The organism is Sphingomonas populi, assembly GCF_004208535.1.
GTDB classification, from domain to species: Bacteria; Pseudomonadota; Alphaproteobacteria; order Sphingomonadales; family Sphingomonadaceae; genus Sphingomonas; species Sphingomonas populi.
The window spans coordinates 1-53,021 of the sequence record NZ_SGIS01000013.1 but is presented as its reverse complement, the minus strand read 5'-3'; the positions used below and the strand labels follow the sequence as shown (position 1 = coordinate 53,021).

The 53,021-nt window shown below is 67.0% G+C and carries 68 protein-coding genes, 1 tRNA gene and 1 pseudogene (1 of these 70 running past the window's edge); 35 read left to right on the top strand and 35 right to left on the bottom strand.

Going from position 1 to position 53,021, the window contains the following annotated elements; translation table 11 throughout:
• The 6 genes from EWE75_RS10325 to EWE75_RS10300 form a co-directional block, all read right to left on the bottom strand.
• Nucleotides 1–1,434, bottom strand: partial view of a peptidoglycan D,D-transpeptidase FtsI family protein gene (locus EWE75_RS10325; RefSeq protein WP_130157101.1) — the 5' portion only. The gene continues 306 nt to the left of window position 1, outside the view; the window shows 1,434 of its 1,740 coding nt (coding positions 1–1,434); its start codon is at nt 1,432–1,434; the stop codon falls past the left edge of the window.
• On the bottom strand, nt 1,431–2,024 hold the full coding sequence (locus EWE75_RS10320) for a hypothetical protein (RefSeq protein WP_130157099.1): 594 nt from the start codon (nt 2,022–2,024) through the stop codon (nt 1,431–1,433). The genes EWE75_RS10325 and EWE75_RS10320 overlap by 4 nt, the downstream gene beginning before the upstream one ends.
• Nucleotides 2,024–2,971 carry a 16S rRNA (cytosine(1402)-N(4))-methyltransferase RsmH gene (gene rsmH, locus EWE75_RS10315; protein WP_130157097.1) on the bottom strand — a complete coding sequence of 316 codons (948 nt, stop codon included), beginning with the start codon at nt 2,969–2,971 and terminating at the stop codon, nt 2,024–2,026. The genes EWE75_RS10320 and rsmH overlap by 1 nt, the downstream gene beginning before the upstream one ends.
• Nucleotides 2,968–3,468, bottom strand: coding sequence for a division/cell wall cluster transcriptional repressor MraZ (locus tag EWE75_RS10310; protein WP_130157095.1), 501 nt, complete (start codon nt 3,466–3,468; stop codon nt 2,968–2,970). Before EWE75_RS10310 ends, rsmH begins: the two co-directional genes overlap by 4 nt.
• 342 nt (nt 3,469–3,810) lie before the next feature.
• Entirely contained in the window at nt 3,811–4,104 is a 294-nt protein-coding gene (locus EWE75_RS10305; protein WP_130157093.1) for a hypothetical protein, read from the bottom strand.
• A gap of 49 nt (nt 4,105–4,153) precedes the next feature.
• Nucleotides 4,154–5,146 (bottom strand): cysteine synthase A, encoded by a 993-nt coding sequence (locus EWE75_RS10300; protein WP_130157091.1) that lies wholly within the window; start codon nt 5,144–5,146, stop codon nt 4,154–4,156.
• Nucleotides 5,147–5,245: 99 nt separating this feature from the next.
• On the opposite strand from EWE75_RS10300, the gene EWE75_RS10295 reads away from it, so the two are divergent.
• The 6 genes from EWE75_RS10295 (at nt 5,246) to aat (ending at nt 8,515) form a co-directional block, all read left to right on the top strand.
• On the top strand, nt 5,246–5,524 hold the full coding sequence (locus EWE75_RS10295; protein ID WP_165388341.1) for a type II toxin-antitoxin system VapB family antitoxin: 279 nt from the start codon (nt 5,246–5,248) through the stop codon (nt 5,522–5,524).
• Nucleotides 5,521–5,916, top strand: coding sequence for a type II toxin-antitoxin system VapC family toxin (locus EWE75_RS10290; protein WP_231708302.1), 396 nt, complete (start codon nt 5,521–5,523; stop codon nt 5,914–5,916). Before EWE75_RS10295 ends, EWE75_RS10290 begins: the two co-directional genes overlap by 4 nt.
• Nucleotides 5,913–6,410, top strand: coding sequence for a DNA-deoxyinosine glycosylase (locus EWE75_RS10285; RefSeq protein WP_130157087.1), 498 nt, complete (start codon nt 5,913–5,915; stop codon nt 6,408–6,410). The genes EWE75_RS10290 and EWE75_RS10285 overlap by 4 nt, the downstream gene beginning before the upstream one ends.
• Before the next feature lie 179 nt (nt 6,411–6,589).
• The gene (locus tag EWE75_RS10280) at nt 6,590–6,967 is read left to right on the top strand and encodes a hypothetical protein (protein WP_130157085.1); all 378 of its coding nucleotides are present in this window, start codon (nt 6,590–6,592) and stop codon (nt 6,965–6,967) included.
• Nucleotides 6,968–7,046: 79 nt separating this feature from the next.
• Complete coding sequence (locus EWE75_RS10275; RefSeq protein ID WP_130157083.1) at nt 7,047–7,760, top strand: ParA family protein; 714 nt, start codon at nt 7,047–7,049, stop codon at nt 7,758–7,760.
• Complete coding sequence (gene aat / locus EWE75_RS10270) at nt 7,757–8,515, top strand: leucyl/phenylalanyl-tRNA--protein transferase (RefSeq protein WP_130157081.1); 759 nt, start codon at nt 7,757–7,759, stop codon at nt 8,513–8,515. The genes EWE75_RS10275 and aat overlap by 4 nt, the downstream gene beginning before the upstream one ends.
• Nucleotides 8,516–8,550: 35 nt before the next feature.
• On the opposite strand, the pseudogene EWE75_RS10265 reads toward aat, so the two are convergent.
• The 5 genes and pseudogenes from EWE75_RS10265 to EWE75_RS10245 form a co-directional block, all read right to left on the bottom strand.
• Nucleotides 8,551–8,784: pseudogene (locus tag EWE75_RS10265) on the bottom strand (DUF2155 domain-containing protein); the annotation flags it as partial.
• Nucleotides 8,785–8,978: 194 nt separating this feature from the next.
• Entirely contained in the window at nt 8,979–9,371 is a 393-nt protein-coding gene (locus EWE75_RS10260) for an NADH:ubiquinone oxidoreductase subunit NDUFA12 (RefSeq protein WP_130157079.1), read from the bottom strand.
• Nucleotides 9,372–9,413: 42 nt separating this feature from the next.
• Complete coding sequence (locus EWE75_RS10255; RefSeq protein ID WP_130157077.1) at nt 9,414–9,923, bottom strand: DUF192 domain-containing protein; 510 nt, start codon at nt 9,921–9,923, stop codon at nt 9,414–9,416.
• A 6-nt stretch (nt 9,924–9,929) separates the two neighbouring features.
• Complete coding sequence (locus tag EWE75_RS10250; protein WP_130157075.1) at nt 9,930–10,517, bottom strand: cold-shock protein; 588 nt, start codon at nt 10,515–10,517, stop codon at nt 9,930–9,932.
• Between the two features lie 54 nt (nt 10,518–10,571).
• A complete protein-coding gene (locus EWE75_RS10245; RefSeq protein ID WP_130157072.1) occupies nt 10,572–11,111 on the bottom strand; it encodes a RecX family transcriptional regulator in 540 nt (179 codons plus the stop codon).
• 115 nt (nt 11,112–11,226) lie between these two features.
• Between EWE75_RS10245 and EWE75_RS10240 the strand changes: the two genes are divergently transcribed.
• From EWE75_RS10240 to nusG, 4 genes are all read left to right on the top strand, one after another.
• Nucleotides 11,227–13,011, top strand: a complete 1,785-nt coding sequence (locus EWE75_RS10240; protein ID WP_130157070.1) for a fatty acyl-AMP ligase — start codon at nt 11,227–11,229, stop codon at nt 13,009–13,011.
• Between the two features lie 105 nt (nt 13,012–13,116).
• Nucleotides 13,117–13,193 (top strand) — tRNA-Trp (locus tag EWE75_RS10235).
• Between the two features lie 151 nt (nt 13,194–13,344).
• Nucleotides 13,345–13,542 (top strand): preprotein translocase subunit SecE, encoded by a 198-nt coding sequence (secE, locus tag EWE75_RS10230; RefSeq protein ID WP_069205091.1) that lies wholly within the window; start codon nt 13,345–13,347, stop codon nt 13,540–13,542.
• A gap of 14 nt (nt 13,543–13,556) precedes the next feature.
• Nucleotides 13,557–14,093, top strand: coding sequence for a transcription termination/antitermination protein NusG (gene nusG / locus EWE75_RS10225; RefSeq protein ID WP_130157068.1), 537 nt, complete (start codon nt 13,557–13,559; stop codon nt 14,091–14,093).
• Between the two features lie 169 nt (nt 14,094–14,262).
• Here nusG and EWE75_RS10220 read toward each other — a convergent pair whose 3' ends face one another.
• The 3 genes from EWE75_RS10220 to EWE75_RS26055 form a co-directional block, all read right to left on the bottom strand.
• The gene (locus EWE75_RS10220; RefSeq protein WP_130157066.1) at nt 14,263–14,988 is read right to left on the bottom strand and encodes a hypothetical protein; all 726 of its coding nucleotides are present in this window, start codon (nt 14,986–14,988) and stop codon (nt 14,263–14,265) included.
• Nucleotides 14,989–15,188: 200 nt separating this feature from the next.
• Complete coding sequence (locus EWE75_RS26060) at nt 15,189–15,425, bottom strand: hypothetical protein (RefSeq protein ID WP_282432685.1); 237 nt, start codon at nt 15,423–15,425, stop codon at nt 15,189–15,191.
• A complete protein-coding gene (locus tag EWE75_RS26055; protein WP_282432684.1) occupies nt 15,404–15,733 on the bottom strand; it encodes a tryptophan 7-halogenase in 330 nt (109 codons plus the stop codon). The genes EWE75_RS26060 and EWE75_RS26055 overlap by 22 nt, the downstream gene beginning before the upstream one ends.
• A 294-nt stretch (nt 15,734–16,027) precedes the next feature.
• Between EWE75_RS26055 and EWE75_RS10210 the strand changes: the two genes are divergently transcribed.
• The 4 genes from EWE75_RS10210 to EWE75_RS10195 all read left to right on the top strand — a co-directional run bounded on the left by EWE75_RS10210 (nt 16,028) and on the right by EWE75_RS10195 (nt 21,418).
• Nucleotides 16,028–17,044, top strand: coding sequence for a LacI family DNA-binding transcriptional regulator (locus tag EWE75_RS10210; RefSeq protein WP_130157064.1), 1,017 nt, complete (start codon nt 16,028–16,030; stop codon nt 17,042–17,044).
• Nucleotides 17,044–18,291, top strand: coding sequence for an MFS transporter (locus EWE75_RS10205; protein WP_130157062.1), 1,248 nt, complete (start codon nt 17,044–17,046; stop codon nt 18,289–18,291). The genes EWE75_RS10210 and EWE75_RS10205 overlap by 1 nt, the downstream gene beginning before the upstream one ends.
• An 84-nt stretch (nt 18,292–18,375) precedes the next feature.
• Complete coding sequence (locus EWE75_RS10200) at nt 18,376–20,865, top strand: glycoside hydrolase family 3 protein (RefSeq protein ID WP_130157060.1); 2,490 nt, start codon at nt 18,376–18,378, stop codon at nt 20,863–20,865.
• A gap of 88 nt (nt 20,866–20,953) precedes the next feature.
• Nucleotides 20,954–21,418, top strand: a complete 465-nt coding sequence (locus EWE75_RS10195) for a GreA/GreB family elongation factor (protein ID WP_130157058.1) — start codon at nt 20,954–20,956, stop codon at nt 21,416–21,418.
• Between the two features lie 37 nt (nt 21,419–21,455).
• Here the strand turns inward: EWE75_RS10195 and EWE75_RS10190 are convergent, their stop codons facing one another.
• Both EWE75_RS10190 and EWE75_RS10185 read right to left on the bottom strand, forming a co-directional pair.
• Nucleotides 21,456–21,842, bottom strand: a complete 387-nt coding sequence (locus EWE75_RS10190; RefSeq protein WP_130157056.1) for an endonuclease domain-containing protein — start codon at nt 21,840–21,842, stop codon at nt 21,456–21,458.
• Nucleotides 21,843–21,939: 97 nt separating this feature from the next.
• Nucleotides 21,940–23,448, bottom strand: coding sequence for a YifB family Mg chelatase-like AAA ATPase (locus EWE75_RS10185; protein WP_130157054.1), 1,509 nt, complete (start codon nt 23,446–23,448; stop codon nt 21,940–21,942).
• A 239-nt stretch (nt 23,449–23,687) separates the two neighbouring features.
• Here EWE75_RS10185 and rpmH point away from each other — a divergent pair, with 239 nt between their 5' ends.
• The 6 genes from rpmH to EWE75_RS10155 all read left to right on the top strand — a co-directional run bounded on the left by rpmH (nt 23,688) and on the right by EWE75_RS10155 (nt 27,690).
• Complete coding sequence (gene rpmH / locus EWE75_RS10180) at nt 23,688–23,822, top strand: 50S ribosomal protein L34 (RefSeq protein ID WP_083224946.1); 135 nt, start codon at nt 23,688–23,690, stop codon at nt 23,820–23,822.
• On the top strand, nt 23,822–24,148 hold the full coding sequence (rnpA, locus tag EWE75_RS10175) for a ribonuclease P protein component (protein WP_282432686.1): 327 nt from the start codon (nt 23,822–23,824) through the stop codon (nt 24,146–24,148). Before rpmH ends, rnpA begins: the two co-directional genes overlap by 1 nt.
• 175 nt (nt 24,149–24,323) lie before the next feature.
• Nucleotides 24,324–24,536, top strand: coding sequence for a membrane protein insertion efficiency factor YidD (gene yidD / locus EWE75_RS10170; RefSeq protein ID WP_069205079.1), 213 nt, complete (start codon nt 24,324–24,326; stop codon nt 24,534–24,536).
• Nucleotides 24,537–24,578: 42 nt separating this feature from the next.
• A complete protein-coding gene (yidC, locus tag EWE75_RS10165; protein ID WP_130157052.1) occupies nt 24,579–26,339 on the top strand; it encodes a membrane protein insertase YidC in 1,761 nt (586 codons plus the stop codon).
• Nucleotides 26,336–26,995, top strand: a complete 660-nt coding sequence (gene yihA / locus EWE75_RS10160) for a ribosome biogenesis GTP-binding protein YihA/YsxC (protein WP_130157050.1) — start codon at nt 26,336–26,338, stop codon at nt 26,993–26,995. The genes yidC and yihA overlap by 4 nt, the downstream gene beginning before the upstream one ends.
• Before the next feature lie 32 nt (nt 26,996–27,027).
• Nucleotides 27,028–27,690 carry a glutathione S-transferase family protein gene (locus tag EWE75_RS10155; RefSeq protein WP_130157048.1) on the top strand — a complete coding sequence of 221 codons (663 nt, stop codon included), beginning with the start codon at nt 27,028–27,030 and terminating at the stop codon, nt 27,688–27,690.
• Nucleotides 27,691–27,835: 145 nt separating this feature from the next.
• On the opposite strand, the gene EWE75_RS10150 is transcribed toward EWE75_RS10155, so the two are convergent.
• Nucleotides 27,836–28,300 (bottom strand): cupin domain-containing protein, encoded by a 465-nt coding sequence (locus tag EWE75_RS10150; protein ID WP_206364736.1) that lies wholly within the window; start codon nt 28,298–28,300, stop codon nt 27,836–27,838.
• A gap of 12 nt (nt 28,301–28,312) precedes the next feature.
• Between EWE75_RS10150 and dapE the strand changes: the two genes are divergently transcribed.
• Entirely contained in the window at nt 28,313–29,449 is a 1,137-nt protein-coding gene (gene dapE, locus EWE75_RS10145) for a succinyl-diaminopimelate desuccinylase (protein ID WP_130157044.1), read from the top strand.
• A gap of 171 nt (nt 29,450–29,620) precedes the next feature.
• Here dapE and EWE75_RS10140 read toward each other — a convergent pair whose 3' ends face one another.
• Nucleotides 29,621–30,358 carry a dienelactone hydrolase family protein gene (locus EWE75_RS10140; RefSeq protein ID WP_130157042.1) on the bottom strand — a complete coding sequence of 246 codons (738 nt, stop codon included), beginning with the start codon at nt 30,356–30,358 and terminating at the stop codon, nt 29,621–29,623.
• A 92-nt stretch (nt 30,359–30,450) separates the two neighbouring features.
• Entirely contained in the window at nt 30,451–31,044 is a 594-nt protein-coding gene (locus EWE75_RS10135) for a cysteine hydrolase family protein (RefSeq protein WP_130157040.1), read from the bottom strand.
• 77 nt (nt 31,045–31,121) lie between these two features.
• Here EWE75_RS10135 and EWE75_RS10130 point away from each other — a divergent pair, with 77 nt between their 5' ends.
• The 4 genes from EWE75_RS10130 to pncB all read left to right on the top strand — a co-directional run bounded on the left by EWE75_RS10130 (nt 31,122) and on the right by pncB (nt 35,158).
• On the top strand, nt 31,122–31,856 hold the full coding sequence (locus tag EWE75_RS10130; protein ID WP_130157038.1) for an NUDIX hydrolase: 735 nt from the start codon (nt 31,122–31,124) through the stop codon (nt 31,854–31,856).
• A gap of 11 nt (nt 31,857–31,867) precedes the next feature.
• Nucleotides 31,868–32,848: an SPFH domain-containing protein gene (locus EWE75_RS10125; protein WP_130157036.1), complete on the top strand. Its 981-nt coding sequence runs from the start codon at nt 31,868–31,870 to the stop codon at nt 32,846–32,848.
• Between the two features lie 100 nt (nt 32,849–32,948).
• On the top strand, nt 32,949–33,842 hold the full coding sequence (locus EWE75_RS10120) for an NAD(+)/NADH kinase (RefSeq protein WP_130157034.1): 894 nt from the start codon (nt 32,949–32,951) through the stop codon (nt 33,840–33,842).
• Between the two features lie 11 nt (nt 33,843–33,853).
• The gene (gene pncB / locus EWE75_RS10115; RefSeq protein ID WP_130157032.1) at nt 33,854–35,158 is read left to right on the top strand and encodes a nicotinate phosphoribosyltransferase; all 1,305 of its coding nucleotides are present in this window, start codon (nt 33,854–33,856) and stop codon (nt 35,156–35,158) included.
• A gap of 33 nt (nt 35,159–35,191) precedes the next feature.
• Here pncB and EWE75_RS10110 read toward each other — a convergent pair whose 3' ends face one another.
• The 3 genes from EWE75_RS10110 to EWE75_RS10100 form a co-directional block, all read right to left on the bottom strand.
• Entirely contained in the window at nt 35,192–35,482 is a 291-nt protein-coding gene (locus EWE75_RS10110; protein ID WP_130157030.1) for a type II toxin-antitoxin system RelE/ParE family toxin, read from the bottom strand.
• Nucleotides 35,475–35,732: a type II toxin-antitoxin system ParD family antitoxin gene (locus tag EWE75_RS10105; RefSeq protein ID WP_231708300.1), complete on the bottom strand. Its 258-nt coding sequence runs from the start codon at nt 35,730–35,732 to the stop codon at nt 35,475–35,477. Before EWE75_RS10105 ends, EWE75_RS10110 begins: the two co-directional genes overlap by 8 nt.
• Before the next feature lie 62 nt (nt 35,733–35,794).
• Nucleotides 35,795–37,300, bottom strand: coding sequence for an adenosine deaminase family protein (locus EWE75_RS10100; RefSeq protein WP_130157028.1), 1,506 nt, complete (start codon nt 37,298–37,300; stop codon nt 35,795–35,797).
• A gap of 237 nt (nt 37,301–37,537) precedes the next feature.
• On the opposite strand from EWE75_RS10100, the gene EWE75_RS10095 reads away from it, so the two are divergent.
• From EWE75_RS10095 to EWE75_RS10070, 6 genes are all read left to right on the top strand, one after another.
• Complete coding sequence (locus EWE75_RS10095) at nt 37,538–39,970, top strand: DUF1592 domain-containing protein (protein ID WP_130157026.1); 2,433 nt, start codon at nt 37,538–37,540, stop codon at nt 39,968–39,970.
• A gap of 118 nt (nt 39,971–40,088) precedes the next feature.
• On the top strand, nt 40,089–41,429 hold the full coding sequence (locus EWE75_RS10090) for a DUF1552 domain-containing protein (RefSeq protein ID WP_130157024.1): 1,341 nt from the start codon (nt 40,089–40,091) through the stop codon (nt 41,427–41,429).
• The gene (locus tag EWE75_RS10085) at nt 41,422–42,789 is read left to right on the top strand and encodes an ankyrin repeat domain-containing protein (protein WP_130157022.1); all 1,368 of its coding nucleotides are present in this window, start codon (nt 41,422–41,424) and stop codon (nt 42,787–42,789) included. Before EWE75_RS10090 ends, EWE75_RS10085 begins: the two co-directional genes overlap by 8 nt.
• Before the next feature lie 29 nt (nt 42,790–42,818).
• Complete coding sequence (locus EWE75_RS10080; RefSeq protein WP_130157020.1) at nt 42,819–43,289, top strand: c-type cytochrome; 471 nt, start codon at nt 42,819–42,821, stop codon at nt 43,287–43,289.
• A gap of 9 nt (nt 43,290–43,298) precedes the next feature.
• The gene (locus tag EWE75_RS10075) at nt 43,299–43,973 is read left to right on the top strand and encodes a cytochrome b/b6 domain-containing protein (protein ID WP_206364735.1); all 675 of its coding nucleotides are present in this window, start codon (nt 43,299–43,301) and stop codon (nt 43,971–43,973) included.
• A gap of 11 nt (nt 43,974–43,984) precedes the next feature.
• On the top strand, nt 43,985–44,728 hold the full coding sequence (locus EWE75_RS10070; protein WP_130157018.1) for a SapC family protein: 744 nt from the start codon (nt 43,985–43,987) through the stop codon (nt 44,726–44,728).
• A gap of 10 nt (nt 44,729–44,738) precedes the next feature.
• Here EWE75_RS10070 and EWE75_RS10065 read toward each other — a convergent pair whose 3' ends face one another.
• Nucleotides 44,739–46,160: a M20/M25/M40 family metallo-hydrolase gene (locus EWE75_RS10065; protein WP_130157016.1), complete on the bottom strand. Its 1,422-nt coding sequence runs from the start codon at nt 46,158–46,160 to the stop codon at nt 44,739–44,741.
• Nucleotides 46,161–46,270: 110 nt separating this feature from the next.
• On the opposite strand from EWE75_RS10065, the gene EWE75_RS10060 reads away from it, so the two are divergent.
• The 3 genes from EWE75_RS10060 to EWE75_RS10050 all read left to right on the top strand — a co-directional run bounded on the left by EWE75_RS10060 (nt 46,271) and on the right by EWE75_RS10050 (nt 48,834).
• Nucleotides 46,271–46,951 carry a Fe2+-dependent dioxygenase gene (locus EWE75_RS10060; RefSeq protein WP_130157014.1) on the top strand — a complete coding sequence of 227 codons (681 nt, stop codon included), beginning with the start codon at nt 46,271–46,273 and terminating at the stop codon, nt 46,949–46,951.
• The gene (locus tag EWE75_RS10055) at nt 46,936–48,060 is read left to right on the top strand and encodes an alpha-hydroxy acid oxidase (protein ID WP_130157011.1); all 1,125 of its coding nucleotides are present in this window, start codon (nt 46,936–46,938) and stop codon (nt 48,058–48,060) included. Before EWE75_RS10060 ends, EWE75_RS10055 begins: the two co-directional genes overlap by 16 nt.
• A 123-nt stretch (nt 48,061–48,183) precedes the next feature.
• The gene (locus tag EWE75_RS10050; protein WP_130157009.1) at nt 48,184–48,834 is read left to right on the top strand and encodes an outer membrane protein; all 651 of its coding nucleotides are present in this window, start codon (nt 48,184–48,186) and stop codon (nt 48,832–48,834) included.
• A 337-nt stretch (nt 48,835–49,171) separates the two neighbouring features.
• Here the strand turns inward: EWE75_RS10050 and EWE75_RS10045 are convergent, their stop codons facing one another.
• From EWE75_RS10045 to EWE75_RS10000, 12 genes are all read right to left on the bottom strand, one after another.
• Nucleotides 49,172–49,477, bottom strand: coding sequence for a helix-turn-helix transcriptional regulator (locus EWE75_RS10045; protein WP_130157007.1), 306 nt, complete (start codon nt 49,475–49,477; stop codon nt 49,172–49,174).
• Nucleotides 49,477–49,677, bottom strand: coding sequence for a hypothetical protein (locus tag EWE75_RS10040; protein WP_130157005.1), 201 nt, complete (start codon nt 49,675–49,677; stop codon nt 49,477–49,479). The genes EWE75_RS10045 and EWE75_RS10040 overlap by 1 nt, the downstream gene beginning before the upstream one ends.
• Entirely contained in the window at nt 49,674–49,862 is a 189-nt protein-coding gene (locus EWE75_RS10035) for a hypothetical protein (RefSeq protein WP_130157003.1), read from the bottom strand. Before EWE75_RS10035 ends, EWE75_RS10040 begins: the two co-directional genes overlap by 4 nt.
• 256 nt (nt 49,863–50,118) lie before the next feature.
• Nucleotides 50,119–50,286, bottom strand: a complete 168-nt coding sequence (locus EWE75_RS24995; RefSeq protein ID WP_165388340.1) for a hypothetical protein — start codon at nt 50,284–50,286, stop codon at nt 50,119–50,121.
• A complete protein-coding gene (locus EWE75_RS10030) occupies nt 50,286–50,606 on the bottom strand; it encodes a hypothetical protein (protein ID WP_130157001.1) in 321 nt (106 codons plus the stop codon). Before EWE75_RS10030 ends, EWE75_RS24995 begins: the two co-directional genes overlap by 1 nt.
• Nucleotides 50,606–50,845, bottom strand: a complete 240-nt coding sequence (locus EWE75_RS10025; protein ID WP_130156999.1) for a DUF2312 domain-containing protein — start codon at nt 50,843–50,845, stop codon at nt 50,606–50,608. Before EWE75_RS10025 ends, EWE75_RS10030 begins: the two co-directional genes overlap by 1 nt.
• Nucleotides 50,842–51,084, bottom strand: coding sequence for an acyl carrier protein (locus EWE75_RS24990; protein ID WP_165388339.1), 243 nt, complete (start codon nt 51,082–51,084; stop codon nt 50,842–50,844). Before EWE75_RS24990 ends, EWE75_RS10025 begins: the two co-directional genes overlap by 4 nt.
• Complete coding sequence (locus tag EWE75_RS24985) at nt 51,081–51,296, bottom strand: hypothetical protein (protein WP_165388338.1); 216 nt, start codon at nt 51,294–51,296, stop codon at nt 51,081–51,083. The genes EWE75_RS24990 and EWE75_RS24985 overlap by 4 nt, the downstream gene beginning before the upstream one ends.
• Nucleotides 51,293–51,490 (bottom strand): hypothetical protein, encoded by a 198-nt coding sequence (locus EWE75_RS10015; RefSeq protein ID WP_130156995.1) that lies wholly within the window; start codon nt 51,488–51,490, stop codon nt 51,293–51,295. The genes EWE75_RS24985 and EWE75_RS10015 overlap by 4 nt, the downstream gene beginning before the upstream one ends.
• Nucleotides 51,487–51,882 carry an XRE family transcriptional regulator gene (locus tag EWE75_RS10010; RefSeq protein WP_130156993.1) on the bottom strand — a complete coding sequence of 132 codons (396 nt, stop codon included), beginning with the start codon at nt 51,880–51,882 and terminating at the stop codon, nt 51,487–51,489. Before EWE75_RS10010 ends, EWE75_RS10015 begins: the two co-directional genes overlap by 4 nt.
• Complete coding sequence (locus EWE75_RS10005) at nt 51,882–52,091, bottom strand: hypothetical protein (RefSeq protein WP_130156991.1); 210 nt, start codon at nt 52,089–52,091, stop codon at nt 51,882–51,884. Before EWE75_RS10005 ends, EWE75_RS10010 begins: the two co-directional genes overlap by 1 nt.
• Before the next feature lie 91 nt (nt 52,092–52,182).
• On the bottom strand, nt 52,183–52,785 hold the full coding sequence (locus tag EWE75_RS10000) for a hypothetical protein (protein ID WP_165388337.1): 603 nt from the start codon (nt 52,783–52,785) through the stop codon (nt 52,183–52,185).
• Between EWE75_RS10000 and EWE75_RS26245 the strand changes: the two genes are divergently transcribed.
• Nucleotides 52,691–53,021: helix-turn-helix domain-containing protein (locus EWE75_RS26245; protein WP_130156987.1), on the top strand; the 331-nt coding region annotated here is incomplete at its 3' end. The two genes, EWE75_RS10000 and EWE75_RS26245, sit on opposite strands and share 95 nt — an antisense overlap.

The window sequence follows — 53,021 nt, the reverse complement described above, 5'->3', positions numbered from 1 at the left end:
CTCGGCAGTGCCGGTCTTGCCGCCGACACGGTAGCCCGGCGCATCGCCCTTGCGTCCCGTGCCGTACAGGCAGACGAGCCGGAGGAGTTGGCGCATCCGCGCGCTGGTTTCCTCGGACAGCACCCGCCGCCCGGCTGGTGCGTGGCCCGGCGCGACCTTGAGCAGCGTCGATGGCCGCCACACGCCGCCGTTGACCAGCGCGGCATAGGCGCTGGCGAGCTGCAACGGGGTGATCGCGATGCCGTGGCCGTAAGCGGTGGTCATCGTCGTGGTCCGCGCCCAATAACGGGGCCACAAAGGATGCGCCTTCTCGCGCACCTCGATCTCGGGCTTCGAATCGAAGCCGAGCTGACGGAACATCGCCTGCATCCGCGCCGCGCCGACCTCGTCCGCGATCCGCGCGGTGGCGACGTTGGACGAATAGATCAAAGTCTCGGGGATATTGAGCCAGCGCTTGGGGTCGCCGCGCTCGTCGTGGATGGTGAAGCCGCCGACCTTGAGCGGCGCGGTCGCATCGAACCGGCGCGCCATCGACGTGACGGTGCCGCTCTGGATCGCGGTCGCCATCGTGATCGGCTTGAAGGTCGATCCCAGCTCGTACACGCTCTGCGTCACGTTGTTGCGCAGCGCGTCGGACGCGGTGCCGCTGATCTTGTTGGGGTTGTACACCGGCAGCGACGCCATCGCGATCACCTCGCCGGTATGCACGTCGAGCACGATGCCGGTCGCGTTGCGGGCGCTGAACGTCGCCATCGCGCGCCCGAGTTCGCTCTCCATCGCCGCCTGCACGCGCGCGTCGAGCGACAGCGAGACGGGCACGCCACGCTCGGCCGGGCTGCTCAGCCGTTCGTCGAAGGCGCGCTCGATGCCGGCGCGACCGGCGATGTTGGGATCATCCCCGCTCGGCCCGATATAACCGAGCGCGTGGGCGGCGAGCGTCGATTGCGGATAGAGCCGCTCGGGCTCCTGCGCGAAGACGATGCCCGGCTCGCCGAGATCGTGGATCGCATTGACCAGCGCGGGTGATGCGTGGCGTTCGAGATAGGTGAAGTTCGCCTTCATGCCGAGCTTGGCGTAATACCAGTCCTCGTCATGCCCCGGCATGATCTTGACCAAAGCTTCGGCGAGCGCGCGCTTGTCGCCAAGGATTTCGTGCGGGCGCACGCCCACCGTCCAGGCGTCGATCGTGCGGGCGAGCGGCTCACCGTTGCGGTCGAGGATGTCGCTGCGCACGACCGGATTGACCGCAACGCCGCGCGCATCCGCCGCCGACCCGAACAGCCCGAGCAGCGCGATCTTGCCGATCACCACCAGAAACCCGGCGCCGAGGAACAGCATCAGGATCATCAGCCGGACATGCGCAGTCGCGATCAGCGCATGGCGCTGACCGCTCGACCGGCGCTGCGGCAGGGGGCGAGCGAGGAAAGTGCTCATCGCGCCCGGCGCGATTCCGCCCGCGCGGACGACAGCAGATCGCCGACGGTTGAATCGCTCAGCAGCTTGCGATCGAGCATCGCCACCGCCTGCGCCTTGGCGCGCTTCGCGGTGGTCGGCTTGACGGCGGCGACAGCGGCGACGGGCGCGGGCTTGGCCGGTGCGGCCACCGGAGCGGGTGCGCGAACCGGGGTGACGGCAGCGGTTTCGACCTGCGCGGGGGCCGCTGCGGCCGGCGATTCCGTTACCGGCGGCGCGGGCACGAACGACGCGGTCTGGATGTCCGCCGTACCCGGCTGATGGACGTCGATCGCGGCGAGTGCCGCCTCATCGGCGACGAACTGGCCGGCACCGGGGGCGACCAGCCGGAGCGTGTCGTTGTTCCACTGGTCGAGCTGGGCGAGGTTGGCGCGCGTCTCGAATTCGGTCTCCAGCGCACGGATATCCCGGTGCGCCTGGGCGATGTCGGCGACGGTGTGGTCGAGCTTCTTGCGCTCCGCCGCGACCTGAAGCGGAACGAGCAGAAAGCCAAGCGCCACCGCAACACCAGCCAGAAACCAGCCAAGGGTCTTCCACGCAAGCCCAAGCATTACAACGCTCCCTCATTCACCCAAGCCGCAGCCGCCGTCCGCTGCGCGACCCGTAACGTCGCCGAACGCGCGCGCGGATTGCGCGCGAGCTCGGCCTCACCCGCGCGCACCGCGCGCGCGACATTCTCGAAACTCGGTTCCGCCTTCGCCGCGACCTGCGGCAGGTGGCGCGATCCGCCCGGCAGGCCGCCGCTCCGTTCGCGGAAGAACCGCTTCACCAGCCGGTCCTCAAGGCTGTGGAACGTCACCACCGCGAGCCTGCCACCCGGCCCAAGCGCGCGCTCCGCCGCCGCGAGACCGTCGGCGAGTTCGCCAAGCTCACGGTTGATGTGAATGCGGATCGCCTGGAAGGTCCGCGTCGACGGGTCTTTCTTGTCGTGCGGCTTATACCCCAGCGCCTTCCTGACCACGTTCGCGAGTTCGGTGGTGCGCGTCAGCGGCCTCGCCGCGACGATCGCGCGCGCGACCCGCCGCGAGCGCGGTTCCTCGCCATATTCGTACAGCACGTCGGCGATGACATCCTCGTCGGCGGTGTTGAGGAAATCGGCGGCGCTCTCGCCTGCCTGGCTCATCCGCATGTCGAGCGGGCCGTCCTGCTGGAAGCTGAAGCCGCGCTCGGGCCGGTCGAGCATCATCGAACTAACGCCGATGTCCATGACGACACCATCGACCGGCAGCGCGTCACGCGCGGCGAGTTCAGCTTCCAGCGCGGAGAAGGTCGCCGCGATCAGCGTCAGCGCGCCATCCGACGCGGCGACCAGCGCTTGTCCGTCGGCGATCGCATCGGGATCGCGATCGAACGCGAACACGCGCCCGCCAGCGGCGAGGATCGCGCGCGTGTAGCCGCCCGCGCCGAAGGTCGCATCGACCTGCGCCGAACCGGGTTGCACCGCGAGCCCTTCAAGCACTTCGTCGAGCAGCACGGGGATGTGCGGAGCATCACTCACAGCACGATCCCCTTCTCCGCGCACTGGAACTCGACCGCTTCCTTTAGGAACGGGTCGATTCCGTCGGTCTCGATCATCACGCGCGGCGACCAGATCGTGATCCACTTGAAGGTGCCGTGGAAGAAGGCGACCTCCTCGATGCGCGCATAGCGGCGCTCGAACGCGGGCATGATGAAGCGGCCGCTGCCATCGAACGGCAGCAATTCCGCCGCACCGGCGCGGGCGAGGATGTTGTAGTCCGATGCGCCGGTCGCCGCGACGTGCGCTTCGTCGCGCACTTCGCACTCGCGCTTCAGCGTTTCGATGAAGCCGGGGTCATAGGCGATCAGGCAGCGATAGGTCGGGTGCGGGGCGATGATGACGGTGCCACCATCCTTGCCGTCGTCGCGCGGCGCGTTCTTGGCTAGGGTGGTGCGGAGTGCGCTGGGAATAGCGACGCGACCCTTGTCATCGACAAGGCCAAGTCCCTTTCCCTGATACTCCTGCCGGTCCCCCACTTGCCACGCTCCACAAAGCGACAGGCACGCCGATCCCGGCCCGAAAAACGGCTTTTCAGCCGCTCCGGTGAGAATCGCGCAGGCGAGATAAAGCTGCCCCTGTCGAAGACGGAGGTATCATAGGGCTGTTCGGGGATTCAAGGGGAAATCCGGGGATTTGGCGGGATCGGCGCTATCCGCTTCGATTATCCTGAGAATTATTTCGCGTCATTTCCACATGTTCTCGGATTGTTCGTATACGCAAGCGCGCGCGCCCGGAAATTCCCGGCGCGGAGGCGACTCTTGGTGTGATTTCCCGGCTTTTCCCCGAGCCGGGCAGAGTGTGCGCGATCACTGCCAGGGTCACTGGGCGCGCGCTGCGTCCGAAGCATTGTCGGCCGCCGATGAACTCGGCGCGACACCGAGTTCGGCGAGCGGTTCGTTGGTGGCCTTGTCGCTCGGCATGGCGGCATTGTCCGCCGTGCGCTGCATCATATGCGTCCGCGCATTGGCGGCGAGCAGCACCGGCCGGTCCTTGGTCGCGGTCGCGAACACTGCGGCGGCAAGGCCGATCAGCAGCAGCACAGCCGCAAGGCCGATCATGCCGACCTTGGCGCGGTGGCTCGCATGGCCTGTATCTGGTACGATGATCTTCATACTGTGGCAGAAATGTAACGCAAAAAAATCCTGTTGTCGATGCCCTGCCTCAGTTCGTCGCAAGCCAGGGGAAAACCGGCAGGCCTTTCGCCTCCAGCCAGTCCTTATTGTAGAGCGATGACAGGTATCTGAACCCCGTATCGCACAAGATCGTCACGACCCGGCTACCCGGCCCGAGTTGCCGCGCCAGCCGCACCGCGCCGGCGACGTTGATGCCCGACGACAGGCCGAGACACAGCCCTTCCTCAGACAAAAGCCGGCTGACCCACTCGAGTCCCTCTTCATCGGAAATGCGGAACTGCGTGTCGATCGGCGCACCTTCGAGATTGCCGGTGATTCGCCCCTGCCCGATCCCTTCGGCAACCGACGATCCTTCCGAGCGAAGTTCGCCATGCGCGTAATAGTCGTAGAGCGCGGCACCGTGCGGATCACTGAGCGCGATGCAGACGCGCTCGTCCTTGGCCTTCAGCCCCATGCCGACGCCGGCGATCGTGCCGCCGGTGCCGGCCGCGCAGGTGAAACCGTCGATCCGCCCCTCCATCTGCGCCCAGATCTCCTCGGCGGTGCCGGTGATGTGCGCGCGACGGTTGGCGATATTGTCGAACTGGTTGGCCCACACCGCGTTGGGGGTCTCCTCGGCGATCCGGCGCGAGGTGTGGACGAAATGGCCGGGGTTCGAATAGGGCGCCGCCGGCACCAGCACGAGTTCGGCGCCGAGCGCGCGCAACGTGTCCATCTTCTCGCGGCTCTGCGTTTCGGGCATGACGATGATCGTCTTGTAGCCCTTCGCATTGGCGACCAGCGCAATGCCGATGCCGGTGTTGCCCGCCGTGCCCTCGACGAAGGTGCCGCCGGGCTTGATGGTGCCACGCGCCTCGGCATCCTCGACGATGCCGAGCGCAGCACGGTCCTTCACCGAGGCACCGGGATTGGCGAACTCGCACTTGCCGTAGATTTCGGCGCCGGCGGCCTCGCTCGGACCTTTCAACAGGACGAGCGGCGTGTTGCCGATCAGGGCGAGCGTGTTGGGAGCGGTGTGCATGCCTCTCAAATAGCGATGCCGCGAGCCGCGACAATCCATGCAAATCTCCGGCGACAGCAATTTCTCATTGTGGTAGAAAAACACCGCCCGGAGGTAGAATTGGCGACGCAACTCAACATCAAAAGTCCCGAAGCACGCCGCCTTGCCGAGGCCCTGGCCGAGGAAAGTGGACAAAGCATCACACAGGTCGTTACCGATGCACTGCGCCAGCGGCTGACGGCGGTTCGGCGCGAGCGGGCACGCACCCCGGACGCAATGCGAAAGCGCGAGCTGCAATTCTACGACATCGTCGAGGGAAGCCGCGAACGCTGGCGCGGCGGCATGACCGCCAAGGATTATGATGACTTGCTGTACGACGAACACGGCCTGCCCCGGTGATCGCGGTCGATACCTCGGTCCTGATTTGCCTGCTGCGCGAGGAACCGGAAACGCCGCGATTCCTTGCAATCCTGCTGCGGGAAACCGGCCATCTGTGCATCTCGGCGGCGAATTACGTCGAGGCCGGCATCGTCATCGATTCGAACCGGGATGACGGACTGAGCGCGCGACTGGATCGGCTGATCGACCATTTCGCCATCGACATCGTTGCGGTCACACACGATCACGCACGGATCGCGCGGCAAGCCTATCGCCATTTCGGCAAAGGCTATCACGCCGCCGCCCTGAACTACGGCGATTGCTTTGCCTATGCGCTGGCGCGGAGCGAAGCCGCGCCATTGCTCTACAAGGGCAATGATTTCGCACAGACCGACATCGCCGCCGCCGCGTGACGATCAAACGATCGTTCGCGCCCGTGGTCGATCCGCGCGTGCGCGTGCTGGTGCTCGGCAGCCTGCCGGGTGAACGCTCGCTGGCGGCGCGGCGCTATTATGCCAATCCGCAGAACCAGTTCTGGCGGTTGATGTCGGGGGTGGTGGACGAGGACCTCGTGCCGCTCGACTATGATGCGCGGCTGGCGCGACTGCTCGCCAACCGGGTCGGGTTGTGGGACGTGGTGGCGAGCGCGCAGCGGGCGGGCAGCACCGATGCGGCGCTGCGCGAGATCAGCGCCAACGATCTCGCCGCGCTCGTCGCCACCCTGCCCGATCTGCGCGCGATCGGCTTCAACGGTGGCGCGTCGTACAAACACGGGCTGCGCCAGCTTGGACCGGCGGCGGTGCGGTACGCGGTCCACGCTTTGCCCTCCAGCAGCGCCATGCACACGATCGGGCTGGACGCCAAGGCGCCCGTGTGGCGCGAACTGGCGGCCTATCTCGATACCTGATTCGCCGAAAATTCCGCGCTGCCGCATTCTGAACGAAAGCCGTTCCAGCATGTTCGGTGCGACCGCCCGAGAGATTTATCCGACAAATTCCATAGCTTGCGTGCTTGCAAGGAAAAAACATTTTATTGCGTATGCAAGAGAGTTGACGCGATGTTTCGCATAGGCGAAGCAACCCCACCATGAAGAAACTGCTCCTCCCCGCCGCCGCGCTTGCGCTTGTGTCGCTTGCAGCCTGCAACCCCAAACCGACCGAAGTCACCTCGACCTCGCCCGACCCGAACGCCGCCGAACTCGCCAAGCGCAAGCCGGTCGAGCTGCCGCCGTCGATGACGTCGGAAGTCACGTTCCGCTGCAAGGACCAGAGCGTCTTCATCGTCGACTTCTTCCAGGGCGACAAGCAGGTGCTCATCAAGCCGGATAAGGCAGGCAGCCTCACCAAGCTGACCGCCGAGAAGGCTGGCGATGCGTACAAGGCCGACGGTTACGAGCTGAAGGGCGACAAGACCGGCATCACGCTCACCGTGCCCGGCAAGCCCGCCCAGGCCTGCAAGGCGTAAAAACTCGCGGGTGGTGCGGTGCCGATGCCTAGCGCTCGGCACCGCCACGATATAGCGTCTCGCGTCAGGAGGTGCATTCGTGTCGACCATCGCGATCTACAGTCTCAAGGGTGGCGTTGGTAAAACCACGCTCACCGTCAATCTCGCGTGGTGCGCGGCGACGCTTTCGGCGCGGCGCACCTTGCTGTGGGATCTCGACGCACAGGCCGCCAGCACGTTCATGCTCGCGACCGGAAGCGCGCGCGAAGCCGCGCAATCGGTGTTTCTCAAGGATGCCGACGCAAGCGACCTGATCCGCAAGACCGCGATCCCCCGCCTCGACATGATCGGCGCCGACGCGTCGCTGCGCGGGCTCGACGTGCTGTTCCATGAACTCGATCGCAAGAAGCGGCTGCAAAAGCTGCTGACCGGCCTGCGCAAGCAATATGACCGCATCCTGCTCGACTGCCCGCCCGGGCTGACCGAAACGAGCGATCAGGTGATGCGCGCCGCCGACCTGATCGTCGTGCCGGTGATCCCCTCGCCGCTGTCCGAACGCGCCTTCGCCGAAGTGCTCAGGCACCTCGGCGCCAAGGCCAACGTGCTGCCGGTGCATTCGATGGTCGATCGCCGCCGCAAGCTCCACGCCGCCGCGCTCGAAGCCCATCCCGACTGGCCGGTGATCCCGATGGCGAGCGTGATCGAATCGATGACGACCCGGCGCGAGCCAGTCGGCGCGTTCGCGGGGAAATCCGCAAGCGGGCAGGCGTTCGCACAACTCTGGCAGGCGATCGAGCGCCGCCTCGCCGGATGAGAGCGCCGCGCAGCGACGCGCCCGCCGGCACACTCCAGCTCGATCCCCAGCTCGTGCTCGGTGCCTATTCGGTCGGCGTGTTCCCGATGGCCGATTCGCGCGATGCCGACAGCGTCTATTGGGTCGAACCGCGCCAGCGCGCGATCCTGCCGCTCGACGGTTTCCACCTCTCGCATTCGCTGAAGAAGACCGTCGCGAACGACTGCTACCGCGTCACCGCAGACACCGCCTTCCCGGAAATGATCGCGCTGTGCGCCCAGAGCGTGGCCAACCGGCCCGACACCTGGATCAACGGCCAGATCGAGCGCGTATTTTGCGAACTCCACGCAATGGGCTTCGCGCATTCGGTCGAAATATGGGAGGGGCCGACATTGGTCGGCGGCCTCTACGGCCTCGCGCTGGGCCGCGCGTTTTTTGGCGAGAGCATGGTCAGCCGCGCGCGCGACGCCTCAAAGGTGGCGATCGCATGGCTGGTGGCGCGGTTGCGCTTCGGCGGTTTCACGTTGCTCGACTGCCAGTTCATGACCGAACACCTCGCCTCGCTCGGCGCGGTCGAGGTGCCGCGCGCGTCTTACCTCGCGTTGCTGTCGTCCGCGTTGGAAGGCTCGGTCGGCGTCGCGGGGGTGCTGTCGCCGTCGGCGGGCGCCGATTTCTTCGCGCTCGACCGCGCCTCGCCGGACTCGTTGCCGATCGCGACCGTGTCGGGGCCGCCGGCCGGGAAGGTCATCGCGCAGATCTTGGGCCAGACGTCGTAGATCGGGTTCAGGACGACGTTGAGCGAGGGGCGCTCCTTGTAGAGCCAGCCCGAAAAGACGCGGTGCCATTTCGCGTCATATTGCTTCACGTCGAGCTGGACGAACGCGCCGGTATAATGGTCGGGTTCCCACGGCGCGGTCTGCTCGCAGGCGCGCAGGTGGATCACCGCATCGCCGATCCGCGCCGCCTGGCCGGGCTTGAGAGTCACCTCGCGCGTGGCGCCGTTACGCTTGTTGAGCACGCCGAGCACGGCGACGCGCTGCGCCATCGGCGTCGCGCCGGCGGCGGGATTGGCGTCCTGATCGACATCGACCGTCACGATATCGGACGGGCCGCTTTCCTCTTCGAGTGCGGTGCGCGGCGCCGTCTTGCCCGTCGCGGCAGTCTCCGAAGGCTGATCCTTGCCGCAGCCGCCGCAGGCGAGCAGCGCGACGAGCGCCACCCCGCCCAGCAGCCGAGCGGTCACGCGTCCGGCGTCCAGGCTTCGTAGTCGCCGGTCGCGGCGGCGCGGTGGCCACCCTTTTCGAGCGCACCGGGCGGACGATAGGCAAGCGCGGTGCCGGTCAAATTGGCGACCGCCGGCTTCTGCCACGCGCGCGGCGCGGGCAACGCGCGATCGGGCACGTCATCAACCTGATGATGCAGCCAACTGAACCATTCGGGCGCGACCAGGCTCGCGTCGTTCGAACCGCTGTAGATCACCCAGCGGCGCGGATTGCCGGCAGTGTCCTTGCCGCCCTCATAATAGACGTTGCCGAGCGCATCCTCGCCGACCCGCGCCTTGCCGCGCAGCCCGATGATGGTGCCGAGGGTGGCGCCGGTCCACCACGTAAACGGATTGAGGTTCAGTCCCATATGCGCCGCTTAGCCTGTGGCGCGCCTGCCATCAACCGCGATTCAGCGCTTGGTGGCCCCGCTCGGCCCGCCGTCCCACCGCACCGTGTCGCCGGCGCTGATATCGAGATCGAGCGCACGCCCGCCGCGAAGCTCCAGCACCGCCGCAACCGGCTCGCCCGAGGGGATCGGCGTTTGCGAGAACGGCGGCGACTGTTCGGCGATCCGCGCGATCGTCCCGTCGGGCCGGATGAAGAGGATATCGAGCGGGCTTGGCGTGTTCTTCATCCAGAAGGTGGCGGCGCGCGGCGCGCCACCGTCGGGCGGATAGGGATAAAAGAGCATGCCGCCATCGGCCGGGATGTCGGTGCGGTACATCAGGCCCTGTTCCTGCGCCGCCGCGGTCTTCGCCAGTTCGACGGTGAAGGCGTGGTGCCCGCCCGCGCCCGCGATGGTGACGACGATTTTCTGCGCCGTAGCGCCGTCTGCGGCGGGATTACCCCGCCCGCAGCTTGCCAGCGACAGGCTCACCGCCGCCAGCAAGCCGGCGATCGTAGCGGTTCGCAGTCTCACGCGCGTTTACTCAGCCGTCTGCACAAGCACCGCAAGCGGCCCCTTGGCGCCATCGACGATGCGGGCGCTGAGCGTCTGTTCGGGTTCGACCTCGCCCAGCCCGGCGCGGCGCAGCGTTTCCATGTGGACGAACACATCGGCATTGTCGCTCGCGCGGACGAGGAAGCCATAGCCCTTGAGCCGGTTGAACCACTTCACTCGCACCGGCTCGAACGCACCCGCCGAATCCAGCAGGGCGGTCGGATCAACGCGGTCGCCGCTCGTACGCACCCGCACCGGCGGCTCGATCGCGTTGGTAAGGTCGATCGTCAGGATTTCGGTGGCCTGCAGCCCGCGCTCGCGCGGGGCCGCCAGACACTCGATCCGCGCACCCTCGGGCAGGCTGCGACGGCCATGCGGACGCAGCACCGAGAAATGGATCAGGATATCGCCAACGGAAGGGTCATCGGCGACCATGAAGCCGAAGCCGCGCGTCACGTCGAACCATTTCACCACGCCCGCATACGCACACCCCGGCGGACCGCCCGGCCCGGCGCCTCCGTCGGTATCCGCCCAACCACTTTCGTCAGGAGCAGAAACAATTTCGTTACGCATGACTAACAATCCCCCGGCACAGGAGAATAGCATGCAGGCGCGCGTTAAAAAAGATCAGTCGAGCACCTCCAGACCTTCTCCCGGCACCATTTTTACGATTTTTCGCGCAATATCCATATCGTGTCCGGCGCGAATCATCGCCGCGATCTGCTTTTCGCGTAACGCGCGGTCGGCGATGTCGGTCGCGAACGGCCCGATCCGCCGGCGCCGCGCGAACGCCAGCGCCGCCGCGAGCCCGCCTGCTTCCACGCTCGGCGCGATCGCGGCGGCATCCTCCGCACCGATTCCGGCCGCCCGCAGCGCACCGGCAACGCGGCGGCGCCCGAGGCCACGCCGCAGCATCGCCCCCGCTTTCGCCTCACCGAACGCGCGATCATCGATATAGCCGAGCTCGGCGAGACGCTCGGCCAGCGCGACCGTGTCCGGGGGCTCGCCCTCCCATCCGCGCTCGCGGATCTTGCGCATCAGATACGCCGAAAGCCGCCCGCGCGTCGTCGCGAAGCGCTCGACATAGCGTAGCGCAAGCCGTTCCAGCGTCGCAGCATCGAGCGGCGGCACGGTGCGACGACGCTCCTCGGGGGTGGCACGAGACATTGCGCCATCATTGTGCCACAGTCGAACCCGATTTTGAACGCTTGGCGTAAGCAGGGGTGCTCGCTTAAATCGCGGCGGAGATGGATTAAATCCGCAACCAAGGGCGCAGACGATAATGACGACGATATTTGCGGGATCAGGCGACACGCTGGAAAACCCGGCGCTGGCCGCCACCCCGACCGAAGATGCGCTGACGCGGCGCTTCGCCGATTTCGGCACGCTGGGCGAGGCACTCGACTATGCGGCAAGCGGCGAGCGTGGCCTCAACTTCCACGATGCGCGCGGCAATCTTGTGCTTCCCTATACGTTCGCCGAACTGCGCGCCGACGCGCTGGCGACAGCGAACCGCCTGATCGCGGCGGGCGTCGCGCCGAAGGATCGTATCGCACTGGTCGCGGAAACCGGCCCCGAGTTCGCGGCTCTGTTCTTCGGTGTGGTCTATGCCGGCGCGTGGCCGGTGCCGCTGCCGCTGCCGACCTCGTTCGGCGGGCGCGAATCCTATATCGAACAGCTCCGCGTCCAGCTCGCGAGCTGTGACCCCAGGATGCTGGTCTATCCGCCCGAGCTCGCGCAGATGGCGGGCGAAGCCGCGCGGCTTGCCGGTGTGGACGGCGTCGACTGGAGCGAGTTCGCGATGCGCGCCGCGCCCGAGACGGCGCTGCCGGGCGCATCGCCCGAAGACATCGCCTATCTGCAATATTCGAGCGGCTCGACGCGCTTCCCGCACGGGGTCGTCATCACCCATCGCGCGCTGCTCAACAATCTCGCCGCGCACAGCCACGGCATGCAGCTCGACAAGCAAGATCGCTGCATCTCATGGCTGCCCTGGTATCACGACATGGGGCTGGTCGGCTGCTTCCTCTCGCCGATCGCCAACCAGGTTTCGTGCGATTACCTCAAGACCGAGGATTTCGCGCGCCGGCCGCTCGCGTGGCTCGACATGATCTCGCGCAATCCCGGCTCCACGATCAGCTATTCGCCGACCTTCGGCTATGACATTTGCGCGCGCCGCATCTCCAGCCAGACCCGCGCTGGCGACCGCTTCGACCTGTCGCGCTGGCGGCTCGCCGGCAACGGCGCGGATATGATCCGCCCCGACGTGATGCAGAGCTTCGTCGACGCTTTCGCCGACGCCGGCTTCAAGGCGAGCGCATTCCTGCCAAGCTACGGCCTCGCCGAAGCGACGCTGGCCGTCTCGATCATGCCGCCGGGCGAAGGCATTCGCGTCGAACTGGTCGAGGAAACCCAGCTTTCCGGCGTCGCCGCCGGACAGGACCGGCCACAGCGTTACCGCGCGATCGTCAATTGCGGCAAGCCGGTGCGCGACATGACGGTGGAGATCCGCGAGGAGGACGGCACCCCCCTGCCCGAGCGCGCGATCGGCAAGGTGTGGTGTTCCGGCCCATCGGTGATGGTCGGCTATTTCCGCGATGCCGAGGCGACCGACGCGTGTCTGGTCCCCGATCCTGCCGGTGCAGGCCCCTGGCTCGACACCGGCGACATGGGCTACATGTCGGACGGCTACATCTACATCGTCGGCCGCGCCAAGGACATGATCATCGTCAACGGCCGCAACCACTGGCCGCAGGACATCGAATGGGCGGTCGAGCAACTGCCCGGCTTCAAGGCCGGCGACATCGCTGCTTTCGCGATCACCACCCCCGGCGGCGAAGAGACCCCAGCCGTGCTCGTCCAGTGCCGCAGTTCGGACGATGCCGAGCGCGTGCGACTGCGCGACGAAATCCGCGAGCGCGTCCGCTCCGTCACCGGCATGAACTGCGTGATCGAACTGATCCCGCCGCGCACGCTGCCGCGCACCTCCTCGGGCAAGCTCAGCCGCGCCAAGGCGCGCAACCTGTACCTCAACGGCGAGATCAAGCCCTACGATCTGGCGGCGTGAGGTCGCGAGACCCCTGTCCTACAGGGGCAGTATTACGGTAAAAAGCGGGCGGTCGACGGAATGCTTGCAGGCAAGGTTTGCCCGCGCTAAAGACCGCCTCCGCACAGGGGTGTAGCTCAGTTGGTTAGAGCGTCGGTCTCCAAAACCGAAGGCCCTCGGTTCGAGTCCGAGCTCCCCTGCCACTCTCCTTCTCGCCGCGCTTGATTTTCCAGATCGCCGGCAGTATCGCTTTTCCCATTCCGAAATCGGGAACATTCGTCGTCGGGCCCTTGGCGGGACCGGGCGGCGGACCCATGTCCCCGGTTCCGGCGCTAACCAAAGCGAGTACAGACAGTGGCGAAGACGACCCCGATCGAATTCTACCGGCAAGTACGCGCCGAAACCGCCAAGGTGGTTTGGCCGACCCGGCGCGAGACGATCATGACCGGCGTCATGGTGATGATCATGACCACGCTGCTGGCGGTGTTCTTCTTCGGGGTGGACACGATCTTCGAGCTGATCGTGAAATATCTGCTCACCCTCGCGAACTGATTACGGGACGATACATGGCACGCTGGTACATCATCCACGCCTACTCGGGTTTCGAGGGCAAGGTTCGCGATTCGATCATGGCCGAGGCGACCCGCATGGGCCTCGAACAGCTCGTCGAGCAGATCGAAGTGCCGACCGAGACCGTCACCGAAGCGCGGCGCGGCAAGAAGATCGCGGTCGAGCGCAAGTTCATGCCGGGCTATGTGCTCGCCAAGCTCAACATGAACGACGACGTGTACCATCTCGTCAAGAACACCCCCAAGGTGACCGGCTTCCTCGGCTCGATGGGCAAGCCCCAGCCGATCAGCGAGGCCGAGGCCGCGCGCATGCTCAACTCGAAGGAAGAAGCCGCCGCCGCCCCCAAGGCGAAGGTCAAGGTCGACTTCGAGATCGGCGATTCGGTCAAGGTGCTCGACGGCCCGTTCGCGAGCTTCAACGGTCTGGTCGAGGAACTCGATTTCGACCGCAGCCGCGTCAAGGTGTCGGTGTCGATCTTCGGACGCGCCACGCCAGTGGAACTGGAATTCGAGCAAGTCGAGCGCAGCAAATAACGCTACGCGTTCTTTGCTGACCGCACGCGAGCAGCGGAGCTGCTCGCGACACGGCGCTCGACCGGCCGGCGGGTCGGCGCAGCCGAACCCGACCGACGACGCGGCTTTGCCGCGGCGGGCCTGCCCGGCCGCTGTCCTGTAGCACCGTCCCCGCGAGCGACAGCGTACCTCAGCCCGTCAGGCCCTTCGCGAACGCCTGCCAAGCGGGCATCGCATTAAGCGCAACCCGCAGGGCCTGTGTCGCCAAAAAGAAGCCACCGCCCCAGATCGTCGCCGGATGCAGCTTACCGCGCGTTCTAATGTCATAGATGGCCAGCGCCGCAAGCAGGACGTCGGTCAGGATCATCCCGCCGAACGCCGGGGCCAACCCGATATGCGTAAAGCGAGTGATGCGTGCGAGCGGCGTCGTCAGGATCGCCGCTGTCCCCAACAGCATCAGCCGTTTGTGCCATGCCGACTGCTTACGCCGCACGAAGCCTGCGCCGACCAAGACCGCGAAGGTCAGGATCGCGCCGAGCGGGAACACCAAAGGCGGCCCCTGCGGCGGCATGTGGTGCGCCGCTGCGACTTGCTTGGTGACAATCGCGGCCGCGATGCCCAGCGGGACCATCGCGATGGCCAGCACGACCGCAACCGGCCCAACGATCCGGTGGATGTCAGCCCGCGACGCCGAGATTAACCCGGTCTGCGCGACATACAGCAATATCCAGGCGGTGAAGACCACGCCGTGGACATGGAGCAGCATCGACAGCGGCCTGGCGGCAAACATCGGCGCCAGATAATAACTCGGTGCAAAGCCAATGAAGGTCGCTGCGGAGATAACCAGCGCCATGGTTGCGAAGAACCGACGCTCGGTGTTGAGCTTCGCACCGCCACGTTGCGCTACAGTCGCCACGCAAACCCTCCTTGAGTTCCGGCGGATGATACTGGACGTTCATCCACTGGATAGGAAAAAACCGCCAATATCGATTTCATTTGGCGCCGCTCCGATGGATAAAGTCTCGCCCGCTGCGCCGGCCGGCAGACGATATCGTGCGAAGGGCGATTTCTCGCCGACGGCCACGCGCTAACGAGTGGCGCGGACCTACCGCCCCCTCACCCCGCGCAATACTGCTCCAGAAACGCCTGATGCGTCGGCATCCGCGCAACCGCGCCGGCGATACCGTCCCGCACATCGGCGAACGCACGGTGCAGATGCTCGACGCTCAGCATATGCCCCATATGGTGATAGCCGGTCGGTTCGAGCCGCTGGCCGAGCATCACCTGCAGCCAGCTATCGGCCTGGAACAGATCGTCGGCGGTCTGCGGAGTCAGCGCGGCCTCGCGGAACAATGCGATGCGATGCGCTGGGCGAGCGTGTCGGGGATTGGCATCGTCCGGCAGCGTTCCCAGAAGGGATCGTCGCGGCGTTCGGTGAGATGATAATGCAGGATGATGAAATCGCGCACGCGCGCGAGTTCGGTCTCGGCGAGATCGCTGTAATGGCGCACCAGCGACGGTTTGATCCCGCTGAACGGAAACGACTGGATCAGCCGCGTCACGCCGATCATGATGAGGTGGATGCTGGTCGATTCGAGCGGCTCGACGAACCCGCTGGCCAGCCCGAGCGCGACGCAATCCTGTTCGGGATCGACAACCACAGAGCTACTCTATTGTCAGACGTTGTCAAAATCCGATCATTGCGGCGATGGGTCCATTTTGTGGGGAGTGCGCGCGCGGCGCCCAATGCCACGCCTGATCAGAGGGCCACTCACCTCTTTGCTATCGTTCCTATATCATGGCCGTAATGGCTGTGCCCAATCGCAAGCGTGTTATCCCGACATTCGGCGCGGCGACGCGAGATCACCGCCATAAAACTGTCAACGTTATCACACTGTCTGGCGTCAGCCCGGCATTGCCGCTAGGTCTCAGCCTCAACCAAACAGGACAGCAGCATGAAGCGAACGACGATTGTCGATGTTGGGCGCCTCGCCGGGGTTTCCGCAAAGACCGTCTCGCGCGTGCTGAACGACGAACCCCACGTCAGCCCGGCGGTCAAACAGCGCGTCCGCGAAGCCGCCGATGCGCTCGATTATCATCCCAACGTGTTCGCGCAGGCGCTGGTGCGGCGCAAATCGAACATGATCGGGCTGATCTACGAAAACCCCAGCCCGAGCTATGTCGTGGAGTTGCAACGCGGCGTGCTGGAACGGCTGACCGGCGAGCGCTACAAGCTCGTGGTGATCCCGATCCGTTCGGTGCAGGACCATGCCGGCGAAGTCGTCGGGATGCTGCGTTCGGCCGCGCTGGACGGCGTGGTGCTCGCTCCACCCGCTTCGGATAATCCTATCATTCTCAATCAGTTGAAGGACGCGCGTATCCTGTGCGCGCGGATCGCACCGACGCGGTTGATCGATATGGCGCCGAGCAACCTGATCGACGACGTCGCCGCCGCGCGCGAGATCGCCGACTATGTGATCGGCCTCGGCCACCGTGAAATCGCCATCATCCGTGGCGATCCGACCCATGCCTCCACCGAGGCACGGATGCTCGGCTACACGCAGGCGTTCTACAAGGCCGACATCGAATTGCGGCTGGAACGGATCGAACCCGGCCTGTTCACCTTCGACAGCGGCCTCGCCGCCGCGCGTGACATCTTCGCGCGCGGCGACCGCCCGACCGCGATCCTGGCGCAGAATGACGACATGGCGGTGGGCGCGATGATGGCCGCGCGCGAGTTCGGCCTGTCGATCCCCGACGATGTCTCGGTGGTCGGGTTCGACGATTCGGAAATGTCGCGCATCACCTGGCCACGGCTGACCACGGTGCGGCAGCCCGTGTTCGAAATGGCGATCGCGGCGACCGAGATGCTGATCGCGCAGCTTGAGGGCCGCGATGTCACGGCGCGGATCACGCATCCGCACGAACTGCTGATCCGCGAATCGGCCGCCCCGCCCCGATCGCTCGGGTGATGCTTCGGCGGCGCGAGATCTGGAGCTATGCCGCCGGGGATTTCGGGTTCAACACCGTCTGGCAGTCGATCGAACTGTATCTGCTGTTCTATTACGTCCGCCATCTCGGCATCGCGCCGCAGGTCGCCTCCCTGATCTTCCTGGCGGGCGCGGCGGCGGACTGGCTGATGGACGTGCTCGTCGGGGTGACCGCCGACCGGCTGGCGCCGCGCGTGCGGCTCGGCACATGGGTCGCGGTGGGCGGGCCGCTGGCGGTGCTGATCCTGTGCGCCGCCTTCGCGCTGCCGCCGGTGAGGAGCGGCTATGTGCCCTATTACGCGCTCGCCACCTATCTCGCGCTGCGCTGTGCTTACGGTATCGGCAACATCCCTTATGGTGCGCTGACCGCGCGGATGTCCGCCGATCCCGGTGATCATCTGCGGCTGACCGGCGCGCGCATGCAGGCGGCCGCTCTGGGTGGTCTCGTCGCGGCGTTGGTCTATGCGGCATTGCCGGCGGGCGGTTCCGGCGGCGGCTTTTCGCTTGGCGCGCCGATCCTCGCCGGGATCGCGGTGCCGACCTTCTTCTTCACCGCGTTCGGCACGCGCGAGCGAGTCATGCCGGCGGTAGCCGCGCCCCGCTCACATCGCGCGCTTGTGACGATGTTCGCCTTGCTCGGCAGGTCACCGGCATTGCGGCGGCTGATCGCGACGATCCTGAGCGTCGGGCTGGCGGTATCGCTGCTCAACGTCTCGCTGCTGTTCGTGTTCGATCAGATCGGCGCGCAGCGTTGGGGCTATTATGCCGCGCTGCTGCCGGCCTTGTCGCTGCTGGTGAGCGCGCCCTTGTGGACTCACCTCGCCACGCGAATCGGACAAGGCGCGACGTCGCGCTACGCCGCCGTGCTGATGCTGGGCGCGGCACTGCTCGGCTGCGTGGGCGACGGAGTCGCGATGGCGCTGGTCAGCGTCACCGGCGCGATCGTCGCCGGACAAGGGCTGTCCGTGATGTTCTGGTCGCTGGTGCCCGCAACCGTCACCGCCTGCGAACGCGATGCCGAGGTGGTCGGGTACGCCGCGCAAATCTATGCGGCGGCGACGATCGCGCGCAAGCTGGCACAGGCCCTCTCCACCCAAGTGCTTGCGCTGACGTTGTTGGTTCCAGCGATACCGATCCTCGGCAGCATCGCTTTGGCAGCCCTGCTCGCAACGCTGTGCGCGTTTTTCTACCGCCCGATCGAGAACACGCACCACGCGCTTGCCCCTTGACACCGACATGTCAACGTTGTCAGGATTAGGGCCTCGATAATGGGGATGCTGGCGGCTGTGAGAGCGCCAGCGATGGGAGCGGACATGATCTCGAAAACTGTGCTGGCGGGCCTGGCCTGCGCAACGGCGGCCGCCCTTCCCGCGCAGACCCTTCCGACCACATCGGTCGCGCCGGTGCCGACCATCCACCCGGAACTCTGGCCAAGTGCGACATGGCCGGTTGCCGCCATCCCGGCCGACGAAGCGCGCATCGCCGGCCTGCTCAAGCGCATGACGCTGGAGGAGAAGGTCGGGCAGATCCTGCAGGCCAACATCACCAACATCACGCCCGACGAGGTCCGCCAGTATCACATCGGCTCGGTGCTCAACGGCGGCAATGCTGGCCCCGGCGGCGACGATTTCGCGCCCGCGCCGAAGTGGCTGGAACTGGCCGACCAGCTTTGGGCCGCATCGACGGATACTTCGAAGGGCGGCGTCGGCATCCCGATGCTGTGGGGCACCGATGCGGTACATGGCCACAGCAACATCGTCGGCGCGACACTGTTTCCGCAGAACATCGGCCTCGGCGCGACGCGCGATCCCGAACTGATCGAGCGGATCGGCGCCGCCACCGCCGCCGAGATCCGCACGACGGGTCAGGAATGGACCTTCGCGCCGACCATCACCGTGCCGCAGGATTATCGCTGGGGCCGCGCCTATGAGGGTTATTCATCCGATCCCGACCTTGTGGCGAGTTACGTCCAGCATATGATCCTCGGGTTGCAGGGGCCGCCCGATGGCAGCCGAATCCTCGCCGGGCCGCATGTGCTGGCCAGCACCAAGCATTTCATCGGCGATGGCGGCACCTTCGAAGGGCACGATCAGGGCGACGCCCGGATCAGCGAAACCGTGCTGCGCGACATCCATGGCAAGCCGTACATCCCGGCGGTCGAGGCCGGGGTCGGCACCGTCATGACGAGCTTTTCGAGCTGGCAGGGCCGCAAGATCGCCGGTGAGAAGGGCTTGGTCACCGGCGTCCTCAAAGGCCGCATGAGCTTCGGCGGGTTCGTCGTCACCGACTGGAACGCGCACGGCCAGATCGCCGGCTGCACCAACGAAAGCTGCCCGCAGGCGATCAACGCCGGTATCGACATGTATATGGCGCCCGATAGCTGGAAGGCGCTGTACGAATCGCTGACCGCGCAGGTGAAGGACGGGACGGTGCCGATGGCGCGGCTCGACGATGCGGTCGCGCATATCCTGCGCGTGAAGCTGCGGCTTGGGCTGTTCGAGATGGGCAAGCCCTCGTCGCGGCCACTCGCGGGCGACTGGAGCATGCTGGGTGCGCCCGCGCATCGCGCGATCGCGCGCGAGGCGGTGGCCAAGTCGCTGGTACTGCTCAAGAATACCGGCGTGCTGCCGCTGCGCGCCTCCGCCAACATCCTCGTGGCAGGTGATGGCGCCGACGACATCGGGCGACAATCGGGCGGCTGGACGCTGAGCTGGCAGGGCACCGGGCTCGACCGCAGCATGTTCCCGGGTTCGACGAGCGTGTGGGGCGGCATCGACGCAGCGGTGAAAGCCGGTGGCGGGCACGCGGAATATGCGCCGGACGGGCATTACACGCGCAAGCCCGATGCGGCGATCGTGGTGTTCGGCGAGACGCCCTATGCCGAATTCCAGGGCGACCTACGCACGCTGCAACTCCGCCCCGAACTGCGCAAGCCGCTCGCGACGATGCGGCGGCTCAAGGCGGCTGGCATTCCCGTCGTCGCGGTGATGCTGACCGGACGGCCGCTGTTCGTCAGCCCCGAGTTGAACGCCGCCGATGGCTTCGTCGTCGCCTGGCTGCCCGGCACCGAGGGGGCTGGGGTCGCCGACCGCCTGTTCGGCGCGGGCGGTGCGCCGTTCACTGGCAAGCTGCCCGCCGCCTGGCCGCGCACCGCCAAGCCGGGCGGCCCGGTGCTCTACCCGTTCGGCTATGGCTTGAGCGGGCGCGAACCCAAGGTGGCGTGGAAGCCGGTGTCGGAAGACCCCGGCGTGATCGATGACGGCGATACCGGCGTGTATATGTCCGCCGGAGTGGCGACGCCGGGCTGGTCGCTTCAGGTGAGTGACGGCGTGGTCGGCGTGACGCGGATCACCACGGTGCCGGCGCAGGCGCTCGGCGGGCGTATCAAGATCACCGCGATCGACCATGAGGTGCAGGAAGGCGCGCGGCACTTCGCGCTGGCGGGCGGCGGCCCGCAGGTGATCGATCTCCACACCCAGACGCCGATCGACCTGACGCGGGAGACCAATGGCGAGGTGTTGCTGCTGGCGACGATGCGGCTCGACAGCGCACCGCCCGCCGACCTGACGATCGGCGTTTCCTGCGGGCCGACCTGCGGGGCGGCGGTGCCGATCGCATCGGCCAAGCTCCCGGTCGGCGCGTGGCGGACGATCGGCATCCCGCTCAAATGCTTCGCCAGGACGGCGGACATGGCGCGGATCGAGACCCCCTTCCAACTCCGCACCGCGCAGACATTCGAGACGAGCATCGCCCGCGTCGCGGTCGGCACCGTCGCCGATGATGTGGTGGCGTGTCCGCGCTGACGCGGGTTTGACCCGGATCGCAACAATCCTCTGGCCGCGCCGTTACACATGCGCGACAAGAGTCGATTGACGATCAGGAGAGATGTGCGTGAGTGTGGCATTCCGGCGCGAGAGCGACGAGGAGCATAAGGAACCCCGGTTCGAGCTGCCGATCCCGCCCGGCCCCAATCTCGTCACCCCGCGCGGGCTGGCACTGATCCGCACCCGCATCGCGGAGTTGCGCGGCGATGTCGCCGCCGCGACCGAGGAGGATGCCCGCACGCTCGCCGAACGCGACCTGCGCTATTGGTCGACCCGCGAAACCACCGCCGAGGTCGCCGCCCCGGCCACCGGCGAGACGGTCGCGATCGGCACGCGCGTGGCGTTCACGCTGGGCGGAGCGAGCCGCGAAATCGAGATCGTCGGCTTCGACGAGAGCGATCCGGCGGCGGGCAGAATCGCCTTCTCCGCGCCGCTCGCCCGCGCGATGATCGGCGCGGAAGACGGCGAGATGTGCGATTTCGGTGGGAAGGCTGACGCGATCGAGATCGTGGGGATTACGCCGGCTCACTGAGGTTCCAGCGCGTCAACTGGGCCTGTGGAAGCCGCCGTCAAAGCCCCTCCCTGAAAGGGAGGGGTTGGGGGTGGGTTGGCCCGATACGGTGCGCGACAACCGCCATAATCGCCTCGGCCACGCCATCGCCATTATCGCGAACGTCACTGTTCCAATACCGCAAGACCCGCCAGCCGAGGCTTTCGAGAAACAGCGTTCGCGTATCGTCGTAGGCGATTGCATCGAGGTGCTGACTGCCGTCGAGTTCGACCGCCAATTTGATCGATCGGCAAGCAAAGTCGATGATATAGCTGCCGATCGGAAGCTGCCGCGTGAAGCGAGGGCGCAGATGGCGAAGACGTGACCACAAGGCGCGTTCCTCTGCGGTCGCGGCGTTACGCAACAGGCGAGCGTTTGCCGTCAAGTGGGGCGCGACTCTCGGCATCGCATGAGGATGCCGTTCTACGCTATCGAGAGCAACCCACCCCCGGCCCCTCCCTTCCAGGGAGGGGAGCAGAATGTTCAAAGATGAGCGTGAGCCGCTACGACACTGGCGCGCGCCGCCGGTAGCTGAGCGCCTCGGCGATATGCAGCCGCCCCACGCCTTCGCTGCCAGCCAGATCGGCAATCGTGCGCGCGACACGCAGGATGCGCGTGTAGCCGCGCGCCGATAGCCGCATCGCTTCGGAGGCTTGCGCGAGCAGCATCCGCCCCGCTTCGTCGGGCGTCGCCACCGCGTCGAGCAGCACGCCATCGACTTCGGCGTTGGTGCGGATCGGATGGTCGGCATAGCGCGCGGTCTGCACAGCGCGCGCCGCCGCGACACGGGCGCGCACCTCAGCCGAGCCTTCGGCCGGCGGCGGCAGGACGAGATCCGCAGCGGAGAGCGCCTGCACTTCGACGTGCAGGTCGATTCGGTCGAGCAGCGGCCCCGACACCTTGGCCTGATAGTCCGCCGCGCATTTCGGCGCGCGCGAGCAGGCGAGCGCGGCGTCGCCGAGATGCCCGCAGCGGCACGGGTTCATCGCGGCGATCAACTGCACGCGCGCTGGAAACGTGACGTGCGCGTTGGCGCGCGCGACGCTGACCGTGCCGGTTTCGAGCGGCTGGCGCAGCGAATCGAGCACCGCGCGCTGGAACTCGGGCAGTTCGTCGAGAAACAGCACGCCGAGATGCGCGAGGCTAACCTCGCCCGGCTTCACTTTCAGCCCGCCGCCGGTCAGCGCAGCCATCGATGCGGAATGATGGGGCGCACGGAATGGGCGGGAGCGGGTCAACCGCCCGCCCGCAAGCGTGCCGGCGACACTCGCCACCATCGACACTTCGAGCGCCTCGGCGGCGTCGAGCGGGGGCAGGATGCCGGGCAGGCATGACGCCATCAGCGACTTGCCCGCGCCGGGCGGGCCGACCATCAATAGATTGTGCCCGCCCGCCGCCGCGATTTCGAGCGCGCGCTTGGCGGTTTCCTGCCCCTTGACCTGTTTGAGATCGGGGCCGTGCGCCACATCGATCGCCTCGCCCGGCTCAGGCGCGCCGATCAGGCCGTGTCCCTTGAAGTGGTTCACCAGCGAAAGGATGTCGGGCGCGGCGAGCACGCCGACCGATCCTGCCCACGCCGCCTCCGCGCCTTGCGACGCCGGGCAGATCAGCCCCTTCCCCTCCGCCGAGGCGTGCAGCGCCGCCAGCAGCACGCCCGGCGACGGCGCGATCCGCGCATCAAGGCCGAGTTCGCCGACCACCACGAAATCGCCGAGCTGCTCGGCATCGATCACCCCCATCGCGCCGAGCAATGCCGATGCGATCGGCAGGTCGAAATGCGAGCCCTCCTTGGGCAGATCGGCCGGCGACATGTTGACGACGATTCGCTTGGGCGGCAGCGCCAGCCCCATCGAGGCGATCGCGCCGCGCACCCGCTCTCGGCTTTCCGCCACCGCCTTGTCGGCGAGGCCGACGACGTTGAAGGCGGGCAGGCCGGGGATGAGCTGCACCTGCACCTCGACCGCGCGCGCCTCGAGCCCGAGATACGCCACCGTCGATACGCTCGCGACCATCTGTATAACCCCCCGGTTGGACAACGGCTTAGCGGCGCCGTAAAGTTTGGGGAAGCCCGGCGTCACGAGCTGGATAAAGGTGTCTTGTATTTACAAAACACCGCAGCCATCTTCGCCGCAGATGTTGCCCGGTCCGCCATCCCCGCGATTGACTTCGCACGGTCATCCGCCTAAGGGCACGCGCTACGAGGCCGTCCCTGTGGCGGCCCTTTTCTATTCAGACGATCAGGGAATGACTCATGAAGCGGACCTTTCAGCCGAGCAATCTGGTGCGGGCACGTCGTCACGGCTTCCGCGCACGGATGGAGACTCCGGGCGGCCGCAACGTGATTCGCGCGCGTCGGGCGCGCGGTCGCAAGAAGCTGTCGGCGTAATCTACGTTCTGGCGCGCCGCGCGGATTTCCTCGCGGCGAACGCCGGCAAACGCGCGCCGATGCCGGGCTTCGTGCTGCTGGTTCGGCCTCGCAATGATGGCGATCCGGCGATGCGGATCGGCTATACCGTCACCAAGAAGATCGGCAACGCGGTGGTCCGCAACCGGATGAAACGCCGGCTGCGGGCGCTCGCGCGTGACGTGCTGCCCGAATCGGGCGTGCGCGGCGCCGATCATGTGCTGATCGGGCGAAACGGCGGCGTGGAGCGCGATTTCGCGCAGCTCCGCGGTGAGCTGACCAAGGCGCTGGCGAAGGTGATGCGGTGATTCTCCGCTCCCTACGCACGCGCCTCCACCTTCTCCCCTCCCTGGAAGGGAGGGGCTGGGGGTGGGTCGGTTCGTGGCGCGCACTCCGTTTCCTCGCAGGCCAACCCACCCCCGGCCCCTCCCTTCCAGGGAGGGGAGAAGCGCTGACAGTCGGTGCCCCCGAGGGCGCGAAGCCATGCTGACTCGCCTCCTCATCCTGCTGGTGCGCGCATGGCAGATCGGCCCTTCGGTGGTGCTGCCATCCTCGTGCCGCTTCCAGCCGTCCTGTTCCGCCTATGCAATCACCGCGCTTCGCCGCTATGGCGCGGTGAAAGGCGGCTGGCTGGCGGCGAAGCGGATCGGACGGTGCCACCCCTTCGGCGGCTTCGGCCCCGATCCAGTGCCCTAAAGCGGTGACGCGGCGCCACGAAACTACGAACGGGATTCCCAGGTGAAAGACGAAGGCAGAAATTTCCTCCTGTTCGCGGTGTTCGCGGCGCTGATCCTGTTCGGCTGGCAGTTCTTCGCCTCCAAATATCTGCCCGCGGCCAACCCGCCCGCGACCAAGATCGAAGCCGGCAAGACCGTCGCGGTCGCCTCCTCGACTGGCCCGGCCGGCCCCACCGCCGCCTCGCCCCAGAAGGTCCGCGACCGTGCGCAGGTGCTGCGCGAGACGCCGCGCGTCCGCATCGAGACGCGCAACCTGCAAGGCTCGATCAGTCTCAAGGGCGGCCGCATCGATGATCTCGTGCTGAGCAAGTACAAGGAAACCATCGCCAAGGATTCGCCGTCAATCCGCCTGTTCTCGCCGTCGGGCACCGAGCACGCCTATTTCGCCGGTTTCGGCTGGTCGGGTGACGGCGTGACGACGCCGGGCGCGGACACGATGTTCACCGCCAGCGCCCCCGTGCTCACCCCTGCCCAGCCGGTCACGCTCGCGTGGACAAATCCGCAGGGCCAGCGCTTCGCGATGCGTATCGCGGTCGACGATCGCTACATGTTCACCGTCCGCCAGACCGTCACCAACCCGACGGCCGCGCCGATCAAGATCCGGCCCTATGGCCTCGTCTCGCGCGCCGGCGTCTCGCCCGATCCCGATACCTGGACCGACCATGTCGGCCCGATCGGCGTGTTCGATCACGGCGCGACCTATGACATCACCTATGCCAATTTGCAGGGCAAGGAAGCCAGCTTCATCGGCAAGAACCTGCTCGGCAACATCGGCAAGCCCGGCGACAATTACTTCGATTCGAGCGGCGGCTGGTTCGGCTTCGGCGACAAATACTGGCTCGCGGCGCTGATCCCCGATTCGGGCGCGCCGATGCACGGCGGCTTCCGCGCCGCCGTCGGCGACAATTTCCAGGCCGATTTCGCGCTCCAGCCGCGCGTCGTGCCCGCCGGCAAGGCGCTGGTGACGACCGCAAAGCTGTTCGCGGGCGCCAAGGAGACCAACACGCTCGACGGCTATGAGGACCGGCTCAACGTCCGCCACTTCGGCAAAGCGATCGACTGGGGCTGGTTCGAGGTCGTCGAAAAGCCGATCTTCAAATATCTCGATTTCCTGTTCCGCGTGATCGGCAATTTCGGCGTCGCGATCATCGCGCTGACGCTGACGATCCGTGGCCTGTTGTTCCCGATCGCGCAGCGCCAGTTCGCTTCGATGGCGAAGATGCGCGCGATCCAGCCGAAGATGAAGGCGCTGCAGGAACGCTACAAGGACGACAAGACGCGCGCGCAGCAGGAGGTGATGGCGCTCTACAAGGCCGAAGGCGTCAACCCGCTCGCGGGCTGCCTGCCGACCTTCCTGCAGATCCCGATCCTCTACGCACTCTACAAGGTACTGCTGCTGACGATCGAAATGCGTCACCAGCCGTTCGTGCTGTGGATTCGCGATCTGTCCGCGCCTGATCCCGCCACGATCCTCAACGCGTTCGGGTATCTGCCGTGGCATCTGCCGCCGATGCTCGCGATCGGCATCGTGCCGGTGCTGCTCGGCATTTCGATGTACTTCCAGTTCAAGCTCAACCCGGCGCCGATGGACGAGGCGCAGAAGCAGGTCTTCGCGATCATGCCGTGGGTGCTGATGTTCGTGATGGCGCCGTTCGCGGTCGGCCTGCAGATCTACTGGATCACGTCGAACACGCTGACGATCCTCCAGCAGCGGCTGCTCTATGCGCGGCATCCCGAGTTAAAGGTGCCGACCAAGAAATGACCGATCCCACCATCGAACCCCCGGTCTTCGACCCGGAAGCGATCGAGACCGCGCGGAAAATCTTCGCCGGTCCGGTAGCCTTCCTCAAATCGGCGCCCTCGCTGGAGTTCATTCCCGACGCGGTCGTACCCGAGGTGGCCTTCGCGGGGCGCTCGAACGTCGGCAAATCGTCGCTGCTCAACGCGCTTGCCGGACGCAATGCGCTGGCGCGCACGTCGAACACGCCGGGGCGGACGCAGGAGCTGAACTTCTTCGATGTCGGCGCGCCGCTCGCATTCCGGCTGGTCGATATGCCCGGCTACGGCTTCGCCAAGGCGCCCAAGGATATCGTCAAGAAGTGGCGCTTCCTGGTCAACGATTTCCTGCGCGGGCGCGACGTGCTCAAGCGCGCGCTCGTGCTGATCGACGCGCGCCACGGCATCAAGGAGGTCGATCGCGAGATCCTCGACATGCTCGACAAGGCGGCGGTCAGCTACCGTCTCGTCATGACCAAGATCGACAAGATCAAGCCCACCGAACTCGCCGACGTGATGACCGCGACCGCCGACGAAGCCCGCAAGCGCCCGGCCGCACATCCAGAAATCCTGCCGACCTCGTCGGAAACCGGCCTGGGTATCGCGGAACTGCGCGCCGCAGTGATCGAGGCGATCGGCTAGACCCCGCCCCCGCCGCCCGCTAAGCCCGCCCCATGAAGCTTATCATCGGCAACAAGGCCTATTCCTCGTGGAGCCTGCGCGGCTGGCTCGCCGCCCGGCAATCCGGTCTCGTCTTCGAAGAAGTGGTTGTGCCGCTCTACGATGCCGAGTGGGACCGGCGGCGCGAGGGCGACGAGTTCGCGCCCTCCTCGGGCAAGGTGCCGATTCTGTGGGACGGCGACGCGGTGGTGTGGGACAGCCTCGCCATCATCGAATATCTCGCCGAGCAGACCAGCCGCGACCTGTTCTGGCCAGCCGACCCCGCCGCGCGCGCGATGGCGCGGTCGATGTCGGCGGAGATGCATTCGAGCTTCACCGCGCTCCGCAAGAAGCACAGCATGAACATCCGCCAGGTGTTCCCGCCGCAGCGGCCAGACGACGACGTGCTCGCCGATCTCGCGCGGATCATGGAATTGTGGGCACAGGCGCGCGCGCGCTTCGGCGGCGACGGGGAATTCCTGTTCGGCGCGTTCGGCGCGGCCGACATCATGTACGCGCCGGTGGTGACGCGGATCGTCACCTACAGCCTGCCGATCGCGCGCTTCGCGGCAAGCTATATGGACGCGGTCATCAACCACCCCTTCATGCAGGACTGGATCGCCGCCGCGCAGGAAGAGGAATGGGTGATCGAGAAGTTCGAGCAGCCGGTCGGCTGATCCCTCGTCCGTTCGTCCCGAGCGAAGTCGAGGGACATTGCGCAGGTGCCTCGACTTCGGCCCTTTGGGCTGAAGTGTATCCTGAGCGGCTGGCTTGCCAGCCAGTCGAAGGGCTCGGCACGAACGGAAGGGGTTAAGGACGCCGCTATCGTGCCCGCTTCGACGGATATTCCACCCCGTCCTTGGTCGTATAACGCCCGTCGGCGGTGAACAGCATGTCGATGTCCGAATAGCCGCCGCCTTCATCCGGCCCGGCGCCGACCGCGATGAACACGCAATCGGTGTCGCTACGGTTGACCAGCACATGCCCGTTGCGCTCACCGCCGGGAAACGCCGCGCAATCGCCGGCGCGCATCGGATGTTCGCCGCTATCGTCGATCAGCACCGCCTCACCCGACAGCATCACGACGAATTCGTCCTCGCCATCATGCCAGTGGCGTTGCGACGATTGCGCGCCCGGCTTCAGGACAACGTGGCTCGCGCCCATGTGGGTGAGACCGCCGACCGGCGCGAGCCGGCGATACCAGCGCCCGGCGACGACGTCGGCGAACTGCGGCGGATATCCCGTTGTGTTGGTCTGCGGGATTGTATCGAGATCGAGCTTGGGCAATGTCCGCTCCCCATGACTGACACGCCCCATCTGCCCGATCCGATCGCGCTCACCAAGACCCTGCTCGCCTGCGAGAGCGTCACGCCCGCACGCGGCGCGGTGTTCGACGTGATCGAAGCCGCGCTGCTGCCGCTCGGCTTCACCGTCGCGCGCTTCATCGAAGGCGAAGCGCCGGACGGGCCAGTCGAGAACCTGCTCGCCACCCGCGCCGGCACGGGCACGCATTTCGCCTTTGCCGGCCATCTCGACGTGGTGCCGCCGGGGGCAGGCTGGACAGGCGATGCGTTCGTGCCGGAGGAGCGCGACGGTCTGGTCTACGGGCGCGGCGCGGTCGACATGAAGGGCGCGATCGCCGCGTTCGTCGCCGCCATTCCGCAAACGCCGGGCATCCCGCTCACCCTCATCCTCACCGGCGACGAGGAAGGCCCCGCCACCTATGGCACGCAAGCGCTGATGGCGCGCATGGCCGAGCGCGGCGTGACGCCGGACCTGTGCCTGGTCGGCGAGCCGACCTCGGCGGTGCGATTGGGCGATATGGTCAAGATCGGGCGGCGCGGTTCGGTCAATCTGTGGATCGACGTGCCCGGCAAGCAGGGCCATGTCGCCTATCCGCACCTCGCCGACAATCCGATCCCCAAGCTGGTCGCGATCCTCGCCGAGATCGACCGAATCGTGCTCGATACCGGCAATGCGTGGTTCCAGCCGTCGAATATCGAACCGACCGACATCACCGTCGGTAATCCGGCGACCAACATCATCCCCGGCCACGCCTCGGCGCGGCTGTCGATCCGTTTCAACGATGGCCATCGCGGCGCCGATCTGATCGAGCGGATGCGCGCGATCATCGCCGCGCACGCACCCGAGGCTACGCTGACCGCGCGGATTTCAGGCGAGGCATTTCTGACGCAACCGGGTGCGTTCTCGACGCTGATCGGCGATGCGATCGAGGCGCGGCTGGGGTTGCGGCCGGACCTGTCGACGACCGGCGGCACCTCGGATGCGCGCTTCCTGTCAGCGCTGTGCCCGGTGGTGGAGTTCGGGCTGTGCAACGCGACGATGCACAAGCTCGACGAGGCGGTCGCGGTGGACGATCTCGTCGCGCTGACCGGGGTTTATGCGGATATCATCGCGCGCGTTGGGGCGTTGTAAACCGCGTCACCCTCACCCTTCCGTCGCTTCGCTCCTCCCTCCCTCTCCCGCTGGGAGAGGAGTTTCGGGTCGGTGATGCCCCCGGCATCACCTGAACAGCGCGGGGCGCTGTTCACCCGAAACTGGGCCCGCCCGGCGCAGCCGGGTGGGAAGGGTGAGGGTGAGTGAGCCTTACCCCAAAGTCCGCCTGAACACCGCCAGCATCTCGCGCCAGCCGCGCTCGGCGGCGACTTCGTTGTAGACGGGGAAGTCGGGCTTCATCCAGCCGTGCAGCGCGCCGGGGTAGATCTCGGCCTTATAGGTCACGCCGGCCGCGTCGAACGCCTTGGTCAGCCGCTCGGCCATTTCCGGCGGATAGCTGTCGTCGTCGTCCGCGCCCGCCACGTATATCTCGGCCTTGATCTTCGGCGCGAGCACATGCGGGCTGGTGTCCGCATCGGAGGCAAGGAAGCCACCGTGGAAGCTGATCGCCGCCGCGACCCGGTCGGGGAAGGTGCCCGCCACGGTGATCGCCATGCCGCCGCCCATGCAGAAGCCGACCGTGCCGATCTTGCTGCCCGCAACATCCTTGCGTGTGTCGAGATAGGCGAGGAACGCCTCGGTGTCGGACGCCGCCTTGTCGTTGCCGGTGGTCGCCATCAGCGGGCCGATCACCTTACGGAAGCCCTCGGCGAACACCGCCTTGGGATCGAACGGCGCATAGGGGCCGTAGCGGTAGAACAGGTCGGGCACGAGCACGACATAACCGTTCGCGGCGAGGCGGCGCGCCATCTCGATGACGGTGGGGCGGATCGCCAGCGCGTCCATGTACAGGATCACCGCCGGCCAGGCGCCCTCGGCCTGGGGGGTCAGCACATGCGCCGGGCAGGCGCCGTCACGCGTCTGGATCGTGACCTGTTCGTCGCTCATCGGAATGCTCCTCTCGGAAATCGAATCATACCGGCGCGCATCTGCCGCATTCCAAACTCCGCCGCCAGCCGCCGCGCGGCGACATCACCGCGTCATGCGACAGTATCGACCGCCGCACCGGGGAAATCCTCCGCCAGCACGGTGTCGATCTGCCGCGCGATGCCGCGCGTCAGCGCCGCCGGCACGACCACCTGGAAGCCGCGCGCGACCAGCCCCGCCACCGCCCAGCGCACGCAATAATCGGCGGCGACGCCGATCACCGTCACGCGGCGCACGCCCGCATCCTTGAGCCGGTCGAAGAAAGCGTCGCGCGGCACCGGCGGCATCGCATCGCCGCGCGCATCCTCGATCAGCAACCCGTCCTCGGCCCACATGTCGAACACATGCTTCTCGATCCGCCACGCCGGGATCGCGCGATCGAGCAGCGCCGGATCGAGCATGTTGGCCCAGCCGGGGGTGCCCTTCACGCAATGCGCGGGAAATTCCCTGGCCTCTTCGGAGGCGGCGTAGATATCGGGCACATGCGTGTCGAAGGTGAACAGCACCCCGGCGGTGCGTTCGGATTCGAGCCCGGACAGCCACGCGCGCATCGGCCCGACCAGAGCGTCGGCACCCGCGACGCTCAGCGCGCCGTCGGTGGCCATGAAATCATATTGTGCATCCACGACGATGACGAAGTCCTGCATCGATCGATCTCCTTATGGGCATTGACATATATACATTACGATAATAAGTAAAGCGCATATTGCATATTAGGTGGTGCGTGACCGACGACGAAGCCCTCGACTATGATCCCAACGCCTATCAGCGGCCTTCGGTCGCGGTGGATCTGGTGTTGCTCGGGATTCGTGGTGGCGAGCCGGCGGTGCTGCTGGTGAAACGCGACGCGCCGCCCTTTGCCGGCCGCTGCGCGCTGCCCGGCGGGTTCGTCGGCATCGACGAGACGCTCGACGCCGCCGCTGCCCGCGTGCTGCGCGACAAGGCGGGGATCGCCACCGCGCACCTCGAACAGCTCTACACCTTCGGCGCGGTCGCGCGTGATCCGCGCATGCGGATCATCTCGGTCGCCTATCTCGCGCTGCTCGACGAGGCCGCGTTCGCCGCTGCGCTCGACGACATGCCGGGCCTGCTCGCCGCGACGATCACCGTGCCGTGGCCGGGCGAGACCGGCGGCGCGGTCAGGATCGCCACGCCGAAAGGTGCGGTTCCGCTCGCCTTCGACCATGCCGACATCGTCGCGCTGGCGATGCTGCGGCTGCGCGGCAAGCTCGATTATTCCGATGTCGGCTTCGCGCTGCTGCCTGAGCGCTTCACGCTGCGCCAGTTGCAGGACGTGCATGAAGCGATCCTCGGCGTCACGCTCAACAAGCCCGCCTTTCGCCGCCGCATGCTCGATCGCGGCTGGCTCGCCGCGACCGGCGAGCGCGAGGGCGGCACCTCGTTTCGACCCGCCGAACTCTATCGTTTCCACCGACCCCTCATAAACAGACCAATGTAAGGAGCGTACCCATGGCCACGATCCGCAATCTCCTGTTCTTCGCGCAGCTTCGCAGCGAGGCGAGCAGCCACATCATCCGCTACCGCAACGGCAAGGTCCGCCAGAGCGGGCGCGGGCTCGTCTTCTGGTTCCGCCCGGAAACCGCGAGCATCGCCGAAGTGCCGATGGACGACCGCGAGATGACCCTGTTCGTGAAGGGCCGTAGCCAGGATTTCCAGACGGTGTCGGTCCAGGGCAGTGTCGGCTGGCACGTCGTCGATCCGGTGCTGCTCGCCGAGCGAGTCGATTTCACGATCAGCCCGTACAGCGGCAAGCCGCAGGGTGAGCCGGTGCCGAGCATCGAGGCGCGGATCACCGGCATCGCCAACCAGGCGGTGCTGCAATATCTCGGCACCGCGCCGGTGCGCGCCTTGCTCGATGCCGGGCCGGGGCCGCTGCGCGCGCAACTGGAAGCCGCGCTCGCCGCCGATCCGGCGCTGGCCGAGATCGGCGTTGCGGCGGTGTCGGTGCGGCTAACCAATCTGGCGCCGTCGAGCGAACTCGAACGCGCGCTCCAGACCCCGACCTTCGAGGCGCTCCAGCAAAAGGCCGACGAAGCGACCTTCGAACGCCGCGCGCTCGCGGTCGAGAAGGAACGCGCCATCGCCGAGAACGAGCTGGCGACGCGGATCGAACTTGCGCGGCGCGAGAAATTGCTGATCGCCGAGGAAACCGACAACGCCCGCAACCGCGCGACCGGCGCGGCCGAGGCGCAGCAGGTCGAGGCTAAGGCCGAGGCCGACCGCATCCGCCTCATCGAAGGCGCCAAGGCCGAGGCCGAGCAGGCGCACATCGCGGTCTATCGCGATCTGCCCCCGGCGGTGCTGTTCGGCCTCGCCGCGCAGCAACTCGCCGGCAAGCTCGACACGATCGAGCATGTCAACATCACCCCCGATCTGCTCGCGGCGGTGATGGGCGAGTTCCGCAAGAGCCCGGTGGTGGTCGCGGGTTAACGCCCCTCCCGTTCGTGTCGAGCGAAGTCGAGACACCTGCGCTGCGGGCTGTCCCTCGACTTCGCTCGGGACGAACGGCTTGGATTGTGAGAAGCAAAACATGTCCGGCATCCCACCCCGCGCGGTTTTCGTCATCCGCGAAACCGATCTCGAACGGCTCATCGCCCGCCACGCCACGCGCGATCAGGCGCGCTTCTTCCTCGAAACGCGCGGGCAGCGGATCGAGACGGTCGAGCAGCATCACCACCAATTCCACGCCGTACTGGCGGCGGCACGCGCGTCGGTGCCGGCCGAGTGGCGGCAGGCGCTGGTGCGGCGCGCCGATCTTGATCGCTTCCTGTTCGCGCGCGAGGATATCGTCATCGCGGTCGGGCAGGACGGGCTGGTCGCCAACGTCGCCAAATATGTCGCGGAGCAGCCGGTGATCGGGGTCAATCCCGCGCCCGATCTGTATGACGGCGTGTTGGCGCGCGTGCGCGTCGAGCGGCTGGCGCGGCTGCTGCCCGGCACGGTGCGGCCCGATGCGCCGGTCGAGCGGCGCACGATGGTGCAGGCGACGCTCGACGACGGCGAAATTCTGGTCGCGCTCAATGAGATCTTCCTCGGGCATCGCAGCCACCAATCAGCGCGCTACCGGATCGAACTCGCCGGCGACGGCGAGGAGCATTCGTCGTCGGGGCTGATCGTCGCCTCGGGCACCGGCGCGACCGGCTGGGCGCGCTCGATCGCCGAGGCCACGAATCTGCCGCTGCCGCTCGGCACCGATGAACGCGCGGCGGGCTATTGGGTGCGCGAGCCGTTCCCGAGCGTCGCCACCGAGACGCGGATGCGCGCCGGCAAGCTCACCGACGATCCGCTGATCGTCACCTCGCGTATGAACGACGGCGGGGTGATCTTCGCCGACGGGATCGAGCAGGATTTCCTCGGGTTCGACTGGGGCCGCCGCGTGACGATCACGCCCGCGCCCAATTCCCTTCATCTCGTGATCGGGTAAGGATCGCACACATGGCCGTCACCGACATCGCAACCCGCACCTACAACCACAATTTCCGGCTCGATCCGGTCGTGCGCAGCCTGCTCGACACCGATTTCTACAAGCTGCTGATGTTGCAGATGATCCGCCACATCCACCCGGACGTGACCGCGACCTTCTCGCTCATCAACCGCACCAAGAGCGTGCGGCTGGCCGACATCATCGACGAAGCCGAGTTGCGCGCGCAGCTCGACCATGCCCGCACCGTGCGGTTCAGCCGCAAGGAGCTGATCTGGCTGGCCGGCAACAGCTTCTACGGCAAGCGCCAGATGTTCGCGCCGGACTTCATCGCGTGGCTCGCCGATTTCCAGCTACCCGAATATGATCTGCGCAAGGTCGATGGCCAATATGAACTGCATTTCGACGGGCCGTGGAGCGGCACCTCGATGTGGGAAATCCCCGCGCTCGCGATCATCAACGAACTCAAATCGCGCGCCGCGACGCGCGACATGGGCAAGTTCGCGCTCGACGTATTGTACGCGCGCGCCAAGGCGCGGCTGTGGGAGAAGGTCGAGCGGCTGCGCGAGCTGCCCGATCTCGTGCTGAGCGATTTCGGCACGCGGCGGCGGCACGGCTTCCTGTGGCAGCGCTGGTGCGTCGAGGCGCTCAAGGAGGGGCTGGACCACCGCTTCATCGGCACCTCCAACGTGCTGCTGGCGATGGACGCCGATCTCGAGGCGATCGGCACCAACGCGCACGAACTGCCGATGGTCGAGGCGGCGCTGTCGAATGGCGATGCCGAACTCGCCGGCGCGCCCTATCGCGTGCTCGAACAATGGCGCGCGCATTATGGCGGCAATCTGCTGATCGCGCTGCCCGACGCGTTCGGCACCACCGCCTTCCTCAAGCAAGCGCCGGCGTGGCTCGCCGACTGGACCGGCTTCCGCCCCGACAGTGCGCCGCCGATCGAAGGCGGCGAACAGATCATCCGCTGGTGGCAGGAGCAGGGCGTCGATCCGCGTGAGAAGCTGCTGATCTTCTCCGACGGCATGGACATCGACACGATCGAACAGACCTACCGCCATTTCCACGGCCGCGTGCGGATGAGCTACGGCTGGGGCACCAACCTCACCAACGATTTCCGCGGCTGCGACCCGCGCGGCGGCCATGCGCTGGAGCCGATCTCGCTGGTCTGCAAGGTAACGCGCGCGAACGGGCGACCGGCGGTGAAGCTCTCGGACAATCCCGCCAAGGCGACCGGCGAGCCGGCGGAGATCGCGCGGTATCTGAGGGTGTTCGGCGGTGATGGGCGCGCCGAGAGCGAGGTGAGCGTGTAGCGGACGCCAACCCAGCGAACGTTGCGATCGCGCTTAAAGGTGCCGGGTTTGATCCATATGCTGATGCAGGATGCGTATGATCGCGATCCCGTAGAGGGTCTGCTTGAAGTAAATCACATGCTGCGCCACGGTCCGCCGCCGATAGCCCGGCCGGATCGCGGCGCAATCCTGCGACCTATGCGGCGCATCGGCCAGACTGGCGCACGCCGCTTCGAGGAGATCGGTGTAGTGTAGCGCCTGAGCCAAACTCCACCGCTTCACCGTATACTCGAAAATGTCTTCGATATCGCGCTGCGCTTTCGGACTGAGCCGAAACTCAGCCATGCAGCGCGGCTTTGCGCTGTTTGAAAGCCGCGAAGTCGAAGTGTTCCGGCTCGCCGCTCTGCTCGCCCTCGATGAGCGCGCTACGGATCGCCTCGATCTCGAAACCGCGCTGCTGCTCGCGCCGGATAAGATCCCGGATCGCTTCGCTGTCGTTGGTGTAATGGCCCGCTGCGATTTGCGCAGAAATCCAAGCGTCTTGCTGGTCGGTAAGGGTGATGGTCTTGCGAACGGTCGCCATCGCCTGCTCCAATCATCATACTATTGGTGCAGTTTAGTGGGTAACAATACCGACCGCAAGGGTTCGCGAGTGCGCTACCGCACCCCAGACTCAAACGCCGCCAGCGCCCGCTCCACCTGCCGTTCCTTCGCCGCCTTGGGATTCGCCGCGAGAAACGCCTCGCACGCCGCACCCTCGATCGCGCACGCAGCCGCCTTCACTCCGCCAGCCCGAGCGCGCCACAGGCTCGCGCCGGGCAGGAAGCTGTAGTGGATGGTGTCGCGCACGATCTGCTTGAGATCGGCATAGCGGAGCCCCTGCTCCACCACCGCGCGGACATATTCGTTGGTCATGTCGCTGCGCGAGACGCCTTCGTCGTCGGTCGAGAGCGTCACCGGCACGCCCGCCTCGCGGTACAGCGACAGCGGATGCGCTTTGCCTTTCACGCCGAGGATCACCGCGTTGCTGGTCAGGTTGATCTCAACGTCGATCTGCTTCGCCGCCATCTCCTTGAGCAGCCCGGCGGCGTCGTCCTCATAGGAGATGTCGATGCCGTGGCCGATCCGCCGCGCGCCGGCCACCTCGACCGCCTCGCGGATATGGAACGCCAGATCGCGCGGCGGCACCAGCCCGAGCGTCAGTTCGCCGGCGTGGAGCGACAGCGCGACCTTGGGGTGCCGCGCCTTGAGGAACGCGATCATCCGCATGTGGAGATCATAGTCCCGCACCGCGATCGGATCATGCTCGGGCGCGGCGATGTTGACGCCGACGAAGCGCGGATCGGCCTCGGCGAGCGCGAAGCCGAACGCGAGTTGCGCAAACGTTCCTGCCGGCGCAATCGTGCGGATCGCAGTGTAGAGATAGCGCATCTCGACCGCGCAGGCGGGCTTGGGCTTGGCCGTATCGCAAGCGTCGATCTTCGCCGATTCCGCCTCGTAGCGATCATAATCGGCCCGCGCGCGCGCCACCGCATCGGGCAGCAGCGGCGCGAGTTTCGTGGAAAGCACCGCGAAGTCGGTCGGGTCGATGTCCTTCACCGCCGCGATCAGCCCGCGCGCCTGATGCGCGCCGCTGCCGAGCTCGACATAGGAGACGCGGTCCGCCGCCGCCTGTTCGCGGGTCAGCGCGAGTTCTTTCGCCTCGTTGCCGAACGATGCGGTGCCGAACGCATCGAAGGTGGCGAAGAAGCGGTCGTAACCCGAGAGCGTCGGCTGGTTGACGCCCGTCTCGAACCCGCGCGTCGAGAGCGCATCGAGCATGCGGCTGTACAATGCGTAATTCTGCTCCAATCCCGCCGCTGGCACGCGATTGGGTTTGTCGCAGGGTGGCGGCACGATGCTGGCTGTGTCGGTGGCGATGCACAGCCCGCCCGTAGCCGCCCAGCGCAGCCAGTCTTCGGCATAGATCGAGCCGCCGCCGTGATTGTGCAGGTCGCCGCCCTTGGGCATCGTCTGGAGGAACACGCGCAACCGGGGCGGGCTGTCCGCGATCGCGTCGAGCCGCGCGGCGGTGCGCGCTTCGTCGGACAGCGGCTTTACCTCGCGCGCGGTCGCCGCGCCGCTCGCCAGCAACAGCGCGATGATGAGTGCGACCGAACGCATGCTTTTCCCCCGGATAACCCCGTGGGCGGCGCTAGGCGATCAGGGGTGCTTCGCCAAATGCAATGAAAAGCACGATCCGTTGCGCAAATGCGCGCGGGCGAGTGCGCGCATTTTTCGATGCGATCGTGCCGATAACGGCAATGGACGCTTGCACCCACGCGCTTACTAGGTCCGCAATCGCCAAAAATCGGGTTGCGCCTTGAGAGTTCCCTGCCCTCTTCGAAAAAAGATCGTGCGTTGACGCTGTCGCGGCCCTCGGTCGGCGGCGCGCTGTTGCTGCTCAGTACCGCCGTCGTGGCACTCGCAGCGGCGACGCATTCGGACGGCGTGCGCGCGCAAGCCGTGCAACCGGCGGTCGTGCATGTCGAAAGCGGCCCGCCCGAGCTGCTCGAACACTATTGCGCGCGCTGCCACAATGACGACGACAAGGTCGCCAACCTCTCGATCGCCGATCTGCGCGACAATGATCTGCTGATCGGCAAGCACGCCGACGAATGGGAGAAGATCCTCCGCCGCACCAGCCTTGACGAGATGCCGCCGCGTAACAAGCCGCAGCCCGATCCGGCGATGCGGGCGGCGTTCATCCAGTGGCTCAAGGGGTCGCTCGACGCTTATGCCACCGCGCATCCCGATCCCGGCCGCGCGACCATCCGCCGGCTCAACCGGGTCGAATATGCTAACGCCGTGCGCGATCTGCTCGCGCTCGATACCGATGTCAGCCGCGATCTGCCGCAGGACAATTCGGGCTATGGCTTCGACAACATCGCCGACGTGCTGACCGTCTCGCCGACGCTGATGGACCGCTATGTCAACGTCGCCAGCAAGGTCGCGCGGATGGCCACGGGCATGAGTTCGCCGCGCGCGTTCGTCACCAGCTACGAACTGCCCAAGGACGGCTCGGTGCTCAATTCGGGCCGGCCCGCGTACAACGAACGCGCCGGCGACGCGCTGCCGCTCGGCTCGCGCGGCGGCGGTGCGTTTCCCTATTACGCCCGCCACGCCGGCGTCTACGAGGTGAGCGGCTGGCTCAACTCCAACACCAACAACGAAAGCGACCGGCTCAAGGAGGACAAGGTCAGCGTGCGCGTGCCGCTTAAGGCGGGCGCGCATACCATCGGCATGACCTTCCACCGCACGCTCGCGCCCGACGAGAGCGTGCAGACGCTGCGCAACGATCTCGACAAGGTGCCGCTGCCGGTCGACGCGCCAAAGCCGCTGCCGCTCGACGTTCTGGTCGATGGCGTTCGGGTGAAGCAGATCAGCGTGCCGTCCTACCGGCTGTCACCGCGCTATTCGCAGCAGAATTTCCCGCGCGACGTGCTCCAGATCGACGTCGCCGGCCCGTATGACGCCAGCGCCAAGGACGACACGCCGAGCCGCAAGCGCATCTTCCTGTGCCGCCCGCGCGCCGCCTCGGCGGAGACGGCGTGCGCGCGGAAAATCATCACCGCGCTCGCGCACCGCGCCTATCGCCGCCCGGTCAGCGAGGCCGATGTCGCACCGTTGATGAAGCTCTATGCGAGCGAGCGCGCCGCGTCCGATTTCGATCACGGCGTCGCAGCGGCGGTGGAAGGCGTGCTGGTCGCGCCGCAATTCCTGTTCCTGGTCGAGAGCGATCCCGCCGGCAGCGCGCCGGGCAGCGTCCACCGCGTCAGCGATCTCGACCTCGCCTCGCGGCTGTCGTTCTTCCTGTGGAGCAGCATTCCCGACGACACGCTGCTGAAGGCGGCCGAACAGGGTAAACTCGCCACGCCCGGCGCGATCGAGGCACAGGTGACGCGGATGCTCGCCGATCCGCGCGCCGACGCGCTGACCAAGAATTTCGCCGGCCAATGGCTGTATCTGCGCAACCTCGACCAGCAGCGCCCCGACATCACCGTCTATCCGGCGTTCGACGCGCGGCTGCGCACGGCGATGGCGCGCGAGACCGAGATGTTCTTCGGCTATGTGCTGCACAACAACCGCAGCCTGCTCGATTTCATCGCGGCGGATTACACCTTCCTCAACCAGCGGCTCGCCGCGCATTACGGCATCGCCGGCGTCAGCGGCACTGCGTTCCGCAAGGTGGCGCTCGATCCGGCGTGGCATCGCGGCGGGCTGCTCGGGCAGGCGAGCATCCTCACCGTCACGTCCTATGGCAACCACACGTCGGTGGTGAAGCGCGGCAAATGGGTGCTGGAAAACATCCTCGCCGCCGCGCCGCCGCCACCGCCGCCCGACGTGCCCGCGCTTCAAGAAACGCATGACGGCCGCAAGCTGACCGCGCGCGAGCAGTTGGAGATGCACCGCGCCAACCCGGCCTGCGCCTCGTGCCACGTCAAGATGGACCCGATCGGCTTCGCGCTCGAGAATTTCGACGCGGTCGGCGGCTGGCGCAAGCAGGATGCCGGGCAGATCATCGATGCGGCGGCGGTGCTGCCCGACGGTACGAAGTTCTCCGGGTTCGACGGGCTTCAGACAATCCTGCTCGCCCGCAAGGACGAGTTCGCCGGCGCCTTCACCCGTCGCCTGCTCACCTACGCGCTCGCACGCGGGCTGATCGCGCAGGACATGCCGACCGTGCGCAAAATCGCCGCGAGCGCGGCCGGCGACGACTACCGCATCCAGACGATCATCAAGGGCATCGCGACGAGCGCGCCGTTCACGCTGAGAAAGACGCCGGCGAAATGACGCGCCGCCCTGCCCCGACCACCCGTTCCCCCGCGAAAGCGGGGGTCCAGAGCCACGCAGCGCCGCGCCTGCGGCTCTGGGCTCCCGCTTTCGCGGGAGAACCGCAAGGACCGACACCATGATCCTCCCGCGCCCCGCGATCAGCCGCCGCACGATGCTGCGCGGCGCCGGCACGATGCTGGCGCTGCCGTTCCTCGAAGCGATGATGCCGAGCGCCCGCGCCGCCGATCTCGCGGCGCGGCCCAAGCGGTTGCAAGTGTTCTATTCGCCCAACGGCATGATGATGGACGCCTTCCGCCCGACCACGCAGGGCAAGGGCTTCGTGCTGCCGCCGACGCTGGAGCCGCTCGCGCCGCACCGCGCGGCAGTAAGCGTGTTCAGCGGGCTTGGTCATCCGCAGGCGGCGGCGATGGGCGATATCGCCGCCGGGCATGGCCGCTCCTGCCCCGCCTTCCTCACCGGCACGCACGTGAAGCAGACCGAGGGCACCGATATCCGCTGCGCGGTGTCGATCGATCAGGTCTATGCGCAGCATCTCGGCGACGCGACGATGCTCAGTTCGCTCGAACTCGGCATCGATCCGGCCAGCCTGCTCGGCAGTTGCGACATCGGCTATAGCTGCGCCTACACCAACGGCATTTCGTGGATGAACCCGAACGTGCCGCTGCCCGTCACCGCCAACCCGCGCGACGTGTTCGAGCGGCTGTTCGGCGATGGCGACGCGCTCGACGCGCAGAGCCGGCTCGCGCAGGCGCGCCGCCAGACCAGCATCCTCGATTTCGTCCGCGACGATACGCTGCGCCTGTCCGGCCGCCTCGGCGTGGAGGATCGCCGCAAGCTCGATGAATATCTCGAGGCGACCCGCGATATCGAGAAGCGCATCCAGCGCGCCGCCGCCTCGGGCGCGACCAGCCAGGCGACCGACATGGAGCGGCCTGCGGGCATCCCCGAGTCTTTCGACGAGCATGTCCGCATGATGATCGACTTGCAGGTGCTGGCGATGCAGGCCGACATCACCCGCGTCGGCAGCTTCATGATCGGCCGCGAACTGAGCAACCGCACCTATCCCGAAATCGGCGTGCCGGATTCGCACCACATGCTCAGCCACCACGGCAATAATCCCGAGAAGATCGCGAAGCTGGCCAAGATCAACCGCCACCACATGGAATATTTTGCCTATTATCTCGACCGGATGAAGGCGGTGAAGGACGGCGACGGCAGCTTGCTCGATCGCACGATGGTGATCCGCGGCTCGGCGTTCGGCGATTCCAACCAGCACGATCACATGGACCTGCCGGTGATCGTCGCGGGCGGGCTGGTGCCGGGCGACCGCAGCATCGCGGTGCCAAAGGGCACGACCATGTCGAACCTGCTGCTCGCCGCGCTGAACGTGCTCGACGTGCCGACCAAATCCTTCGGTGACAGCAACGCGCCGCTCGCGGAGCTGGTGCGTGCCTGATCGCGCGCGGATTGCCTTGGCGCTGGCCGCAGTCGCGCTGTGGAGCGGCGCCGCGCAGGCGCGCAAGCCGGTCGATGCCGGCGCGCTGGTCCGTGCGATCACCGCCGACGATCTCGCCGCGACGCAAGCCGCGCTCGCCGCGCAGGCCGATCCCAACGCACCGCTTGATTACAGCGCGACCCCGCTCGCGCTCGCGGTAAACACGCAAGACCCGGCGCTGGTCGCGGCGCTGCTCGCCGCGCACGCCAAACCCAATACCGCCGACGCGGACGGCGTCACGCCGCTCGCGCTCGCCTGCGAACTCGGCAATGCCGCGATCGTCTCGCACCTGCTCGACGCGCATGCCGATGTCCGAGCCGCCGCGCCCGATGGTACCAGGCCGCTCGCGATCTGCGCACGCTTCGGGCCGGCGGACGCGGTGGCGCGGATGCTCGCGGCCGGCGCCGCGCCCGATACGCCAGACGCGCGCGGCCAGACGCCGCTGATGTGGGCGGCCTCGGTCGGCCGCACCGAGGCGATCGCCGCGCTGCTCAAGGCCGGCGCGGACGCGAACCGTATCTCCAAGGGCGACTTCACGCCGCTGTTCTTCGCGATCAAAAGCGGCATCCCCGCAGCCACAGCCGCGCTGCTCGCCGCCGGCGCGAAGGCCGACTATCGCGGCCCGGAGAACACCAGCGCGCTGCAACTCGCCTTGTACCAGCACAGTTACGGCGCCGCCGCGCTGCTGGTGCCCTATGGCTTCGATCTCGCCGCGCGCGACCGCGAGGGCAAGACCCCGCTCGACGCCGCCGCCGAAGGTGGCGACGCGACGCTGGTCAAGCTGCTGCTCGCGCGCGGCGCCGACGCCAATGCGCTGAGCGGGCCATCCACGATCAAATGGGTGACCGAGGCCAATTTCGGTCAGCCACCGCCGCCCGTCCCGCCGACGCCGCCGCTGCTCTGGGCGGCGCAATCGGGCCATGCCGAGGCGATGGCGGCACTGCTCGCCGGCGGCGCCGACCCGCATTTCGTGGCGGCGGACGGCACCAATGTCGTGCTGGCGGCGGCGAAGGGCGGCAGCGACGCCGCGCTCCGGCTCGCGTTGCAGGTCGCCCCCAACGTCGATGTCGCCAATGCCAATGGCTTTACCGCGCTCCACATCCTCGTCGGCGGTCGGCCCTTCCCGGAGCTGGCAGCGATGCTCCGCACGCTCGCCGCGCACAGCGCGCGCACCGATCTCAAGAGCAAATACGGCACCGCCGCCGAGATCGCCGCCAAGGGGCTCAACGAAGTAAAGGCGATTTTCGTCGAAACCTTTCCCGATGGGGCTGGCGCGAAGCCGGTAAATCGGGGAGGACAGCAATTGGCCGCGCGGCCGTGATTCACGTTAAATCGAGAGCGAGACCGTTCATGATCGTAGCACCAGCTTTCAAGACCCTCCGCGTCGCGGCGCTCGCCGTGATCCTGTCGTCGCCGGTGATGGCCGCAGCCCCCGCGCCGCAGGACGTGATCAACGCGCGCGTCGCCGGTTTCAAGAAGATGGGCGGCGCGATGAAGGCGATCGGCGAGCAGCTCAAAAGCGGTGCGCTCGACAAGGCGAAGACGCTCGCCGCCGCGCAGACCATCGCGGCCACCGCCAAGGGCCAGGGCAAGCTGTTCCCAGCCGGCACCGGCCCGGCCGCCGGCATCAAGACCGACGCCCTCCCCGCGATCTGGACCGACCGCGCCACGTTCGATGCGGCTATGGCCAAGCTCGTCGGCGAATCGGGCAAGCTGGTGACGGTCGCCGGCACCGGCGACGCCGCCGCGATCGGTGCGCAGATGAAGGCGGTCGGCGGCACCTGCGGCGCCTGCCATCGCCAGTTCCGCTCGGATACCTGATCCCGCCGCATGTCATCTGACACCACCACCACGCGCGTATGGGATCTGCCGGTTCGGCTGTTCCACTGGCTGCTCGTCGCCCTGCTCGGCTTTTCGTGGTGGAGCGGCGAGAATCACGAGATGGATTGGCACCGGCTGTCCGGCTACGCGATCCTCGCGCTGCTGGTGTTCCGCCTCTACTGGGGTTTCGCCGGCAGCCGCACCGCCCGCTTCACGCAGTTCGTGCGCGGCCCGCGCGCGGCGCTCTCCTATCTGCGCACGCTCGGCAAGCGGCCCTATCAGGCAGCGGATGGGCACAACCCGGTCGGCGGGTGGAGCGTCGTGCTGATGCTCGCCACGCTCGTGGTGATGGTGACAGCGGGGCTGTTCTCAGTCGATGTCGATGGGCTCGAATCGGGGCCGCTCGCCGATTACGTCAGCTTTGATACCGGCCGCGTCGCGGCGGGCGTGCATCACCTCGTCTTCAACGTGCTGCTCGCGCTCGTCGCGCTGCATGTGCTGGCGGTACTGTTCTACCTGATCGGGCTGCGCCACAATCTCATCGCACCGATGATTCACGGCCGCCGCAAGGCCGGCGCGGAAGCCATCGCGGCGCGCCTCGGCGCGTCGCCGTGGAAGGCGGCGATCGGCCTGGTCCTCGCGATCGGCTTTGCCTATGCGGTGTCGAAGGGCTTCCGCTTCTAAGCGCAGCGGCGATGGCGGACGATGCGTTCACGCTGCACGGCGCTTTGCCACTGTACGAGCAGGTCTCGATTCTCGATGCGCGGCGGCATGGCGATTGCGCGCTGCTGCCCGCCGACGCGCCCTATCGCTTCGCCAGCGCCGCGCCGCTGATCGCGGTGACGATCGACGAGTTCGACCGCGCCGCGCTCGATTACCCGATCCTCTTCTTCGCGGCAGAGCGCGAGGCGGTGATCGTCACCGGCCTCACCGCCGATCGCAACCTGTTCGTCGCCCCGGACGGCAGCTACGCGCCCGGCGCCTATGTGCCGGCCTACCTGCGCCGGCACCCGTTCACGCTGGCGCGCCGCGAGGAGACGGGCGGCAACGTCATCTGCATCGACGAGTCATCGGAGCGGCTGGTCCCGGTCGGTACGCCCGGCGCGGTGGCGCTGTTCGACCACGGCCGCCCCAGCGACCTGGTGCGTGAGGCGATCGGTATCTGCAACGCGGTCGATGCCGCCGAGGCGCGTACCCGCGCCTTTGTCGCGATGCTCGACGATCTCGAACTGCTCGAACCGCGTCAGGCGTATCACAGTCCGCCCGGCGGCGCGCGCACTTTGGTGGTGGAATATGATGGCGTATCGCGCACCAAACTCGACGCGCTGGAACCCGCTGCGTTCGCGCGGCTACGCGCGGGCGGCGCGCTCGCGGCGATCCACGCACACCTGCTGTCGGCGGGAAATTGGGAGGTGCTGCCGCTCTGGGCGGCTGGTTAACCTTCCCCGTTCAGCCGGTATACGCCTTCACCAGCCGGTACAGGAACACGCGCCCGTCCATCAGCGACTTCACCCGAATCCGCTCGTTGAGGCCATGCACCCCCTGTCCGTCCGGGTCCGAGAACAGCCCCGACACGCCATAGGTCGGAATGCCCGCCGCATTGGTGAAGCGGCCGTCGGTCGCGCCGGTCGACAGGCGCGGGATCACCGGCACGCCCGGCCACATCTCCTTGGTGAGCGCCTCGATCGGACCCATGATCTGCGGCGTCAGCGGCGGCGCGGAGGATTTCGGCTGGGGCGGATCAGCGAGCGCAACCGTCACCTTGGGGTTGGCCGCGACCTTGGTCAGCGTGGCGAGGATCGCATCGACGCTCTCGCCCGGAATGATCCGGCAATTGACGTTGGCGCTCACCGATTGCGGCTGCGCGTTGGTGGCGTGCCCGCCCGAGATCATCGTCGGGATGCAGGTGGTGCGCAACGTCGCGTTCCAACTCGGGTTCTCGGCGGACACCGCTGCATAATCGGCAGGCGTGGCCTTGCCCGCGCCGATCGCCGCCATCGCGGCTTGCGTCTTGGGATAGAGCGGCGCCGACGCGCCGAAATACGCCCTGGCGGCGGGCGTCAGATCGACCGGGAAGTCATAGCCGTTGATCCGCGCCAGCGCCTCGGACATCCAGCCGATCGCGTTGATATGCGGCGCCTGGCGCGAGCTGTGGCCGCCCGGCGCGGTCGCGGTGAAGGTGAAGTCCTGATAGACCTTCTCGCCCGCCTGCACGCCCTGGCTGACCGGCTTGCCCGCCGCGTCGAGCGACCCGCCGCCGCCCTCGTTGAGCGCCCAGCCTGCCTGCAACGTCTCGGGCCGGTTCTTGAGCAGCCACGACACGCCGTTGAGCGCCTTCTCCGTTTCCTCGCCGCAAGTCAGCGCAAGCTTGATCGTGCGCTTGGGTGTGTAGCCCTCCTGCCGGAAGCGCACCATCGCATCGGTGAACGCCGCCGCCATCGCCTTGTCGTCCGAAGTGCCGCGCCCATAGAAATAGCCGTTCTCCTCGATCAAGGTGAACGGATCGCGCGTCCAGTCGCTGCGCTTGGCGGCGACCACGTCGATGTGGGCGAGCAGCAACAGCGCCGGCAGCTTGGCATCGCTGCCGCGCAGGATCGCGGCGAGATTGCCTTCCTTGGGGTGCGCCGGATCGACGATCACCTGAACGTCGGCGGCCGGATAGCCCGCCGCTTTCAGATGCGCGCCCATCCGCTCGGCGGCGAGCGTGCAACTCCCGTCGGGCCAGCTCGAATCGGTTTCGACCAGCTCCTTGTAGAGCGCGCGGAACGCCGGCTCGCCGCCGCGCGGATCGGCTGGCGCGGCGAGGAGCGGCGCGGTGCCGGCGAGCAGGGCGGTGAGCGCGACGAGACTGGAGCGGCGAGCTGTCTTCATGGCGATCCCTTTTCCCTCTGACCGTGCCAGTCTGGCCGAGCGCCAGCGCTTCGACAAGGGCGTTCGTTTCGCTACTGCTTCGCAATGGCTTTGCCGCTATGCAGGCCGGCATGTTGCTTCACATCCCCGCCCTGTTCACACCCGCCGAGGTCCGCGATGCGCGCACGGCGCTGGAGGCGGCCGACTGGCAGGACGGTCGCGCCACCGCCGGACACCGCGCGGCGCTGGTCAAGCGCAACCTGCAACTGCCGCTCGACCACCCCGTCACCCGTCAGCTCGGCGCGCGCATCCTCGATCGGCTTGGCACCACGCCGCTGTTCATCGCCGCGACGCTGCCGCTGCGCGTGTTGCCACCGCGCTTCAACCGCTACGAGGGCGGCGGCGAATATGGCGCGCATGTGGATAACGCGATCTTCCCGCTGCCCGGCTCCGCCGAGCGTGTGCGCAGCGACATCTCCAGCACGCTCTTCTTCAGCGACCCGCAAGAGTATGACGGCGGCGAGCTGGTCATCGAAGATACGTTCGGCGACCGCCGCGTGAAGCTCGCCGCCGGCGACATGATCGTCTATCCCGGCACCAGCTTGCATCACGTTACGCCGGTAACGCGCGGCACGCGCTATGCCGCGTTCTTCTGGACGCAGAGCCTGGTCCGCGCCGACGAGCAGCGCCGGCTGCTGTTCGATCTCGACACAGCCATCCAGTCGCTCGGCGCCGACCATCCCGAGCATGGCGCGATCGACACGCTGACCGGGGTCTATCACAATCTGATGCGGCAATGGTCGGAGACGTGACCCCGCTGCCGCCGCTGACGGCGATCCCGCCCGACCTCCAGACGCTCGCCGATTACGAGCGGCTGGCCGAGCGCCACATGCCCGCCGCGTCCTGGGCGCATATCCAGTCGGGCAGCGCCACGACGCTGGCGCGCAACCGCACGGCGTTCGACGGACACCCGCTGTTGCCGCGTATGCTCGCCGATCTGCGCGGCGGCCACACCCGGCTGAGCTTGTTGGGGCGCGTGCATCACGCACCGATCCTGTTCGCGCCGGTCGCCTATCACCGGCTCGCCCACCCCGAAGGCGAACTCGCTTGCGTGCGCGCGAGCGTCGCGATGGGAGTCGGCATGGTCGTCAGCACGCTGTCGAGCGTGCCGCTGGAGGCGATTGCCGAGGCCGCACGCGATGCCGCGCGCACGCTCGGCGTCGCGCCGGCCCCTTTGTGGTTCCAGCTCTATCTTCAGGAGGACCGCGCGGTCTCCGCCGAACTGGTCGCGCGCGCGGAGGCGGCCGGATACGAGGCGATCGTGCTGACGGTCGATGCGTCGATCAAGACCTCAGGCTTCACGCTCCCGCCCGGCGTCACCGCCGCGAACCTGCCGGGCGGCGCCGATCGCCGCCAGACCAGCGCGCCGGGCGGCCGCATCCTGTTCGGCACCCCGCTCGCTGATGGCGCGCCGACGTGGGACGATGTCGCGTGGCTGCGCGCCAGCACGCGGTTGCCGATCATCCTCAAGGGCCTGCTCGCCGCCGAAGATGCGCGCGTCGCCATCGCGCACGGCATGGATGCGATCATCGTCTCGAACCACGGCGGGCGCACGCTCGACGGCGCACCCTCTGCGGTCGATGTCCTGCCGGCGATGGTGGACGCGGTCGCCGGCGCAGTGCCGCTGCTGATCGACGGCGGCGTGCGGACCGGCACCGATATCGTCAAGGCGCTCGCGCTCGGCGGGGCGGCGGTGCTGGTCGGCCGCCCGCAACTGCATGGCCTCGCCGTGGCGGGCATGGCCGGTGTGGCGCATGTCGCACACATCCTGCGCGCCGAGCTTGAGCTGGCGATGGCGCAACTCGGCTGCCCGACGCTCGATCGCATCGGCCCAGCCTGCCTGTTCACCCGCGCTTCATAGCGCTTCCGTCATACCTGTTGCGCCGCAGCAACAGCTTGCGACTTTCCGCAATGGGGGGTGGATCGTCCGCGTCGGATGATAGTTACGCACCCGCTGAATATAAAAACACCAAAGGAACTACGTATGCGTAAAGCTTTCCTCTCCGCCGTCGCCCTCGGCCTCGCCACGTTCGGCGCACAGGCCGCGACCGCCCAGGACACGACCGTGACGGACACCGCCACGCAGGACACCAGCAGCGACGGCGCGTCGACGTTCCGCGGCTTCCGCATCGAAGGCAATGCCGGCGGTGACCGCTTCCAGTCGCAGGGCCGCCACCGCGACAAGTTCGGCTACGGCGCGACCGTCGGCTTCGACGGCGTGATCGGCGACAAGATCGTGGTCGGCCCGGAAGCGTCCTACTGGCGCGCCAATGACTGGAGCGAGATCTGCGGTGGCGGTGCGCGCGGCGGCACCATCTGCCAGAAGTCGTTCGAGGAATGGGGCGCAGGCGTGCGCGCCGGCTATCTCGTGACGCCGACGTTCCTGGTCTACGGCAAGGGCGGCTACGTCAACAACGAGCAGCGCAAGAGCTTCAGCGCTCCGGCCGGCCAGACCAGCTTCTACGATCACTACAGCACCGACGGCTATCAGGTCGGCGGCGGCGTCGAGTACTCGCTCGGCAAGGACGTGATGAAGATGCCGCTGTTCGTCGGCGCGCAGTACGTCTTCTCGCAGTACAACGACCACACCTCGCGTCAGCGCGTGATGGGCACCATCGGCTTCCACTTCAAGTAAGCACACCGCTTCTTGGGAAGTACGGAAAGGGCGGCTCGCAAGGGCCGCCCTTTTTCGTTGCGGGAGGAGCGCGCGCACTGGCGACCGTGACGGACACAGGCGCCCCGGACGTGCGGAGACGTTGCTGAACAGCGATACCGTAGAGGAGAGAAGCTGCCGAAGAGAGTCGGCAAAGCCGGGCTTCTCAAGCCGGCATCAGACACCCCGAGATGAAGGGGTGGTGGACAGGGCTGCTGCTGGAATATTCATGGTAACGCCCCTGATTTACGCCGTTTCTGATGCTTTTGATTTTTGGGATGCCCCCAGCGATGCCCCCGGCTGTAGAGCAGTTGCGCGCTCAGGCAGCGTTGCCGAGGCGACTGTCGACCCACTCCTCGACGTCGGCCTGCCACCAGCCGATCGCCCGCTTGGTAAGCTGGTGTTGGCGCGGGAAATCCGCTCGATCTATTAGTCGGTAGATCGTGGCGCGGCTCAGGCCCGTCGTTGCGACGACATCGTTGATCCGCAGAAAGCGGCCGCGCTCCAGCACGGAGCCCCTGCTCTTCCGCTGCTCCGTCGTCAGCGAATGCAAAGCGCTCACTGGCTTGCCCTCCCCGCGCTTATCTTCTTCACCGGCACCGTCGTGTTTTTGCGCATAGGTCATCACGAGATCACCCCGAGCAGTCGCACCGCGCGACCGATCTCGTCGGTGCGCACCGCACTGTCCTTTGCCGTTGCCGACATGCTGATACGCGACCGCAATTTGCCCGGGAGCTTGTTCCAATGGCGGCGACAGAACGGTGTGTTGCGATCGACCTGGGCCGAGCAACTCAGCGCGGCGCAGGATCTTCCCTGCCCGGTCATGTGCCCTGCCCTGCGACTGGCGCGGCGCTGGCGGGGATCGCGTCCGCCTGGTCGTCGGAAGGGGGCAACAGGCGCAACTGGACTCCTTCGTTCGGATGCGCGCGATCAAGCGCCCGGCATTTCGGGCATGTGCAGGGATAGTGCTGCGCGAAAGCGGCATCGACGATGTCGGCGAGACGCACCATCAACGACGCTCCGCCGGGCGCGCAGCCCGCCATACGTCGAACGCGGCCGCATGCTCGGGGCACAGATCCTTATCCGCTGCCGGCGATGTGCTGCATGTCCGGCAGATCGGCGCGTCACACGTCCCGCTACGTCTGGTGAGCACCTTCCAATCGCACAGGCGATTTGCCACTCGGCCGCATGCGCACCGCTGCCGGCGTCGCGACGAGCAGACGATCGCGTGCCCCCCGCCAGGCAGGGTGACGTGCTCGCAGGGCATCAGCGCACGACCTCGTATTCTCGGATGTCAGCGGGGATGCCCCGGATCGTCCAGCAGCAGCCTTGCTTCCCGTCAGCGGGCCACTGGCGACGGCTGCCGTTGGCGAGCAGCACGTCGACGCGCTTGCCTGCGGCCTCGGCCGGGCAATATCCGGGGTTCGCCGGCATCAGTGCAGCGCGCCATCAAAAGGGAGCGCGGGCTGAAGTCCTGCGGCCGGATCGATGACTCGCGCGTGGAGAACTTCGACCTTGCCGCGGCCCTCTGACAACTGCTCGATCGCGAGGCTCTTCGCCTCATCGGCGTTACGAGCGGTCACGGTCAGCGTGGCGCTCTCCTCGCTGGTGACCTCATAGTCGATCGATACGCGCACCTCGCGCGGTTCGGCATCGGGACCGAACCGACACCAGTCCGGGTCGAGCCAGCGCCGCACGGCCTCGCGGCTTGCCGGAAACGGCATCGCGGCGATTTCTTGGATGGTCGGCTGCATCACGACAGCCCCAGTGCTTGCTTGTACGTTTCGAGCAGCATGTCCGCCTCGTCGCGGTGGTGCTTCTCCATCTTGCGCAGGCGGACGATCGTGCGGATCGTCTTGACGTCGAAACCGGTCGATTTGGCCTCGCCGTAGACGTCCTTGATGTCGTCGGAGATGCCCCTTTTCTCTTCCTCGAGGCGCTCGATACGCTCGATCAGCAGGCGCAGCTGGTCGGCGGAGATGTTGTCGCTCATGCGCCAATTCCTCCTGGAATGAGGGCGGCCACGTCGCTGACGCGCATGCCGCGGTGGAAGGCAGAGTCGGGCGCATCGGCGCCGAGATCCTCGATCGCGCACTGGAGCTCGATCAGGTCGAGACTGTCCGCACCGAGATCATCGATCAGCTTCCTGTCCGGCTCGATGCGATGGCTGATGCCTGCGCCCAGCGTCTGGACGATCAGATGTCGAGCGCGAGCGAGGGGATCGTTGCTCACAGGCCGAACAGCGCGCGCAGCGCCGCCTCCAGATTGCCCGATGCGGCCACCAACAGGAACCCGATCGCCATCCCGCCGGAGAAGAGCAGCGCGCCGCGCGCCGCAGGATTGAGCGGGCGCCGGGCGCCGGGGCAATCGGGGCAGCGGCAATCCTGCCGATGGATGAACTGCGCCGGCACGGGCCGGTCGATCGAAACGGGATCAGACTTCATCGGGAAAACTCCCTCATGATGACGACAAAAGCGGTGACGGCGACCAACAGGGCGACCGCGAGGGTCACCAGCGCCGGGGCGGGATGGCGGGTCAGGGCGAAGGCCACAGCGACGCCGGCGACGACGATCGCGACGTCGATCGCGATGCGCGCGCGCCGAACGGCCTGCGGCGACGGAGGCGGCAGATCGTTCACGCAGTCGCGCTCCGGGTTGGCGGAGTAGCGCAGGCGGAACAGAGACCGTCCTCGACCCAAAAGCACGGACCGAACACGGTTCCCCTGAAGCAGGGATCATGGTCGCTGCAGGCGCAGATGCGACAAAGGTGTGGCGGCGCGAAGTCCGCACCGAGCTTGATCCGCTGGAGCGCGGCGAGCACCTCGATGTCGAAGGGATAGACGTTGTTGAAGACCACCACCGTCGCGAAGCTCGCCGGCGCAGCGTCCGCCTCGATCAATTCGATCAGCTCGACGCGGGCGTGCTCGGCCAAGCGCGGTACGGTGGCAATGCGCGCTGCGACGTCGGCGACCGACAGACGAGCCGCGCAACGGCGCATCTTCAGATAAGCGCCAGGGGTCGGCGGCGGCATCAGCGCAAAACCTCGAAGATCACGGCGGGCGCCGCGGCGAGCTGCACGGCGCGGTCGAGCTCCATGTCGGCGGCAGCGAGATGCTCGCGGGCTCGCACGATGTTGCGCTTCGCGGCGTCGTCGCCGAGCCGGTCCTCGATGTCGCGCAGGTGGAGTTGTAAGCGATCGATCGCGGTGCGCGCCTTGTAGAGATCGGGACGGCAGGACATGCGGCAGACTTCCGGGCAGCAGTTTTCCGTCCCGGCGATCGACAGATCATCGGGCGGCTTAGGTTCGGACGGGATCGGAGGCGTGTCCCGCTTACGGCGGCTGTTGGTGGCACTTTTCAAGGGCGACGCGAACGACGTGGATCGCCTGCGATTGGGCGGCGACCGACTCTTCCGTTTCCCGCAGCGCTGCGCGGAGATCCTGATCGGTTGCGTCCGGCTGCGAAGCGAGGAACAGCGCGAGGTGCGCGTCGCCATCCTCCTTGAGCACGTCCTTGGTAGCGCGGCCGATCGCGACGGCGTCGACATAGATCTCGGCGCGCGCCTGGGCGACGAGCGCGCCATAGGCGGCGAACAACGGAGTGGTGCCGTCGAAGGCGAGATGCTCGACGTCGAGCTTGAGCATGTCCTGCACGGTGAGGCGTTGGGGTCGGTCGGGATCGCTCGCCTCGCGCAGATACGCCTCGGCGCGGCCAGTGATGGCGGCACAGCGCGCGGGCGTGAGATCGCCTAGAGCATAAATCGATCTGATTGAATCGTGGGCGATTCCCAAATCGGTTGCGATCTGATTCAGTACGGCCTTCGAGCAAGGAGGTTGATACATGCCCAGGGCGCTGTCGGTTGATCTACGCAAGCGGGTAATCGCGGCGATCGAGGCTGGCGCGTCGTGCCGGCAGGCTGCGAAGCGGTTCGGCATCAGCGCATCAAGCGCGATCCGATGGCATGCGCTTTCGAAAGGCAGAGATGACGTCACCCCGCAGCGGCAAGGTGGCGACCGCCGGTCGAAACGGATCGAGGGGCATGCTGATACGATCCTGGGAGAACTGGCCAGGATACCGGACATCACGCTTGCGGATCTGCGGAGCGCGCTTGCCGGGCAAGGGATCGCGGTGAGCGTGGCAGGCCTGTGGCGCTTTTTCGAGCGGCGGCAGA

Bases quoted from the DNA above. Each gene is read 5' to 3' on its own strand.
- dapE (WP_130157044.1), top strand. From the start codon at position 28,313: ATGACTGACACGCCCCATCTGCCCGATCCGATCGCGCTCACCAAGACC.
- aat (WP_130157081.1), top strand. From the start codon at position 7,757: ATGAGAGCGCCGCGCAGCGACGCGCCCGCCGGCACACTCCAGCTCGAT.
- EWE75_RS10100 (WP_130157028.1), bottom strand. From the start codon at position 37,300: ATGCGTTCGGTCGCACTCATCATCGCGCTGTTGCTGGCGAGCGGCGCG.
- EWE75_RS10045 (WP_130157007.1), bottom strand. From the start codon at position 49,477: ATGACCTATGCGCAAAAACACGACGGTGCCGGTGAAGAAGATAAGCGC.
- EWE75_RS10070 (WP_130157018.1), top strand. From the start codon at position 43,985: ATGGCGGACGATGCGTTCACGCTGCACGGCGCTTTGCCACTGTACGAG.
- EWE75_RS10120 (WP_130157034.1), top strand. From the start codon at position 32,949: ATGTCCGGCATCCCACCCCGCGCGGTTTTCGTCATCCGCGAAACCGAT.
- EWE75_RS10185 (WP_130157054.1), bottom strand. From the start codon at position 23,448: ATGGTCGCGAGCGTATCGACGGTGGCGTATCTCGGGCTCGAGGCGCGC.
- EWE75_RS10200 (WP_130157060.1), top strand. From the start codon at position 18,376: ATGATCTCGAAAACTGTGCTGGCGGGCCTGGCCTGCGCAACGGCGGCC.
- EWE75_RS10060 (WP_130157014.1), top strand. From the start codon at position 46,271: ATGTTGCTTCACATCCCCGCCCTGTTCACACCCGCCGAGGTCCGCGAT.
- EWE75_RS10080 (WP_130157020.1), top strand. From the start codon at position 42,819: ATGATCGTAGCACCAGCTTTCAAGACCCTCCGCGTCGCGGCGCTCGCC.
- EWE75_RS10075 (WP_206364735.1), top strand. From the start codon at position 43,299: ATGTCATCTGACACCACCACCACGCGCGTATGGGATCTGCCGGTTCGG.
- EWE75_RS10110 (WP_130157030.1), bottom strand. From the start codon at position 35,482: ATGGCTGAGTTTCGGCTCAGTCCGAAAGCGCAGCGCGATATCGAAGAC.
- EWE75_RS10090 (WP_130157024.1), top strand. From the start codon at position 40,089: ATGATCCTCCCGCGCCCCGCGATCAGCCGCCGCACGATGCTGCGCGGC.
- nusG (WP_130157068.1), top strand. From the start codon at position 13,557: ATGGCACGCTGGTACATCATCCACGCCTACTCGGGTTTCGAGGGCAAG.
- EWE75_RS10240 (WP_130157070.1), top strand. From the start codon at position 11,227: ATGACGACGATATTTGCGGGATCAGGCGACACGCTGGAAAACCCGGCG.
- EWE75_RS10125 (WP_130157036.1), top strand. From the start codon at position 31,868: ATGGCCACGATCCGCAATCTCCTGTTCTTCGCGCAGCTTCGCAGCGAG.
- EWE75_RS10005 (WP_130156991.1), bottom strand. From the start codon at position 52,091: ATGTCCTGCCGTCCCGATCTCTACAAGGCGCGCACCGCGATCGATCGC.
- EWE75_RS10025 (WP_130156999.1), bottom strand. From the start codon at position 50,845: ATGAGCGACAACATCTCCGCCGACCAGCTGCGCCTGCTGATCGAGCGT.
- EWE75_RS10245 (WP_130157072.1), bottom strand. From the start codon at position 11,111: ATGTCTCGTGCCACCCCCGAGGAGCGTCGTCGCACCGTGCCGCCGCTC.
- rpmH (WP_083224946.1), top strand. From the start codon at position 23,688: ATGAAGCGGACCTTTCAGCCGAGCAATCTGGTGCGGGCACGTCGTCAC.
- EWE75_RS10250 (WP_130157075.1), bottom strand. From the start codon at position 10,517: ATGCGTAACGAAATTGTTTCTGCTCCTGACGAAAGTGGTTGGGCGGAT.
- EWE75_RS10040 (WP_130157005.1), bottom strand. From the start codon at position 49,677: ATGACCGGGCAGGGAAGATCCTGCGCCGCGCTGAGTTGCTCGGCCCAG.
- EWE75_RS10035 (WP_130157003.1), bottom strand. From the start codon at position 49,862: ATGGTGCGTCTCGCCGACATCGTCGATGCCGCTTTCGCGCAGCACTAT.
- EWE75_RS10000 (WP_165388337.1), bottom strand. From the start codon at position 52,785: ATGCCGAACCGCTTCGCAGCCTGCCGGCACGACGCGCCAGCCTCGATC.
- pncB (WP_130157032.1), top strand. From the start codon at position 33,854: ATGGCCGTCACCGACATCGCAACCCGCACCTACAACCACAATTTCCGG.
- EWE75_RS10030 (WP_130157001.1), bottom strand. From the start codon at position 50,606: ATGCAGCCGACCATCCAAGAAATCGCCGCGATGCCGTTTCCGGCAAGC.
- EWE75_RS10205 (WP_130157062.1), top strand. From the start codon at position 17,044: ATGCTTCGGCGGCGCGAGATCTGGAGCTATGCCGCCGGGGATTTCGGG.
- EWE75_RS24995 (WP_165388340.1), bottom strand. From the start codon at position 50,286: ATGCCGGCGAACCCCGGATATTGCCCGGCCGAGGCCGCAGGCAAGCGC.
- yihA (WP_130157050.1), top strand. From the start codon at position 26,336: ATGACCGATCCCACCATCGAACCCCCGGTCTTCGACCCGGAAGCGATC.
- EWE75_RS10260 (WP_130157079.1), bottom strand. From the start codon at position 9,371: ATGGGACTGAACCTCAATCCGTTTACGTGGTGGACCGGCGCCACCCTC.
- EWE75_RS10065 (WP_130157016.1), bottom strand. From the start codon at position 46,160: ATGAAGACAGCTCGCCGCTCCAGTCTCGTCGCGCTCACCGCCCTGCTC.
- EWE75_RS10300 (WP_130157091.1), bottom strand. From the start codon at position 5,146: ATGCACACCGCTCCCAACACGCTCGCCCTGATCGGCAACACGCCGCTC.
- EWE75_RS10050 (WP_130157009.1), top strand. From the start codon at position 48,184: ATGCGTAAAGCTTTCCTCTCCGCCGTCGCCCTCGGCCTCGCCACGTTC.
- EWE75_RS10190 (WP_130157056.1), bottom strand. From the start codon at position 21,842: ATGCCGAGAGTCGCGCCCCACTTGACGGCAAACGCTCGCCTGTTGCGT.
- EWE75_RS10010 (WP_130156993.1), bottom strand. From the start codon at position 51,882: ATGCCGCCGCCGACCCCTGGCGCTTATCTGAAGATGCGCCGTTGCGCG.
- EWE75_RS10280 (WP_130157085.1), top strand. From the start codon at position 6,590: ATGAAGAAACTGCTCCTCCCCGCCGCCGCGCTTGCGCTTGTGTCGCTT.
- EWE75_RS10140 (WP_130157042.1), bottom strand. From the start codon at position 30,358: ATGAGCGACGAACAGGTCACGATCCAGACGCGTGACGGCGCCTGCCCG.
- EWE75_RS10210 (WP_130157064.1), top strand. From the start codon at position 16,028: ATGAAGCGAACGACGATTGTCGATGTTGGGCGCCTCGCCGGGGTTTCC.
- EWE75_RS10320 (WP_130157099.1), bottom strand. From the start codon at position 2,024: ATGCTTGGGCTTGCGTGGAAGACCCTTGGCTGGTTTCTGGCTGGTGTT.
- EWE75_RS10135 (WP_130157040.1), bottom strand. From the start codon at position 31,044: ATGCAGGACTTCGTCATCGTCGTGGATGCACAATATGATTTCATGGCC.
- EWE75_RS10055 (WP_130157011.1), top strand. From the start codon at position 46,936: ATGGTCGGAGACGTGACCCCGCTGCCGCCGCTGACGGCGATCCCGCCC.
- EWE75_RS10155 (WP_130157048.1), top strand. From the start codon at position 27,028: ATGAAGCTTATCATCGGCAACAAGGCCTATTCCTCGTGGAGCCTGCGC.
- yidD (WP_069205079.1), top strand. From the start codon at position 24,324: ATGCTGACTCGCCTCCTCATCCTGCTGGTGCGCGCATGGCAGATCGGC.
- EWE75_RS24985 (WP_165388338.1), bottom strand. From the start codon at position 51,296: ATGAAGTCTGATCCCGTTTCGATCGACCGGCCCGTGCCGGCGCAGTTC.
- EWE75_RS10305 (WP_130157093.1), bottom strand. From the start codon at position 4,104: ATGAAGATCATCGTACCAGATACAGGCCATGCGAGCCACCGCGCCAAG.